The 57,671-nt window shown below is 44.7% G+C and carries 46 protein-coding genes and 5 tRNA genes (1 of these 51 running past the window's edge); 23 read left to right on the forward strand and 28 right to left on the reverse strand.

The genetic code is table 11. The features are described from left to right. Positions 1-630 precede the first annotated feature (630 nt). From AY605_RS03990 to secA, 8 genes are all read right to left on the reverse strand, one after another. A tRNA-Pro gene (locus AY605_RS03990) sits at positions 631-707 on the reverse strand. Positions 708-724: 17 nt separating this feature from the next. Continuing rightward, positions 725-800, reverse strand: a tRNA-His gene (locus AY605_RS03995). 37 nt (positions 801-837) lie between these two features. Beyond that, positions 838-914, reverse strand: a tRNA-Arg gene (locus tag AY605_RS04000). A gap of 34 nt (positions 915-948) precedes the next feature. Continuing rightward, positions 949-1,025, reverse strand: a tRNA-Pro gene (locus AY605_RS04005). A 154-nt stretch (positions 1,026-1,179) separates the two neighbouring features. Continuing rightward, positions 1,180-2,247: a quinolinate synthase NadA gene (gene nadA / locus AY605_RS04010; RefSeq protein ID WP_064095183.1), complete on the reverse strand. Its 1,068-nt coding sequence runs from the start codon at positions 2,245-2,247 to the stop codon at positions 1,180-1,182. Positions 2,248-2,400: 153 nt separating this feature from the next. Next, entirely contained in the window at positions 2,401-3,621 is a 1,221-nt protein-coding gene (gene argJ, locus AY605_RS04015) for a bifunctional glutamate N-acetyltransferase/amino-acid acetyltransferase ArgJ (RefSeq protein WP_064095184.1), read from the reverse strand. A 157-nt stretch (positions 3,622-3,778) separates the two neighbouring features. Then, a complete protein-coding gene (locus AY605_RS04020) occupies positions 3,779-4,132 on the reverse strand; it encodes a hypothetical protein (RefSeq protein ID WP_064095185.1) in 354 nt (117 codons plus the stop codon). 138 nt (positions 4,133-4,270) lie between these two features. Next, complete coding sequence (gene secA / locus AY605_RS04025) at positions 4,271-6,997, reverse strand: preprotein translocase subunit SecA (protein WP_064095186.1); 2,727 nt, start codon at positions 6,995-6,997, stop codon at positions 4,271-4,273. A 331-nt stretch (positions 6,998-7,328) separates the two neighbouring features. Here secA and AY605_RS04030 point away from each other — a divergent pair, with 331 nt between their 5' ends. Together AY605_RS04030 and AY605_RS04035 are read left to right on the forward strand one after the other, a co-directional pair. After that, complete coding sequence (locus tag AY605_RS04030; protein ID WP_064095187.1) at positions 7,329-7,970, forward strand: peroxiredoxin; 642 nt, start codon at positions 7,329-7,331, stop codon at positions 7,968-7,970. A 124-nt stretch (positions 7,971-8,094) separates the two neighbouring features. Then, positions 8,095-8,703 (forward strand): dual specificity protein phosphatase family protein, encoded by a 609-nt coding sequence (locus AY605_RS04035; protein ID WP_064095188.1) that lies wholly within the window; start codon positions 8,095-8,097, stop codon positions 8,701-8,703. Here the strand turns inward: AY605_RS04035 and AY605_RS04040 are convergent. From AY605_RS04040 to trpA, 4 genes are read right to left on the reverse strand one after another with little or no spacing between them, the layout of a single operon-like run. Then, positions 8,700-9,716: an SPOR domain-containing protein gene (locus tag AY605_RS04040; protein ID WP_064095189.1), complete on the reverse strand. Its 1,017-nt coding sequence runs from the start codon at positions 9,714-9,716 to the stop codon at positions 8,700-8,702. The two genes, AY605_RS04035 and AY605_RS04040, sit on opposite strands and share 4 nt — an antisense overlap. Next, complete coding sequence (gene folC, locus AY605_RS04045) at positions 9,713-10,996, reverse strand: bifunctional tetrahydrofolate synthase/dihydrofolate synthase (protein ID WP_064095190.1); 1,284 nt, start codon at positions 10,994-10,996, stop codon at positions 9,713-9,715. The genes AY605_RS04040 and folC overlap by 4 nt, the downstream gene beginning before the upstream one ends. Continuing rightward, the gene (gene accD, locus AY605_RS04050) at positions 10,993-11,889 is read right to left on the reverse strand and encodes an acetyl-CoA carboxylase, carboxyltransferase subunit beta (RefSeq protein ID WP_064095191.1); all 897 of its coding nucleotides are present in this window, start codon (positions 11,887-11,889) and stop codon (positions 10,993-10,995) included. Before accD ends, folC begins: the two co-directional genes overlap by 4 nt. Further along, positions 11,886-12,689 carry a tryptophan synthase subunit alpha gene (trpA, locus tag AY605_RS04055; protein ID WP_064095192.1) on the reverse strand — a complete coding sequence of 268 codons (804 nt, stop codon included), beginning with the start codon at positions 12,687-12,689 and terminating at the stop codon, positions 11,886-11,888. The genes accD and trpA overlap by 4 nt, the downstream gene beginning before the upstream one ends. Before the next feature lie 365 nt (positions 12,690-13,054). Between trpA and AY605_RS04060 the strand changes: the two genes are divergently transcribed. Beyond that, positions 13,055-14,389: a Na+/H+ antiporter NhaC family protein gene (locus AY605_RS04060; protein ID WP_064095193.1), complete on the forward strand. Its 1,335-nt coding sequence runs from the start codon at positions 13,055-13,057 to the stop codon at positions 14,387-14,389. A gap of 49 nt (positions 14,390-14,438) precedes the next feature. On the opposite strand, the gene AY605_RS04065 is transcribed toward AY605_RS04060, so the two are convergent. Continuing rightward, positions 14,439-15,476 carry a helix-turn-helix transcriptional regulator gene (locus AY605_RS04065; protein WP_064095194.1) on the reverse strand — a complete coding sequence of 346 codons (1,038 nt, stop codon included), beginning with the start codon at positions 15,474-15,476 and terminating at the stop codon, positions 14,439-14,441. Positions 15,477-15,618: 142 nt separating this feature from the next. Between AY605_RS04065 and AY605_RS04070 the strand changes: the two genes are divergently transcribed. After that, the gene (locus tag AY605_RS04070; protein WP_064095195.1) at positions 15,619-16,497 is read left to right on the forward strand and encodes a metal-dependent hydrolase; all 879 of its coding nucleotides are present in this window, start codon (positions 15,619-15,621) and stop codon (positions 16,495-16,497) included. 58 nt (positions 16,498-16,555) lie between these two features. On the opposite strand, the gene AY605_RS04075 is transcribed toward AY605_RS04070, so the two are convergent. Both AY605_RS04075 and AY605_RS04080 read right to left on the reverse strand, forming a co-directional pair. Then, complete coding sequence (locus AY605_RS04075) at positions 16,556-17,548, reverse strand: DUF2804 domain-containing protein (protein ID WP_064095196.1); 993 nt, start codon at positions 17,546-17,548, stop codon at positions 16,556-16,558. Positions 17,549-17,684: 136 nt separating this feature from the next. After that, positions 17,685-18,194, reverse strand: coding sequence for a DUF1543 domain-containing protein (locus AY605_RS04080; RefSeq protein ID WP_064095197.1), 510 nt, complete (start codon positions 18,192-18,194; stop codon positions 17,685-17,687). A 483-nt stretch (positions 18,195-18,677) separates the two neighbouring features. On the opposite strand from AY605_RS04080, the gene AY605_RS04085 reads away from it, so the two are divergent. After that, a complete protein-coding gene (locus AY605_RS04085; RefSeq protein ID WP_064095198.1) occupies positions 18,678-20,915 on the forward strand; it encodes an NADP-dependent isocitrate dehydrogenase in 2,238 nt (745 codons plus the stop codon). A gap of 233 nt (positions 20,916-21,148) precedes the next feature. Here AY605_RS04085 and AY605_RS04090 read toward each other — a convergent pair. Continuing rightward, positions 21,149-21,235, reverse strand: a tRNA-Leu gene (locus AY605_RS04090). Positions 21,236-21,402: 167 nt separating this feature from the next. Between AY605_RS04090 and queA the strand changes: the two genes are divergently transcribed. The 7 genes from queA to secF all read left to right on the forward strand — a co-directional run bounded on the left by queA (position 21,403) and on the right by secF (position 28,787). Beyond that, positions 21,403-22,437: a tRNA preQ1(34) S-adenosylmethionine ribosyltransferase-isomerase QueA gene (gene queA, locus AY605_RS04095; protein WP_064095199.1), complete on the forward strand. Its 1,035-nt coding sequence runs from the start codon at positions 21,403-21,405 to the stop codon at positions 22,435-22,437. A gap of 16 nt (positions 22,438-22,453) precedes the next feature. Next, on the forward strand, positions 22,454-23,482 hold the full coding sequence (locus AY605_RS04100; RefSeq protein WP_064095200.1) for a hypothetical protein: 1,029 nt from the start codon (positions 22,454-22,456) through the stop codon (positions 23,480-23,482). A gap of 23 nt (positions 23,483-23,505) precedes the next feature. Further along, entirely contained in the window at positions 23,506-24,075 is a 570-nt protein-coding gene (locus AY605_RS04105) for a LemA family protein (protein ID WP_064095201.1), read from the forward strand. A gap of 217 nt (positions 24,076-24,292) precedes the next feature. Continuing rightward, entirely contained in the window at positions 24,293-25,423 is a 1,131-nt protein-coding gene (tgt, locus tag AY605_RS04110) for a tRNA guanosine(34) transglycosylase Tgt (RefSeq protein WP_064095202.1), read from the forward strand. A gap of 101 nt (positions 25,424-25,524) precedes the next feature. Next, positions 25,525-25,854 carry a preprotein translocase subunit YajC gene (gene yajC / locus AY605_RS04115; RefSeq protein ID WP_064095203.1) on the forward strand — a complete coding sequence of 110 codons (330 nt, stop codon included), beginning with the start codon at positions 25,525-25,527 and terminating at the stop codon, positions 25,852-25,854. A gap of 51 nt (positions 25,855-25,905) precedes the next feature. Then, entirely contained in the window at positions 25,906-27,804 is a 1,899-nt protein-coding gene (gene secD, locus AY605_RS04120) for a protein translocase subunit SecD (RefSeq protein WP_064095204.1), read from the forward strand. Positions 27,805-27,812: 8 nt separating this feature from the next. Further along, positions 27,813-28,787 (forward strand): protein translocase subunit SecF, encoded by a 975-nt coding sequence (secF, locus tag AY605_RS04125; RefSeq protein WP_171254909.1) that lies wholly within the window; start codon positions 27,813-27,815, stop codon positions 28,785-28,787. A gap of 59 nt (positions 28,788-28,846) precedes the next feature. Here the strand turns inward: secF and AY605_RS04130 are convergent, their stop codons facing one another. The 5 genes from AY605_RS04130 to cysM all read right to left on the reverse strand — a co-directional run bounded on the left by AY605_RS04130 (position 28,847) and on the right by cysM (position 35,090). Then, entirely contained in the window at positions 28,847-29,497 is a 651-nt protein-coding gene (locus AY605_RS04130; RefSeq protein WP_064095206.1) for a S24 family peptidase, read from the reverse strand. A 100-nt stretch (positions 29,498-29,597) separates the two neighbouring features. Next, entirely contained in the window at positions 29,598-31,907 is a 2,310-nt protein-coding gene (locus tag AY605_RS04135) for a RelA/SpoT family protein (protein WP_064095207.1), read from the reverse strand. A 32-nt stretch (positions 31,908-31,939) separates the two neighbouring features. Then, positions 31,940-33,328 carry a 23S rRNA (uracil(1939)-C(5))-methyltransferase RlmD gene (rlmD, locus tag AY605_RS04140; protein WP_064095208.1) on the reverse strand — a complete coding sequence of 463 codons (1,389 nt, stop codon included), beginning with the start codon at positions 33,326-33,328 and terminating at the stop codon, positions 31,940-31,942. Positions 33,329-33,334: 6 nt separating this feature from the next. Further along, on the reverse strand, positions 33,335-34,153 hold the full coding sequence (locus AY605_RS04145) for a 3'-5' exonuclease (RefSeq protein ID WP_064095209.1): 819 nt from the start codon (positions 34,151-34,153) through the stop codon (positions 33,335-33,337). Positions 34,154-34,169: 16 nt separating this feature from the next. Then, complete coding sequence (gene cysM, locus AY605_RS04150; RefSeq protein ID WP_064095210.1) at positions 34,170-35,090, reverse strand: cysteine synthase CysM; 921 nt, start codon at positions 35,088-35,090, stop codon at positions 34,170-34,172. Between the two features lie 359 nt (positions 35,091-35,449). Between cysM and AY605_RS04155 the strand changes: the two genes are divergently transcribed. From AY605_RS04155 to rsfS, 5 genes are all read left to right on the forward strand, one after another. Then, positions 35,450-38,257 carry an ATP-binding protein gene (locus AY605_RS04155; RefSeq protein WP_064095211.1) on the forward strand — a complete coding sequence of 936 codons (2,808 nt, stop codon included), beginning with the start codon at positions 35,450-35,452 and terminating at the stop codon, positions 38,255-38,257. A 107-nt stretch (positions 38,258-38,364) separates the two neighbouring features. After that, positions 38,365-39,153, forward strand: coding sequence for a crotonase/enoyl-CoA hydratase family protein (locus AY605_RS04160; RefSeq protein ID WP_064095212.1), 789 nt, complete (start codon positions 38,365-38,367; stop codon positions 39,151-39,153). A 36-nt stretch (positions 39,154-39,189) separates the two neighbouring features. Next, a complete protein-coding gene (locus AY605_RS04165; protein WP_064095213.1) occupies positions 39,190-40,059 on the forward strand; it encodes an NAD(P)-dependent oxidoreductase in 870 nt (289 codons plus the stop codon). A 39-nt stretch (positions 40,060-40,098) separates the two neighbouring features. Further along, positions 40,099-40,887, forward strand: coding sequence for a hydroxypyruvate isomerase family protein (locus AY605_RS04170; protein ID WP_064095214.1), 789 nt, complete (start codon positions 40,099-40,101; stop codon positions 40,885-40,887). A gap of 81 nt (positions 40,888-40,968) precedes the next feature. Then, positions 40,969-41,376: a ribosome silencing factor gene (gene rsfS, locus AY605_RS04175; protein WP_064095215.1), complete on the forward strand. Its 408-nt coding sequence runs from the start codon at positions 40,969-40,971 to the stop codon at positions 41,374-41,376. 260 nt (positions 41,377-41,636) lie between these two features. Here rsfS and AY605_RS04180 read toward each other — a convergent pair whose 3' ends face one another. From AY605_RS04180 to AY605_RS04190, 3 genes are read right to left on the reverse strand one after another with little or no spacing between them, the layout of a single operon-like run. Continuing rightward, positions 41,637-43,082, reverse strand: a complete 1,446-nt coding sequence (locus tag AY605_RS04180; RefSeq protein ID WP_064095216.1) for an NAD(P)(+) transhydrogenase (Re/Si-specific) subunit beta — start codon at positions 43,080-43,082, stop codon at positions 41,637-41,639. A 3-nt stretch (positions 43,083-43,085) separates the two neighbouring features. After that, the gene (locus tag AY605_RS04185; RefSeq protein WP_064095217.1) at positions 43,086-43,409 is read right to left on the reverse strand and encodes a proton-translocating transhydrogenase family protein; all 324 of its coding nucleotides are present in this window, start codon (positions 43,407-43,409) and stop codon (positions 43,086-43,088) included. Between the two features lie 11 nt (positions 43,410-43,420). After that, on the reverse strand, positions 43,421-44,548 hold the full coding sequence (locus tag AY605_RS04190) for a Re/Si-specific NAD(P)(+) transhydrogenase subunit alpha (protein ID WP_064095218.1): 1,128 nt from the start codon (positions 44,546-44,548) through the stop codon (positions 43,421-43,423). 984 nt (positions 44,549-45,532) lie between these two features. Between AY605_RS04190 and AY605_RS04195 the strand changes: the two genes are divergently transcribed. Beyond that, the gene (locus tag AY605_RS04195) at positions 45,533-46,720 is read left to right on the forward strand and encodes an MFS transporter (protein WP_064095219.1); all 1,188 of its coding nucleotides are present in this window, start codon (positions 45,533-45,535) and stop codon (positions 46,718-46,720) included. Between the two features lie 13 nt (positions 46,721-46,733). Here the strand turns inward: AY605_RS04195 and AY605_RS04200 are convergent, their stop codons facing one another. After that, positions 46,734-47,378, reverse strand: a complete 645-nt coding sequence (locus tag AY605_RS04200) for a HEPN domain-containing protein (protein ID WP_064095220.1) — start codon at positions 47,376-47,378, stop codon at positions 46,734-46,736. Between the two features lie 964 nt (positions 47,379-48,342). On the opposite strand from AY605_RS04200, the gene aspT reads away from it, so the two are divergent. The 3 genes from aspT (at position 48,343) to dusA (ending at position 53,176) form a co-directional block, all read left to right on the forward strand. After that, positions 48,343-50,028, forward strand: a complete 1,686-nt coding sequence (gene aspT, locus AY605_RS04205; RefSeq protein WP_064095221.1) for an aspartate-alanine antiporter — start codon at positions 48,343-48,345, stop codon at positions 50,026-50,028. Between the two features lie 54 nt (positions 50,029-50,082). Beyond that, on the forward strand, positions 50,083-51,684 hold the full coding sequence (locus AY605_RS04210; RefSeq protein WP_064095222.1) for a bifunctional aspartate transaminase/aspartate 4-decarboxylase: 1,602 nt from the start codon (positions 50,083-50,085) through the stop codon (positions 51,682-51,684). 466 nt (positions 51,685-52,150) lie between these two features. Continuing rightward, the gene (dusA, locus tag AY605_RS04215) at positions 52,151-53,176 is read left to right on the forward strand and encodes a tRNA dihydrouridine(20/20a) synthase DusA (protein WP_064095223.1); all 1,026 of its coding nucleotides are present in this window, start codon (positions 52,151-52,153) and stop codon (positions 53,174-53,176) included. 50 nt (positions 53,177-53,226) lie between these two features. Here the strand turns inward: dusA and AY605_RS04220 are convergent, their stop codons facing one another. Both AY605_RS04220 and coaBC read right to left on the reverse strand, forming a co-directional pair. Further along, complete coding sequence (locus AY605_RS04220) at positions 53,227-53,739, reverse strand: hypothetical protein (RefSeq protein ID WP_064095224.1); 513 nt, start codon at positions 53,737-53,739, stop codon at positions 53,227-53,229. A 233-nt stretch (positions 53,740-53,972) separates the two neighbouring features. Further along, positions 53,973-55,247, reverse strand: a complete 1,275-nt coding sequence (gene coaBC / locus AY605_RS04225) for a bifunctional phosphopantothenoylcysteine decarboxylase/phosphopantothenate--cysteine ligase CoaBC (protein WP_064095225.1) — start codon at positions 55,245-55,247, stop codon at positions 53,973-53,975. Between the two features lie 113 nt (positions 55,248-55,360). Here coaBC and radC point away from each other — a divergent pair, with 113 nt between their 5' ends. Together radC and AY605_RS04235 are read left to right on the forward strand one after the other, a co-directional pair. Continuing rightward, on the forward strand, positions 55,361-56,062 hold the full coding sequence (gene radC / locus AY605_RS04230; protein ID WP_064095226.1) for a RadC family protein: 702 nt from the start codon (positions 55,361-55,363) through the stop codon (positions 56,060-56,062). Positions 56,063-56,126: 64 nt separating this feature from the next. Continuing rightward, a complete protein-coding gene (locus AY605_RS04235) occupies positions 56,127-57,038 on the forward strand; it encodes a bestrophin family protein (RefSeq protein WP_064095227.1) in 912 nt (303 codons plus the stop codon). A gap of 80 nt (positions 57,039-57,118) precedes the next feature. On the opposite strand, the gene AY605_RS04240 is transcribed toward AY605_RS04235, so the two are convergent. Then, positions 57,119-57,671, reverse strand: the 3' portion of a protein-coding gene (locus AY605_RS04240) for a PHP domain-containing protein (RefSeq protein WP_064095228.1). Its footprint extends 299 nt past the window's final position; 553 of the gene's 852 nt are visible here — the last part of the coding sequence; its start codon lies beyond the right edge, outside the window; the stop codon is at positions 57,119-57,121.

The raw sequence follows: 57,671 nt of genomic DNA on the forward strand, positions 1-57,671 counted from the left end.
TCTTCATCACCGCCGATGGATGTGCATTCTACAGCATTTCAGAGGGGTTGCAACCCCATTTTTTAAATAATTCAATAAAAACCTAACGACTGTTTATTATTTCTGCAAAATATACGTATATGCATACCTTTTAATCTAAAAAATTCCTTTTTTAACACTACAAACTTCTGTTTTCATAATCTCATTATTAAAAATAATCTTTATTTCTTTATTAACTGAAAAAATTACAATTTATGCTTCTTATTTTTTATGCCCTTTAATATCTTTTTAAAACTATTGTTTTGGAATAATTTAAATAAACCTTGTGTCGAAAATAATTCCTGATCCCCAAAAAAGTTCAATAATCAGAAGATTTTTTCTAATCACAGGTCTTGGATATTCAAATGAAGAATGAAGAATGAAGAATGAAGAATGAAGAATGAAGAATGAAGAATGAAGAATGAAGAATGAAGAATGAAGAATGAAGAAATATTATTTTAATAACTTTAATAACCGAATAATTAAGTGTGTTATTGATTAGTTATTTTAACCCCAAATACTTATCCTTACTCACTTTAAGCCAAACATAAATTTCAGGCATAAAAAAACCGCTTAACGCGGTATCTTTTATCTCGACCATCTTGAAGGAGATGGTCGGAGCAGTAGGATTCGAACCTACGACCCCCTGGTCCCAAACCAGGTGCACTACCAGGCTGTGCTATGCTCCGAATTCAACTTTAAAAGTTGGGGTGAATGACGGGATTCGAACCCGCGACAACTGGAATCACAATCCAGGGCTCTACCAACTGAGCTACATCCACCATTATCACATTTGGCTCTCAATATCAAGCGACCAAATGGCGCGCCTGACAGGATTCGAACCTGTGACCATCCGCTTAGAAGGCGGATGCTCTATCCAACTGAGCTACAAGCGCTTTACTGATGCTAACATCATTTGCCTTGAAGAATTGGTCGGAGCAGTAGGATTCGAACCTACGACCCCCTGGTCCCAAACCAGGTGCACTACCAGGCTGTGCTATGCTCCGATTCATCTCAGCTTTTGTATCGAACATCTCGTTCGGTACGGTGTGCATTCTAGGCGTGACGCCCTGAGACGTCAACACCTATATTTAAAAAAAATCGAAAAAACACTTCAAGCGTTTATTTATCAAGCATTTCAGACATTTTTTATACAAATTTCTAGCGTTTTAAGCTAGCACTAAAATCCAACATTCGATCTAGGGGTAATTTGGCTCGCTGAGCTAAAGCTGGGTCCACATGAATCTCCTGATCACGATGCTGCAAAACCTGCAAAATTCCATCAAGTTCGTTCATTGCCATCCAAGGACAATGTGCACAGGAACGACATGTTGCTCCTTCTCCAGCGGTTGGAGCCTCAATCAATATCTTATCCGGGACAGCTTGCTGCATTTTATAGAAGATGCCACGGTCTGTTGCCACAATTAATCGCTTGTGCGGTAAAGTTTGCGCAGCCTTGATCAGTTGCGAAGTACTCCCCACTGCATCTGCCATTTCTACCACGGACATGGGTGATTCCGGATGCACCAAAACTGCCGCATCTGGATATAAAGCTTTCATACTAGCAATGCCGCGTGAGCGGAATTCTTCATGTACGATACAAGCACCGTCCCAAAGCAGCATGTCAGCTCCGGTTTTGTTCTGAATATAACGACCCAAGTGCTGATCTGGTGCCCATATAATTTTTTCACCCAGACTGTCCAGATGCTCAATAATTTCCACTGCACAACTTGAGGTGACCACCCAATCGGCACGTGCTTTCACTGCAGCAGAAGTATTGGCATAGACCACTACAGTATGATCAGGATGAGCATCACAGAACTTGCTAAACTCATCTACCGGACAGCCCAGATCTAGCGAACAGGTGGCTTCCAGAGTAGGCATGAGTACCGTTTTTTCAGGTGAAAGGATTTTTGAAGTTTCACCCATAAATTTCACACCTGCTACCACAAGCGTCGATGCTGGGTGATCGCGACCAAAACGTGCCATTTCCAGTGAATCAGAAACACAACCACCTGTAAGTTCGGCTAGCTCCTGCACTTCAGGATCACAATAATAATGCGCGACTAAAACCGCATCCTGTTTTTCCAGCTCGGTCTGAATCTGGGCAAATTTTTCCTGTTTGGCTTGTGCACTGATCTGATGCTCTCTGGGATCTCGTAAACGATCTAAATGCGCCTGCACAATCGATTTAGCTTCATTCGCTATTAATTTAGTCGCATCATTCATAACAACTCTTACTCTACCCTCATGATTCATTATTCAATGAACCTTTCACCCTACATCCCGGTCATCTCTGGCGATACGCTATTTTTGACCAGTCATTAAAAATCATTAAGTATAAAAAAAGCCCCGCAATGGAGGCTTTCAAAACAATCTGGATTATGAACGATAATCTGCATTGATTTTTACATAATCATAAGATAAGTCACAGGTATAGACCGTATCTTTTGCTTCACCCCGTCCAAGATCAACATGAATCGTCATTTCAGGTTGTGCCATGACACGTGCACCTGCCGCTTCGGTATAATCTGCTGCTGCACCACCATCTTTGCAGATTTGTACATCATCTAACCAAACCTGAATTTTTGCAACGTCTAAATTTACTACACTGGCATAACCAATCGCAGCCAGAATACGCCCCCAGTTTGGATCAGAAGCAAAGATCGCGGTTTTAACCAAGGGTGAATGGGCTATGCTATAGGCTACATCACAGCATTCCTGGGTATTGGCACCCCCCTCGACTGTGACGGTAATAAATTTGGTTGCACCTTCACCATCACGCACGATCAGTTGTGCAAGGCGTTTCATGATGCGCATCAGTACCTCTCGCACCGCTACATAACGCGAATCTTCAATCGAAGTAATTTCGACACCACCCGCCTGACCTGTAGCAATCAAGATACAGGAGTCATTGGTTGAAGTATCGCCGTCAATCGTAATACGGTTAAATGACTGGTTTACTGTCTCAGACAAAAGCTGCTGTACCAGTTCACGGCTGATCGGCGCATCTGTGGCCACATAGCCCAGCATGGTCGCCATATTTGGACGAATCATGCCGGCACCCTTGGAAATACCTGTCATGGTATAAGTAATACCATCCAGTTCGAACTGTTCGGATGCACCTTTCGGTGTGGTATCCGTGGTCATAATTCCTGTCGCTGCATCCATCCAGGCATCATCACGCAATGAATCCAGGGCTGGCTGCAATCCACTGAGCAAACGTTCCATTGGCAACTGCTCGCCAATCACACCTGTTGAAAACGGTAATACTTCTTCAGGTTTTACTCCGGCCAGCTCGGCCAGTTTGGCACAGGTCGCTTCTGCATTTACCATACCTGTCGGGCCAGTACCCGCATTGGCATTACCGGTATTAATGACGAGATACCGTGGATTGCCTATCTTTAAATGTGCTTTTGACACATGCACCGGGGCTGCGCAGAAGGCATTCTGGGTAAATACCCCTGCAACATTGGAGCCGGCAGCCAGTTCAAATATCACCAGGTCACGTCGGTTCTGATAGCGTACATAGGCTTCAGCCGAACCAATTTTAACCCCTTTCACCACATGCATCTGTGGCATAGATACGTCACCAACTGCCATTTTAAAATCCAATCTTGAAGTTTCAGAAAAATACAGCTTAGTTGATCTGCAATAAAAAATCGAGCCAAAGCCAGAGCCCGCCTAAGATTTATTATAGATTTTCACAATAAAAAACCAGTCATCAAGACTGGTTTTCATATTTTTTAATGAGATATTTTTAGTTTTGTGCAATTTGTCCCGCTTGATTCAATAAAGCCTGTTTAGCCTGTTGCTGACTTACGCTTGAAAGGGCGGGATTTGTGGCAACAATCCGGTCTGCATTTGCTGCATTGGCCGCTGCAATTGCAGCAGTCTGCAATACAATCGGACGATTCTGATTGGCAAAGGTATAACTGATCCCCGTACGTGGACTGACTACCGTCACTTGTGTATCCGTGCGTTGCACTTGGGCAGTGGTCGTACCCACCGCTTGCTCAACTTTATCCAGTGTTGTGGTAGATGGAGTCTGTGCAAAACTTAATACAGGCATTGCCAAAGCAGCAATCATGAGCGTTTTTAATACTTTTTTCATTCAGGTTCTTCCACTTTGAGGTGTTGAATCAGCCATTAAATAGCATTTAATTCCTAAGACTGCAAACAGTATTCAATTTCTGAAAAATCTTCATACATAAAAAAATCAGAGCCATGCGGCTCTGATTTCTAATCCAGTTTAGATCTTGCCATGACACTGTTTGTATTTCAGGCCTGAACCACACGGGCAAGGTGCATTACGACTTGCCGGCGCTTCAAAGACTGGCGCTACAGGATTCGCCTGAGCATTCTGTTCGGTATCCATCTCATGTTCACCTGCAAGCAAGCCGTCAAATTCCTGATGAGATAGCTGCAAACGCATTGCCTCAGCCTGTGCCTGTTGCTGTGCTTCCATTTCGGCCAGTTCTTCAGGGGTCGGTACGTGGATACGCGACAGATCTGTCACTACATCGGACTTAATCGTACCGAGCATGTTCACAAACAGGTTATAAGCTTCTTTTTTGTATTCCTGCTCTGGATTCTTCTGTGCATAACCACGTAAATGAATCCCCTGACGCAAGTAGTCCATAGCCGCCAGATGTTCTTTCCAGTGACGGTCCAGAGAATTCAGCATAAAGTGACGTTCAAGCGACGCTGCAGATTCTTCACCCATTTGCTCACGACGTGAACGGTAGCGATTCAGCACTTCATCTGTAATACGCTCGACCAAAGCCTCTTCATCCAGACGACGGTCCTGTTCCAGCCATTGGCCGACAGGAATATCTATTGACAGGTCTTCACGCAATGCCAGTTCCAGACCTTCAATATCCCACTGGTCATGAATCGATTCAGGTGGAATATAATTGGCGATCACACCCTGCATCACTTCACGGATCATTTCTTCAATATAATCCTGCAATGAGCTTTCCGCCAGGATGTCATCACGTTGGCTATAAATAATCTTACGCTGTTCGTTATTGACGTCATCGTATTTCAACAGGTTCTTACGAATGTCAAAGTTACGTGCTTCCACTTTACGCTGGGCATTTTCAATCGACCGAGATACCATCTTGTGCTCAATGGCTTCATCTTCCTGTAAGCCCATGGCACGCATCATACCGACTACGCGATCACCGGCAAAGATACGCATCAGGTCGTCTTCCAGTGACAGGTAGAAGCGCGATACCCCAGGGTCACCCTGACGGCCGGCACGGCCACGCAACTGGTTATCGATACGGCGTGATTCATGACGTTCGGAACCGATAATATGCAAACCGCCCGAATCCAGCACTGCCTGATGATTGACCTCCCATTCTGCTTTCAGACGCGCTTCATCTTCAGGAGTCGGGTTTTCAATTTTCGCCAGTAATGCTTTCCAGTTACCACCGAGCAAAATGTCGGTACCACGACCGGCCATGTTGGTAGCAATGGTTACAGCACGTGGTGCACCCGCCTGGGCAATAATATCGGCTTCACGCTCATGCTGCTTGGCATTTAGCACTTCATGCTCAATGCCAGCTGCTTTTAGCTTGTCTGAAAGGATTTCAGACGCTTCAATAGTGGCTGTACCAATCAGGATCGGTGCGACACCAGCTTCATGCACACGCTGAATTTCTTGAATAATGGCGTTATATTTTCCTTCACGATTTAGATAAATCAAATCGTTCTGGTCATCACGGATCATTGGACGGTGCGTCGGAATCAGCACCACATCCAGACCATAAATTTCTTTCATTTCCGCTGCTTCAGTATCAGCAGTACCGGTCATCCCGGACAGTTTTTTATACAGACGGAAATAGTTCTGGAAGGTTGTGGTTGCCAGCGTCTGGTTTTCCGGCTGGATTTCCAGACCTTCTTTGGCTTCTACAGCTTGATGCAAACCTTCAGACCAACGACGTCCCGGCATGGTACGACCGGTATTTTCATCGACAATAATCACTTCACCATCGTTAATGATGTATTGCACATTGCATTGATAAAGATAATGGGCGCGAATCGCTGCAGTGACATGATGCAACAGGTTCAGGTTCGCCGCTGAATACAGGCTCTCACCTTCAGCCAGCAGGCCCATTTCAATCAGTTCACTTTCAATGGTTTCAAAGCCTACTTCAGTAATTTCAACTGAACGCTGTTTTTCATCAATCCAGAAGTGGCCACCGTCCGGCACTTTTTCTTCTTTCTGTGGTTTTAACTTTGGTGGAATATTATTAATGGCTGCATAAAGCTGCGAAGAGTCTTCACTTTGACCAGAAATAATCAGCGGGGTACGTGCTTCATCAATCAGGATCGAATCGACCTCATCGATAATGGCATAGATCAGACCACGCTGCTTTTTCTCGGCCAGCGAGAAGACCATATTGTCACGCAGGTAGTCAAAACCGAATTCGTTATTGGTACCGTAAGTAATATCAGCACGATAAGCTTCAGCTTTTTCCATCGGATTTTGCATGGAATAAATGATACCGATGCTTAAACCCAAAAATTCAAATAATGGACGGTTTAACTCGGCATCACGCTGTGCCAGATAATCGTTCACGGTAATGACATGCACACCTTGACCACTGATGGCATTCAGATAGCAGGCCAAAGTACCCATCAGGGTTTTACCCTCACCGGTACGCATCTCTGCGATTTTGCCTTCATGCAAGGTAATACCGCCGATCAGCTGCACGTCATAATGACGCATACCCATCACTCGCTTAGCGGCTTCACGACAGACTGCAAATGCTTCAGGAAGTAATTTATCAAGGGTTTCACCCTTATTATATCGTTGTTTGAATTCTTCAGTTTTTGCAGATAAGTCTGCATCGCTCAGGGATGATATCGTCGGCTCGAGCGCATTAATCTTGTCTACGATTTTACGCATGCGTTTGAGTTCGCGCTCATTTTTGGTACCGAAGATTCCTCCGATCAGACTTGCCAACATGAATAGACTCTCTAAATCTTGCTTGTCAAATGAATATGTTCTTAGTCGTTATTATGGTGCTAGAAATTTGAACTACAAGGGTTTTGCTGTAAAACCGCTAAAAAAATCTGATCCTTAGTTCTAGCCCTAAGATCTAAGGCAAAGTAATGTAGCAAATTTTCCCTGTGCAACATAGTCAATTAATTGACTGATTTTTGCACTTCTGGATAGATGGATATCTTGCTTATGCAGTTTATTCATAAAGAAAGCTAAAAACACTATTTTTAATTATATAAATCTTGGTTCATATTAAATCTTATCTCTCCATTAAAAAACCAATTGAGGCAAAAAGATGAGTTTACGTCTAGGCGATACCGCACCGAATTTTGAACAGCAATCCAGTGAAGGCCTGATTAATTTTTATGATTTTCTGGGCGATAGCTGGGGTATTTTATTTTCACACCCTGCCGACTATACACCAGTATGTACCACTGAACTTGGCTATACCGCAAAACTGAAAGACGAGTTCGCAAAACGGGGCGTGAAAGCGATTGCCCTGTCGGTCGATGATGTTGAATCACACCATGGCTGGATTAAAGACATCAATGAAACCCAGAATACCACGGTCAATTTCCCGATTATTGCCGATCAGGATCGTAAAGTCTCCGAGCTGTATGACTTTATCCATCCGAATGCCAGCGAAACTCTAACGGTTCGTTCTTTAGTAGTCATCGACCCCAACAAAAAAGTCCGTTTGATTATTACTTATCCTGCATCGACAGGACGTAATTTCCATGAAATCTTGCGTGTCATAGACTCCCTGCAACTCACTGATAAACATAAAGTAGCCACGCCAGCAAACTGGCAGCAGGGTGAGGATGTCGTGATCGTTCCTTCATTAAAAGATGAGGACGAGATCAAGCAACGCTTCCCTAAAGGTTATACCGCGGTAACGCCTTATTTAAGGCTTACGCCGCAGCCTGAGCAAAATTAAAAGCGCTATCATAAAAAACAAGAGAACTATCACTATAAAGCCTGTCTTCGGATAGGCTTTTTTATATTCAAAATCTCGTATTCACTTTAAACTTTAAGGGACAAAAACAACAATCAGGGTTTGTATGAAAATCTGTATATTTCCAATCATGATGAGTGGCTACCTCCTGACCACAGGTTGTGTGACCACGCCCGCCCTGCCTGCGCATGAACGTCCTCAGCATTGGGGAAAGACAATTCATCAGGAATATAATTTTCATCAAATCAGTAATTTTGTCTATCGTAGTGAACAGCCTTCATCCGAACTTATTTCTTTATTAAAACAGCATCACATCGATGTGGTTATTAATTTACGTTCGCGAGATCAAGACAGCATCATTTTAAGCAATGAAAAATTTCAGCTGCATCATGTACCCATCCATACTTGGGCACTTGATCGGGAAGATTTATTGAAAGTTATGTTACTGATCCAGCAAGCACAACAAAACAACCAAAAAGTTTTACTGCATTGTTATCACGGTTCAGACCGTACCGGTGCCAGTGTCGCCATGTACCGGATTATTTTTGAACATTGGCCGGCTGAGCAGGCGCTACAGGAAATGAAACATGGCGGTTATGGCTTTCATGCCATTTGGCGTAATATCGAAAAGTTATTCACGCCTGAAAATGTAAAATGGATTCGCGAACAGCTCGCAAATCCATCTACAGAAATTTCGACTAGCCAAAATAATTAACGCTTATCTAGTGGCACCCAGTCATTGACCCAAGCTGATTTCATATTCAGGCTGGCATCAGACGTGATTTTCTTGCGGAGTGCGTCTGCAGTATCACGGTCTTTAGAGGGTCCAACCATGATACGTATGCCTTTAGAAGTAGGACTTTTGGTGACCTTGTAACCTTTGGCACGCAGCTTGGCTGCCACCGCATCTGCATTGGCTTCATTCGCAGCCAGTGCCACCTGGACCATCCATTGCTTGTCCTCTTCTCCTTCCAGAAGTTTACGTGCCTGTTCAGCTTCTGCTTTCTTCTTGGCTTCTTCAGCTTTACGCTTTTCGTCGGCTTTACGTTTTTCCTCGGCAGCTTTACGTTCAGCTTCTTTCTTTTCAGTCGCTTTACGCTCTCCCTCGGCTTTACGTTTTGCTTCAGCCGCCTTACGTTCTGCTTCAGCTTTTTGCTGCTGCTCTAATTTGCGTTTTTCTTCTACAGCTTTACTTTCAGCCGCTTTACGCTCTGCTTCTTTCTTGGCTGCATCAGTAGAACTATTGGCTTTTTGTTGGTCCAGCTGCTGCTGGGCTAACTTTTTTTCTTGCAGTGCTTTTTCTTCAGCCAGACGTTTCTGCTTGGCCTGTTCGTCTTCGACCAGTTCTGGCGGAATATTATCGGAACTTTGCTGTCCCATACGGTGTGCATTCAGTGCAGCATATTCTTCTGCAGCTTTACGCGCAGCATCTGCCTCAGCCTGCTGTTGCATCGCTAAAAATTCGGCCGCACGCGCCTCCTGTTCTGCAACTGCTTTTTCGCGATCACGGCGTTGCTGTTCAAGTAAGCGTTTTTCTGTTTCCACATCGACCGTCAAAGAACCGAGTGAATGATTGCCTGATTCTTTATTTTCGACTTCCGCAGCCTGGGCCGGATTTTGCTGACGGTCATGATTGATTTCATCTTGGCCTTTCAGGAGTAATGCTGCCAATAAAACACCACCACCGAGTAAAACAACACCGCCCATCCAGCGCTGTTTGTTATTCATTGACATTCTTCCAAATACTCCCATACCGCTTCTAAGGTATGAAATGATCCACATACCAAAATCAGCTGATTATTATCGGTTTGATCCAGTGCTGATTTAAAAGCTAATTTTACATTGTCAAATTGTTCTATCGCCTCACCGCTTAAAGCATCAGCCAAAACTGTGACCTCTGCCGCACGCGGAACGGATAATGGTGCAATTTTCCACAATTGAACTGTGTCTTTCAATAACTTGGCGACAGAATTTATATCTTTATCTGCCAGCATTGAAAATACGCAAATAACTTCATTATATTTTTGATTATAATTTAAATAACTTCGCAACTGTTTCAGCAGAAATTCGACCCCATGCGGGTTATGTCCGGCATCAAAAATCACGGTTTTATTCTGGATTTGACGGATTTCAAACCGTCCCGGCAATTTTGCCGTTTGAATGCCTTGCGCAATTGCCTGCTGGCTGACATTTAATCCGCTCAGCAGAATGGCGGCCACGGCGGTAGAAATATTATCCAGCGCCAGCGATCCTGTTGGGAATTTTAAGGTTGTACCCGAAGAAGCAAAAGCCCAGCTTTGGCCATCTTCAAACGCTTCATAAAAATAATCCCGGTTGATTGCATACAAGGGCGCATTGCATTCTTGGGATGTATCCAGAATGGCTTGCGGGATCTGTTGCTGTCCACCAAATACCACGGGAATATCCGGGCGGATAATTCCGGCCTTTTCAAAAGCAATTTTCTCGATGGTGTCACCAAGCCAGTCGGTATGATCCAGACCAATATTGGTAATTACCGCAACATCGGGATTGACCACATTGACCACATCCAGACGACCGCCCAGGCCGACTTCCAGTACCCAGACATCACAGCACTGATCTTTAAAAATCACAAAGGCGGCCAGTGTGGTGGCTTCAAAGAAAGACAGGCTCAAACCGCATTCGCGACGAGCCTGATCGACCTGAACAAAAGCATCAATCAGCAACTGATCTTCCACCTCAATGCCGCGTAATTTCACGCGTTCATTAAAGCGATACACATGTGGAGATTGATACAGCCCGACCTTGAAGCCTTGCGCATTCAGAATCGCGGCCAGTGTGGTAGTGGTTGAACCCTTACCATTGGTTCCTGCCACCGTCAGCACTTTGGCCTCTGGAGATGTCACGCCCAGCTTTTCAGCCACCGGAATGACACGTTCCAGACCTAAATCAATACCCGTAACGTGAACATGGCTCCAATAATCGAGCCATGTATTTAAAGAATCTGTTGCTAAGGGTGCTGTGTTCAATGCAAATTCATCAACTTCGTAACGATACGATAAACTGTATCACGTAATGCGTGACGGTGAACAATCTGATCGATTACCCCATGATCAAGCAAGTATTCCGCGCGCTGGAACGGTTCTTCCAGTTTTTCACGTACGGTCTGTTCAATCACACGTTTACCGGCAAAGCCAATCATCGCTTTCGGTTCGGCAAGATGTACATCACCCAGCATTGCCAATGAGGCAGTTACACCACCGTATACCGGATGAGTCAGTACGACCACATAAGGCAGACCCGCTTCTTTTAAACGCTGGATCGCAGCCGAAGTACGCGCCATTTGCATCAGGGACAACATGCCTTCCTGCATACGTGCACCACCAGAAGCAGCAAAACAGATCAGGGGCTGACGGGTTTCAATCGCACGTTCTGCTGCCTGAACAAAGCGGTCACCCACTACTGTACCCATCGAACCACCCATAAAGTCGAATTCAAATGCACAGGCAATCATCGGTACGCCTTTCAGCAAACCTTGAATCACGACCAGCGCTTCAGTTTCACCGGTTTTCTTTTGCGCTTCTGCCATACGGTCTGGATAGGCTTTGCTATCGACAAATTTCAGTGGATCTTTGGCTACAAATTCCTGACCCAATTCTGTTTGCACCTGGTCAAAGAACCAGTTCAGACGTTCACGGGCTTTCATACGCAAATGTTCATCACATTGCGGGCATACATAGGCATTGAATGACATGGCAGTACGGGTCACCAATGCATGACATTCAGGGCACTCAATCGTAGGCTCGGTAAATGTCGCTTTATATGCCGTTTGCTCATCGGGTACCTGAATGCCCGGAACAGTGCGCTCCGTCCATGGGGTCGATGGGCTCAGAATTTTGCCTGATTTCAGTTGTTGACTCATACTAACTCATCGAGCGCTGCTCGAAGCTCCTTGACTTTATTCACCGTCGCAATAACGGCTTGTTCTGGTGCGAGCGTTGCAAACTGCTTTACAAACGCACTACCCACAATAACTGCATCGGCAGCAACACCCATCGCTTTCGCAGATGCAGCATCACTGATACCGAAACCTACGCCTACAGGAACATCAGTCACAGCTTTAATCTTTTGAATGCGTGCAGCAGCTTCAGAAACATCTAAAGTTGCTGCACCAGTCACGCCTTTCAGTGACACATAGTAAATAAAGCCGCTGGCCTGTTTTGCTACATGTTGAATACGTGCATCGGTTGAAGTTGGTGCCAGCAGGAAAATCTGATCCATGTCATATTTTTCCAGTACTTCACCCAGACTTTTTGCTTCTTCTGGCGGTAAGTCCACCAGCAGTACGCCGTCTACTCCACATTCATAGGCATAAGCCACAAACTTTTCATAGCCAATTACTTCAACCGGATTCAGATAACCCATCAGCACCACTGGTGTTTCGCGGTCTTTCAAGCGAAATTCTTTCACCATATGCAGTGCATCCAGTGTATTGGTCCCACCAGCCAGAGCACGTTCAGCAGCTAGCGCAATCACCGGTCCATCTGCCATCGGGTCTGAGAAAGGAAGTCCCAGCTCAATCACGTCGACACCCGCATCCACCATCTCATGCAACAAAGGCACCGTAATTTCTGGATGCGGATCACCAGCCATTACATAAGAAACTAAAGCTTTACGCTGTTGAGATTTAAGTTGTGCAAATCGGGCGGCTAAACGTGACATAGGGTGATATTTTCCTTAACGTGTTTCAAACTTGAGGCATTGACTATGTAGAAATACAAGACATCGCATTGTAACGCTATTTTTTGTCCAATGAACAGTCTGCGATACCGACCTCGAGTACTTCATTTCCTGTGCGAAGATTTCAAAACAATTCGGAAGGGTCTATTTACGATTATTTTGATTTTTTTCACAATGATCAAAGATGCCTAATTTTGCTATTACCTAAAATCTTGAATATTTAGATAAACTTATTTTTATCATATAAAAATTAATAAAAATGCAGATGTTAGCGCATTCATATAAAGTTTTCTGAAATTGCAAAACCTGCTTTATACTAGTCCTATTCTCTTACTTTTTTATCTCCTATGCAGACTGATTCTGAGGCGACAGTGCAGGCACGCGCCATTGCACTGCTGCCGCTTATTGTATTTTTAACCATATTTTTGGGTAGCGGAATCTATCATTCCCTGATCGGAACCGAGTTCGCGTTCTATCAGGTGAAAGCGCCTGTGGCTGCCCTGCCTGCGATTATCTTGGCTGCATTAGTGTATCGCGGTAAACTTAACCAAGGCATTGAGGAATTCATCAGAGGTGCCAGTCATCCGAACTTAATCCTGATGTTTATGGTGTTTATGCTGGCCGGTGCCTTTGCCAGCGTCAGTAGTGCCATTGGCAGTGTGGATGCCACTGTGCAGATGGGCTTGTCGGTGATTCCACCCACATTTATTCTGCCGATGCTGTTTGTGATCTCGGCCTTTATTGCCACGGCTATGGGTACCTCCATGGGCACCATTGCAGCCTGTGCGCCGATCGCTTTTGGATTTGCCGAGGTCACCGAGATCAATGTAGTTTATGCGGTTGGTGCGGTCGTTGGTGGTGCCATGTTCGGTGACAATCTTTCAATGATCTCGGATACCACCATTGCTGCAACGACCAGTCAGGGCGTACAACTGCGTGACAAATTCAGAGTCAATGTCTGGATTGCGGTTCCTGCCTCAATCGTGACTATTTTGATTTACGTGTTGAGTAGCGGTAGTAGCAATGCAGTGGAATACAAGGACTTCAACTGGCTTCTGGTCTTACCTTATATCGCCGTATTTATTTTAGCCTTTAGCCGTTTACACGTTCTGGCTGTGCTGACCATTGGGGTACTACTTTCCGGCTTGTTTGGCCTGTTTGCCACAGCTGAATTTGATCTGCTCAAACTGAATACTTCAATTTATGATGGCTTTGTCGGCATGTTTGAAGTGGCATTATTGTCCATGTTCCTGGGTGGCCTGTCGGCGATCATGCAACGTGAAGGCGGTTTACGCTGGCTGATCGAGCGTATTTATAGCCTGACCCGTCTGTTTAAAGTCGGTCAGCAACGTGCTGGCGAAATCGGGATCAGCTTCTTGGTAGTATTTTCGAATATTTTTGTGGCCAATAATACCGTGGCGATTATTCTGTCTGGAGATATGGCACGTGAAGTTGCCAAAGAATACGGTGTAGATCCCAAGCGTTCTGCGGCACTGATGGATATTTTCTCCTGTGTGGTGCAAGGGTTGATTCCCTATGGCGCACAGTTACTACTGGCCTGTTCTATTGCAAAAATCTCACCGGTTGAACTGATTGGTGGTGTGTACTATTGCTGGATTCTGGCCATTTTTGCGATTGCGGCGATTGCATTTAGATTCCCCAAGATCAAAGCCAGCGCTTAACCTCACCATTTTCTTCAAATAAAAAAGCGACCTGTTTGGGTCGCTTTTTTTAGCTGCGCTGTTGGTGTAACTGCCTTTTGCGCTCTAACAATGTCTGTCCGGTGGCTGCCTTGTAGGCCCGTGCCAATGCCGACTGGTCAGAATAATCCAGCTGCTCAGCGATCTCGCTCAACCCCATTCCCTGTTGCAACAGCAGCTCGCAACGTTTAATCCGCTGCTGTTCCAGCAGTTTTTTAAATGAGGTGCCATGTGTGCTGAATAAGCGTTGCAAACTCCGTGTCGACATCAGCAACTGCCGGGCAAGCTGTTCAACTTTAATGGCCTGATGCCGGGTACGGAGCTGTTCGGCAATCATTTGCTGGGCCTGTTCCAGATGATTCTCAACTAGTGGCTTGGCTGCAATGGCCTGTTCTGCCTGATGCACCAGCAACTGTAACAGCATAGGATCTGCCTGCTCAGACCGATGTGCCAGTCCTTGTAAATCCAGTTCTATGCCGTAGTAGGCTTGGGAAAATTTCACCTCGCTGGCGAAAAACTTTTGATAATGCATTTGTCCCCTATCGGGCGCATGGACAAAGCGTACACAACGGACTAACAGTTGATGATCCTGTAAAATGACACGTCCCAACTGCACCATCGCGGCCATGGTCAGTTCATTTAGCAGATTATATTTTTCGTCCAGATAGGCCCAGTATAATTCAATACTGCATTCATGCTGCTTCAACTGCAAAGGTACAAACTCACCGCCATCAACCACCAGTCGTTGAAAACGCATGATATGGCAAATCATTTCCGCAACGCTGCTGCTCCGCGAAGCCATATAACCGAGCACACCAAAATGTTCTGGGCGAATGACTTGTACAATCTCGAAAATCAGCTGCGGACAGTTTAAATACTGCCGGGTTGTTAAAAGAAGCTGATTCAATAATTCTAGAGGCACTTGTGTGGCAAAAGGCTGATCAATCAGGGGGACAAGCACTTCATGTAGTTCTTGCAGAAAGTCAGCTTCCAAAGGCTCAATTTGCAGACCGCGCAGATAGGTCGCCCAGAGTTGAATATAACCATTGGATATTTTAATTTCTTGCATGCGCACTTCTCGCTGCCTGCTTTAGTCTGAGCAGTTTTATTTTCATTTGGCATAAAATGTATAAAAATTGGCAAGCTATGTCAAAACAATTACAGGATTCCCCGACATACTGTTCGCATCATCATAAAAAAGAACGTACAAGATGAATGCAGTATTAAAATCTTTGATAAAGCCCGTAGTACGGACCCAGCTTGATTTTAAACTGGATGAAATTCCACGCTACTGGTTGGGCGGCGATCCCTTTCTGACCCGCATGTTCGATGCCCTGAGCCTGACCTTTCCTGATGGTGAGCGCTATTTTATTCAGAGTGTACGCCTGTTCCGCGATCAGATCACAGACCCGGAACTGCAGCAGCGTGTTGCAGATTTTATTCGTCAGGAAGCGCAGCATGGCATGACCCATGAAAAAATGAATCAGCTGATGCGCGAGCAAGGCATGCCCGTAGATCAGTTCATTCAGCGCCTGAATTACATGATGAATTACGACTTGAAAAACCGCTCACCTGAATACAATATCGCGGTAACTGCTGCCGCAGAGCATCTGACTGCGCTAATGGCCGAGACTTTTTTTGGACAGAAAGATACGTTAAGAGATGCCCATCCTTTTGTTCGTGCCATGTTTGCATGGCATGCCATTGAAGAAATGGAACATCGTGATGTGGCTTTTGATGTGATGAAAGATGTAGCAAAAACTCCAGAGCTTCTGCGAAAATATAGCTTGGTGATTACTACCCTGCTCATGTTCAGCTTTACCATATACCGCGCCAATATCATGCTTAAACATGATGGATTCACGCCATTACAACGTTTACAAATGAACTTAAAAGGACTGCCCTGGTTTTTTGGCCGTAACGGGAAATTGACCCGTATGGGTACACAATATCGGGACTGGTTTAAAAAAGATTTCCACCCTTCCCAGCATCCGGTAATTGCCCAATATGATGTCTGGGTAAAAACTCTAGCCGAAACCAATGATCCTATTCAGGCCGGTGAAGCCTTCTGGCAGGCTGCCAAAGATTAAGTTCAAATCAAAAAGCCTTCAAAATTGAAGGCTTTTTTTATGTCTTATGCCTGTACATTTACCACTTGGCATAATGCTGTTCAAGCAAGGCATATTCATTTAGTAAAATAATTTCCTGATCATCTTGCTGAATCGTTCCGGAAACCTTGGCTTGCCACTGACTAAACTGGCTCCCGACCAGACGCAGGTTTAGATTTTCATAACGGCGCCAGCCTGTGCTGACCATCAGATTCAATCTTTCATCCAGCGACTGAATCGTCCATTGGTTTTCCGATTCCTGCTGGAACAGCACATCGGCCAGTGGATAAATTTTTCCATTGACCCACAGACAGTTCTCGTTGCCAAAACTTTCATTCACGCCCGAAGCCAGATTAAGCCCAATCCGGTTATGGTTCACATCCCAGAAATTACAGGACAGCCAGAACCAGGCGGTTTCCGGGCGTAAAAAGCCACACGTATCATCTAATGAGGCAAAGCTGCGTTCATTAAACTGGATGGTTTGTCCCTGCTTGTTAATGAAAAAGCCTTCACAGCCCAAAGTGGTCAGTTTCTGGGTATAGGTCCAGCCATTGATGCCAGTCGGACTGCACATACTCAGTGGATCGGTTCCAGCACAGAAAATTCGGGCACTGAGTTTAATTTCACCATATTTGCTGACATTGATATAACGCACGCCGTTGGCATGCTGAATATCGATCTGAAAAGGTGACTTGTGAAAATAACTATGATTAAACAGCGGCTGTTCATCCAGCACAGTGTTACGGGACAGGAAATTAATCGCATTCCATTCCAGCACTTCATTGGTCATATGGTTATAGACATAAACAAAGCCATGCCCTGCCCATGCAATATCGGCGATCGCCAGTCCAATGGTATAATGTTCGTGCTGAATACTACAGAATTTGAATTTCTTATATTTTAAATGCTTACGCCAGCCTGACAGCACATGACCATAAGGATTTTTGTATTGATATGCCTGATAGTCAATACTTTTTGGAAGCTCCTTGAAACGTCCATAACGCGGTTGTCCATTTGCCTGAATTAAATCCATTTAAGACATTCCATCTCAGTCAAAACTGTTTTTTCCTTGACAGTATTATGCCAATTATTAAATTTTGATAAAGTTATTTTTTAAACCGCTTATCGAATCCTTCAGCCGGAAGAAACTTCCTCTTTTATAGACAACTTTAAATGGTGAGATAGGTATTTTCCCAGTGATTGTCACTAAAGCTGCCTTCTACCAGTTGGACATAGCGGCCATAGACCTGATCAATTGCAAGACAGCCATCTACATCCAGTACACGGTCGGTATGCTGTTTTTGCCAGTGCCGGGCGAAGTAGGCTTTACCGCGCTGTTTAGCGACCATGGCATTCTGTGCAACTATCAGCACATAACGATGCAGCTCGCCAAACTCGTGTGGATCATAACCACCCAGATTAATCAGCCAAAGTTTTTCATCGGCCGGATTCGGAGCAGCATCAGTGAATTGCAACGCATAGGATTTACCCTCGAACTCCAGCCCGTTAATTTTTGCCCAAGCATCAATATGCAGACCTTTCTGCTCCGCAAACCAAGCATTTTTCAATTGCGGATAGGTATCTTCCAGACTCTCTCCTACAGCCAGAACCACATCATGAACTTCTGTATTGGCACGGGCATGACGGCCACCAAGCATCACAATAAACAGGCTGGGCATAGTATTTCCTTATTCGCGTCGATCTTTCAAAATGAATGGATGTATGTCGACCAGTATAGCGCAAAGCCATTTTGTAATTATGGCGTCATCTTCCAGAGTTAGATTGACAGGCTGAGGTATGAATTTATGCAAAACAGTTTGCGGAATCGTTATCTATATAAGATCAGTTTTATTGCTTCTCAATTCACTCTCAGGCTAGAAAAGTCTTTTTCAGGGGATACATTTCGCTAGTGGCTCATTTCCAAGCATTTACATCGGGATTTGCAGCCGCAGAAGGATTATTTTTTGTACAAAACACAAACACGGCTAAACTGCACAAATCTGTACGAATTTTCGCCCGAATTTCAATATGAAAGCATATTTCGTTGACTGAAAAGCGCTGAAGGACGATACTCTCAATGTTTTTATTTAAGCAAATCGGTTCAACGAGGCTGAGCCAAAAGTTCGGGCCTCAGAAACTCAATCCAACGCAAGGGGCTATATATGGCTGGTGGAAAGTCACAAATCATTTACACACTGACTGATGAGGCGCCACTACTGGCGACTTACTCACTGCTGCCGATCATTGAGACCTTTACTAAGCCTGCTGGTGTAGAGATTGTTAAAACTGACATCTCTGTAGCTGCACGTGTGCTCGCAGAATTCTCTGACTATCTCAGCGATGAGCAAAAGGTAACTGACAACCTCGCAGAACTAGGTCGTCTTACACAAGATCCAGACACGAACATTATCAAACTCCCGAATATCAGTGCGTCAGTTGCGCAGTTGACTGCTTGTATTAAAGAACTTCAATCGAAAGGCTATGCGATTCCTGACTATCCTGAGAATCCAGCAACTGAAGAAGAACAGGCACTTAAAGTACGTTACAGCAAATGTTTAGGTTCAGCAGTTAACCCTGTTCTACGTGAAGGTAACTCTGACCGTCGTGCACCAGCTGCAGTTAAAAACTACGCGAAAAAACACCCACATTCTATGGGTGAATGGAAGCCTTGGTCACAAACTCACGTTTCTCACATGCAAGAAGGCGACTTCTACCATGGTGAAAAGTCAATGACTTTAGACCGTGCACGCAATGTGAAAATGGAATTGATCACTACCTCTGGTGAAACCATCGTTCTTAAGCCAAAAGTTGCGCTTCTAGACGGCGAAATCATCGACTCAATGTTCATGAGCAAAAAAGCACTTTGCGACTTCTATGAAAAAGAATTAGAAGATTGTAAAGAAGCTGGCATCTTGTTCTCTTTACACGTGAAAGCGACCATGATGAAAGTTTCACACCCGATCGTATTCGGTCACTGTGTGAAGATTTACTACAAAGACGCTTTTGAAAAGCATGCGAAATTATTCGACGAACTCGGCATTAACGTGAACAACGGTATGGCGGGTCTTTACGAAAAAATCGAAACGCTTCCGACTTCTTTACGTGAAGAAATCATCGAAGATTTACATGCGTGTCAAGAACACCGTCCTGCTCTTGCGATGGTTGACTCAGCAAAAGGCATCACCAACTTCCATTCTCCAAACGACGTTATTGTAGATGCATCTATGCCTGCAATGATCCGTACTGGCGGTAAAATGTGGGGTGCCGATGGCAAGCCTTATGACTGTAAAGCGGTAATGCCTGAATCTACATTCGCGCGTATTTACCAGGAAATGATCAACTTCTGTAAGTGGAACGGCAATTTCGACCCACGTACAATGGGTACTGTGCCTAACGTTGGTTTGATGGCTCAAAAAGCTGAAGAATACGGTTCACACGACAAAACTTTCGAAATTCCAGCAGCGGGTGTTGCAAACATCACTGACCTTGAAACTGGCGAAGTGTTGATGTCTCAAAACGTGGAGCAAGGCGACATCTGGCGTATGTGTCAGGTGAAAGACGCACCAATCCGCGACTGGGTAAAACTTGCTGTAACGCGTGCACGTAACTCTGGCATGCCAGCAATCTTCTGGTTAGACCCGTACCGTCCACACGAAAACGAATTGATCAAGAAAGTTCAAACTTACTTGAAAGATCACGATACAGACGGTCTGGACATCCAGATCATGTCTCAAGTACGTGCGATGCGTTATACACTTGAGCGTGTTGCGCGTGGCCTGGATACTATTTCAGTAACTGGTAACATTCTACGTGACTACCTGACTGACTTGTTCCCAATCATGGAACTTGGTACTTCTGCGAAAATGCTTTCTATCGTGCCTTTGATGGCTGGTGGCGGCATGTACGAAACAGGTGCAGGCGGTTCTGCGCCTAAACACGTACAACAGCTTGTAGAAGAAAACCACTTACGCTGGGATTCTTTAGGTGAATTCTTGGCTCTTGCTGTATCTCTTGAAGAGCTTGGCATCAAAGAAGACAACGCACGTGCGAAACTTCTTGCGAAGACACTTGACCAGGCAACAGGTCAACTTCTTGACAACGACAAGTCTCCTTCACGCCGTACTGGTGAACTAGACAACCGTGGCAGCCATTTCTACCTTGCTAAATTCTGGGCTGAAGCACTGGCTGCTCAAGACGAAGATGCTGAACTTAAAGCGAAATTTGCGCCGATTGCTCAAGCACTTGCTGACAACGAAGCGAAGATTATTGCTGAGCTGAACGAAGTTCAAGGTAAATCTGTAGACATCGGTGGTTACTACGCAGTAGATCCAGCGAAAGTGGGTGCAGTAATGCGTCCAAGCGCTACATTAAACTCAATCCTTGAGTCTTTTGCTGCGTAATCGCATGAAAGCTTAAAGATGATTTAAAAAACCGGTCCTTGGGGCCGGTTTTTTTATATCTTGAGTTTTTCACCTAGGGATTTATGCAGGTACTTATTTGCCAAAGTAATCGGATATTCCAAAACACAAACAATTTAAAAGGTACAGTTGAAATGATGCATCATTTTAATTTTTATAAATTTCAGGCAATAAAAAACCCCAAGACTGAATATGCTTGGGGTTTTTTAGAATTTTGGTCCCGAGGGTCGGACTCGAACCGACACGTCATCTCTGACAGCGGATTTTGAGTCCGCCGCGTCTACCAATTTCACCACCTCGGGAGTGGATGAAAGGTATAATACGCGATTTCTCAGCACTGTCAACGCAGAATATTTACATTTGTTTAATTTTAAAACAAATGGCATTTTTTCGTTTTAAAATCGAGCAATTCCCGCCATAAAAAAGAAAAAAGTTTATACTAGCCGCAGTTTTTTTAGCGTAAATCATCATGCAACTTTCTGATTTTAATTTTGATCTCCCCGATGAGCTGATTGCTCGTTATCCACTGGAAACCCGTAGTGCCTCCCGTCTGCTTCACCTCGATGCCCAAGGTCAATATCATGACCATCAGTTTACTGACATTCTCGATTTACTGAATGAAGGCGACTTATTGGTCCTGAACGATACTAAAGTGATGAAAGCCCGCCTCAAAGGTAAACGTGCCTCAGGGGGTGCAGTCGAAGTTCTTGTTGAACGTATGATGGATCAGTTCATTGCACACTGTCATATCAAAGCTAGCAACTCACCTAAAGCAGGTGCAGAACTATTTATCGGACCCGATGCAGTGACAGTAACCGTACAAGGCCGTCATGAAAACCTGTTTATTGTTGAATTTTCTCAACCGATTCTAGATGTGCTGGATCAATACGGCGCCCTGCCTATTCCACCTTACTTTAACCGTGAAGCAGAGGCAATTGATACAGAACGCTATCAAACTGTCTTTAACGACCCGACTAAAATTGCCAGCGTTGCCGCCCCGACCGCATCATTGCACTTTGACGAAGATTTATTGAAAAAGCTGGGAGAAAAAGGCATTCAAAAAACTTTCGTAACCTTGCATGTTGGCGCAGGTACATTTTTACCGGTGCGCACCAGCGATATTGAAAATCACATCATGCACAGCGAATGGTGCCAAGTGTCTGATGCATCTATGGAGCTGATTAAAGCCACCAAAGAACGTGGCAATAAAGTGATTGCTGTAGGTACCACAGCCACACGCGCAACTGAAAGTGCAGCTCAGGCCAATGGCGGTGAACTCAAAGGCTGGACCGGTGATACCCAGATTTTCATCTATCCGGGTTATCAGTTCAAAGTCGTCGATCGTTTGATTACCAACTTCCATCTTCCAGAATCAACCCTGTTAATGCTGGTATCTGCCTTATCTAACCGTGACAATATTCTGGATGCTTACAAGCATGCGGTAGACAGCAAGTATCGCTTCTTCAGTTATGGCGATGCCATGCTGATTGATCAGGTGAAATAACTGAGAGCTATTGCCCATGCCGATCGAGTCTGTACAGCAGTCCATTCATATTCGCCGCAAGAAAAATGCAGTGGTGTTTAAAAATATCGATCGGCTGTGGCACTTATCGAGTGATGCCAAAAGCCATCAGGACATTCTTAATGGCTTGCATCCATGGCAAGGCTCAATTTCTCTAAAATTTGAAAACACCCTACCGTGGTTCTTGGCACTCTTTGGTTTGATGCAAGTATTCAGCCTTATCATTGCACCGCACAATTTCTGGCTGCAATGCAATTTTGCCTTGGGTTTTGGCATGTTGTTTTGGGCCTATCTGATTTATGAGCAAGAGTGCTACATCAATGATGTAATTGATTATTTAGAAGAACGTGTGCTGACACATAAATATCACCTCCACTTTCAACAACAGCCACAACATATTTCAATGCCACTTAATCCTCGGCAATTTATTGGCAATTTAAAACGCCTTTTTCCTGTTTTTGAACGTGGCTCATTACGCAATGACATCTCACGTTATGCCAGTACCACATGGTTAGATGAAAATGAACAAGAACACCAAGTCTTGTTGTTTGAATACCACTATGTAGATGAAATTAAAACCATTGATAAAAATGGCAATACCGTCAAACTCATTGAACAACATAAAAATTTGTGGGGTGCATTTGTCTTTGATGTCTCTGTGCAAGGGCTTGCCATTAGCACATCAAGACGTCCCTTCCCCTCACCTTATCGCCATCCTTGGCATAGCAGTGATATACGCACCAATCAGCGTTTAAAATTTTATGGCACAGATCCCATGCAAATGGCAAAACAGCTTAGTCCAGGTTTTGTGCTCCGATTAAGTCAATTTTTCCAATACCGTGAAGGCGATCTTATTTTTCATCCCCAACAACGTGTGCTGTGCTATTTAGGGCCACATGACATTTTTAATGCGCCTGAACGCAAGCAAAATATCCAAGATATTTCTGCATTGCGTGGACACCTGAGAACGTTTAAATTAGTAGAATTGGAAAAACTACAAACTGACTTGGTTCAGTTTTTAAAATAATTATTTTTCTGGGGACTGCTTTTATGGGATTTATTGTTTTTGTCATTATCCCGATTCTGGTGATTGTTGCCATTATCATGATCCGCAACAGTATTGTCCGTCATCATAACGCCACGATTCGGGCCTGGTCAGATGTTGCCAGTTATGAACGGCAAAAACTGAAAATTCTGGACGGGCTGCAACCACTGGTTGAACAATACTCGAGTTTCGAAAAAGGCACGCTAGAAAAAGTGACCGAGCTGCGTCAAAACATCATGAACCTGAATATCAAGGATGCTGACATTGGACAGTTACAGCGCATTGAAAGCCTGAATAAACAGCTGATGCATAGCCTGAATGTGGTGATTGAAAATTATCCGGAGCTGAAAGCCAATGATATTTATCTGAAAATGATGGCTGAAATTGAAGAACAGAATGAAAATGTCGGTGCTGCGATTACCATTTATAACCGTAATGTCGAGCTGTTTAATAACCAGATCCAGATTTTTCCGCACAACATCATTAACAATATGCTGCTCAGAAAAAAAGTGGTACGCCCTTTCCGCGATCAAAGTGTGACCCAGAATTTTGATTACCGTCCGAACTTTCACTGAATGAGCAGCACCTTGATCCGGGAAGAGATTATTTGCTCTTTATCGCAGCTTTCTGTGAACTTACGCATTTCACCTGATCTTTCATTTATTAATCGATAAATAAAATTACAGAGCGAATGCTCTACAATGCTGGCGTTTAGCATAAGAATCAAGGAAAATAGCGCCCTTTACATTGAACAATCAGCGAACTGTTTTTTCGCCTTGATGTGGAACTCCTATGAAGTTTGAAAAGTTAGCGCAATCCGGTCGTGCCCGTCGTGGTCGTTTGACGCTTGAACATGGTGTGGTAGAAACTCCAATGTTCATGCCTGTCGGTACTTATGGTACGGTCAAAGGCATATTGCCGCGTGATGTCAAAGAGATCAAGTCTCAGGTCATTCTGGGCAACACTTTCCATTTGTATTTACGTCCAGGCCTTGATGTGATTCGTGAACATGGCGGCCTGCATGAATTCATGAAGTGGAACAATCCTATTCTGACCGATTCAGGCGGCTTCCAGGTTTTCAGTCTGGGCGCAATGCGTAAAATCAAAGAAGAAGGCGTAACCTTCCGTTCACCAATCGACGGTTCAAAAGTATTTTTATCTCCTGAAATTTCAATGGATATTCAGCACACGCTGAACTCTGACATTGTGATGATTTTTGATGAATGCACACCCTATCCGGCCACACATGAAGAAGCGCAAAAATCGTTGCAGCTGTCTTTGCGCTGGGCGAAACGCTGTAAAACCCAGCATCATGACGTACTGAAAAACCGGAATGCTTTATTCGGTATTATTCAGGGCGGCATGTATGAAGATTTACGTGATGAATCTTTAAAAGGCCTGCTAGAAATCGACTTTGATGGTTATGCGATTGGCGGTCTGTCCGTGGGCGAGCCAAAAGAGGAAATGATCAAGGTACTGGATTATCTTCCAGAAAAAATGCCGGCAGATAAACCGCGTTATCTAATGGGTGTCGGTAAGCCAGAAGACATTGTGGAAGCGGTGCGTCGCGGTGTCGATATGTTTGACTGCGTGATGCCAACCCGAAATGCACGTAACGGTCACTATTTTGTGACAGACGGCTTGGTGCGGATCCGTAACAGCAAATATCGTCATGACCAGAGTCCACTCGATCCGCATTGCGACTGTTATACCTGCCAGAATTTTACCCGTGCCTATTTATTCCATCTTGAGAAATGTGGGGAAATGCTCGGCTCGATGCTCGGTACGATTCATAATCTGCGCTATTACCTGCGTTTGACTGAAGCCATGCGTGATGCATTAGACAACGGTACATTTGACGAATTTGTCCATGACTTTTATACCCGCCGTGGTCTGGAAGTGCCACCTTGTCCGCAAGATTAATCCATCAGCATTTGCGCTGAGGAAAAAGACAATGTAAATTGCAGGAATATGTCAATTTATTATCCAGTTGATCACCAGTTTTTTTATTTTAGGAAAATGTAATGAGCCTTTTTATTTCGACTGCTCACGCTGCAGGTGAAGCTGCACAACAACCAAGCATGATAGCGAACCTTTTGATGATTGCTGTTTTTATTGCAATCTTCTATTTCTTGATCTGGCGTCCTCAATCTAAACGTGCCAAAGAACACCGTGCTTTGGTTGAAAGTCTGGGCGTTGGCAGTGAAGTAGTATTTGCAGGCGGATTAATGGGCAAGATCACCAAGATTGAAGGTGACTTCGCAGTGGTTGAATTGAGCCGCGGTGTAGAAGTCAAAGTTCAACGTGCAAGTGTAATCTCAGTTCTACCTGAAGGCACTTTAAATAACCTTTAATCAAAAATAGTCGTGCCCTCGCACGACTTTTTCATTTTAAGAAGAAAACGAATGCGTTACCCAGCATGGAAATATGTACTGATCCTGGTTGTTCTGGTGATCAGTACTTTATATGCCCTGCCAAGTTTGTATCCAGATGAACCTGCTGTACAGATTTCGGGTGCCAAAGCCGGTACTCAAATTGATGCAAGCATCGTACAAAAAGCAGAGCAAATTTTAAAAACTGAAAATATTGCCACTCATGACAATAGCTTTAGCAACAATGCGGCCCTATTACGTGTAGATTCAAGTGAAGCGCAACTTAAAGCCAAAGAAGCTTTACGTCGTGGTTTAGGTGATGAGTACGTGGTTGCACTTAACCTCGCCCCAACCACCCCAGAATGGCTGCAAAAAATTGGTGCCAAGCCAATGAAGCTTGGTCTGGATTTACGTGGTGGTGTTCACTTCTTGCTTGAAGTGGATATGGACAAGGCCATTGCCCAGCGTATGGAAACCTCTGCGACGGATCTCCGTCGTCAGTTACGTGATAACAACCTGAAATTTAATAGCCTGACTTTAAGCAACAACACCATTGTGATGCAGTTTGCCAACAATGATGATCGTGCTGCAGTGATGGACTTCTTGCGCCGTAACGGCAATGAGTTTACCCAGCAGGCTGTTGCAACCAGTACCGGTTCGACCTTACGTCTGAACTATACCGATGTGCGTAAGCAAGAAATTGAATCTTATGCAGTCAACCAGAACTTGACCACCTTACGTAACCGTATTAACGAGTTAGGTGTGGCTGAAGCACTGGTTCAAACCCAAGGCAGTAACCGTATTGTGGTTGAGCTTCCGGGTGTGCAGGATACAGCTGAAGCGAAACGTGTCCTTGGCCGTACCGCGAACCTCGAGTTCCGTCTGGTATCTGACCTGAATGATCAATACATCGATCCATATACCGGTCAGGCTACAGGTGCATTACCACCGGGCACAGAAGTCTTTGCCTATGAATCACTGGACAGTGGTCGTCAGCTCCTTCTGAACCGTAACCGTATTTTAACTGGTGAACGTGTTCAAAATGCATCCAGTGGTTTTAGCCAGGACACTGGCGGTGCAGAAGTGAACATTACGCTGGACAGCGCAGGCGGCAAGCTGATGTCGGATGCGACCCGTAATGCGGTTGGTAAACGTATGGCAGTGCTGTTCATCGAAAACAAACAGCGCATTAACTATGTGGAAGACCCGGCAACTGGCACTCAAACTGAAGTCCGTACGCCATATACTGAAGCTGTCGTGATTAATGCTGCGACCATTCAGGCGGTATTAGGCTCTCAGTTCCGTATTACCGGTCTGGACTCGCCACAGGAAGCGGCTGAACTTGCATTAATGCTTCGTGCAGGTGCGTTGGCTGCGCCAATGTACTTTGTTGAAGAACGTGTGATTGGTCCAAGTCTGGGTCAAGAGAATATCGACAAAGGGGTGCTTTCAACTCAGATCGGTTTCCTCTTGGTTGCCATCTGGATGGTGGTGTTCTTCCGCGTATTTGGCCTGATTGCCAACTTTGCCCTGATATTTAACCTGGCAATGATTCTGACAGTCATGTCTTGGATTGGTGCGTCCCTGACCCTGCCGGGTATTGCCGGTATTGTGATTACCATTGGTATGGCGGTCGATGCCAACGTACTGATCTGTGAACGAATACGCGAAGAAATGAAATGGGGAGCTTCGCCAAAACAGGCGATTGTGGCCGGTTATGACCGGGCCTATAACACCATTTTTGACTCGAACTTGACCACCTTCCTGGTAGCATTCATTCTGTTCGCGATTGGTACAGGTCCGATCAAAGGCTTTGCCGTGACCTTAATGATTGGTATTGTCTGCTCGATGTTTACTGCCATTACAGTAACACGTGCAATCGTACAGATCATTTATGGCAAAAAACGTAACTTGAAAAAGTTGAGCATTTAAGGAGATCAATGATGACTGAAAATACTCAACTGGATCAAAAACAGTATGGTCGCCCGGAAGACGAACGCATTATCCCGTTTATGAAGATTGCAATGCCTGCGGCATTGTTTTCAATCCTCTTAACGGTTGCGAGTATCTTCTTTATTGCCACCAAAGGTCTGAACCTCGGTCTGGACTTTACTGGTGGTGTGGCAGCTGAACTGAATTATGCCAATCCGGTCAAACCGGAACAGGTTTCCCAAGCACTCAGCAAAGCCGGTTTTAATGATGCCGTGGTTCAAACCCTCGGTTCAGAACGTGATCTGATGGTGCGTATGCCCGTACAGGACGATATCGAAGCTGAAGACCTGACTCTAGCGGTTACAGCAGCGGCTCAATTGCCAAATAATCCGGCAGAAGTACCAAAGGTCGATGTGGTCGGTGGTCAGGTGGGTAACGAGCTTTATGTTCGTTCTGCTGGTGCTGTAGCACTGGCGCTTCTGCTAATGCTGGTTTATGTCACCATCCGCTTTGAGTTCAAACTGGCCATGGGCGCCGTGTTGTCACTATTCCATGACATTATCGTCACCCTCGGGATTTTTGCGATGATGCAGTGGCCATTTGACCTGACTGTACTTGCAGCACTCCTTGCAATCATCGGTTTCTCGCTCAACGATAATATCGTGGTCTCTGACCGTATCCGTGAGAACTTCCGTAAGATTCGTGGTGCAGAGCCGGTCGAAATTGTCAACATCGCCCTGACTGAAACCTTGCGTCGTACCATTCATACTTCTATGACCTTATTGCTGGTGGTGCTTGCCATGATGCTGATAGGCGGTGATGGTCTGAAATGGTTCTCGATCGCGATGTTTGTCGGTGTCTTTGTCGGGACCTATTCATCCATCTATATCGGTACGGCCTTTGCCTTGTGGCGTGGTCTAAACCGTCAGGACTTTATTGTTCAGGTGAAGCCAGAATTTGAAGACGAGAACCCGATTCCATAATCAGTTCTGTTTGCATGTTCATTGTTCAGCCCGTCTTAAGATGGGCTGAATTATTTCTGCTATTTGAACATACTGGCCGTGGGAATAATCGCAATGACGGGATGAATTTTCTCAATATCAGTCTTTTGGAAAATCACCTGTCGGTGTTCATCCAGACTTTGAAACTCATAATGATCCTGAGTGTCACTGACCAGTTGCAAAATGAGCTGCAGGCCATTAAGCAGATACACACAAAGAATATCCGATCCGGCCACCTCTGCATGTTTGTCACAGATCAGCCACCAGCCCGGTTTTAAGCTGGGGACATAATACGGTCCTGCTACCTGAATCGCGTAATGCTGTGCTTGCAGATAAAAAATATCCTGATTGAATGAGAGCGCTGAATCTATAGGAATAAGTGCGAATGCCTGCTGTTGCACCACCTGCATCTGAAATAGTCCACCTTGCTCTGAAAGTGGAGATAACTCTACTTTGGGTTCAGCTGACTGATCTAGAATGAGCGCATCTAGACCCAGTTGTTGCTCCAACTCTCTTGCTACTTTCTCGCCGATCTGGCGTTTGCTATTCAGTAATTGTGCGATATATGACGCAGACAAGCCGAAATGCTCACAGATCTCTTTGCCAGTTTTAAATTGCTGCGTTTCGATCAACAGATCAATGACCTTGGCCAAGTTATTCCGTCTACGTTCAAATATTTCAGTCACACTCATCTCGGTCTGCTGGTCTATTTTTTATGCATATGATTTAGTTAGATTACAATAAAAAAGCCCGCAAATGAATTGCAGGCTTTTTAAACTTACATAATGGAAATTAAGTACCTTGCACCAGACGACGTGCACTGATAATTCCCGGTTGTTGTTCAAGACGGGCCAAAAGTTTGGAAAGTTGTGCCAGACCTTTGACTTCAATCAACAGCTTCATATTGGCAATACCGTCCGCCTCCGAAATGGTATTCACCTGACGGATGTTGATCTGATCCGAGAAAATGACTTGGGTCAGATCCTTCAGCAAGCCGCGTCGATCATAAGCTTCCACCACAATCTGTACGCTCTGACCACGGGTTGGCTGCATTTCCCAGTCTGCTTCTACCGCACGTTCAGGCTCTTGAGAAATCATACGCACATAGTCCGGACAAGCGACCTTATGGATGCTAACCCCCCGATTCAAAGTGATATAGCCGGCAATCGATTCGCCATGCACGGGTTGGCAACATTGGGCAATATGCAATTCCACGTTATCCAGACCATCAATCAGAATACCGTGCGCTGACAGCGTATGACTGGCACGCGGGTTCAGGGCAGGTTTCAGCACCAGCTCAGGCTCATCCTGATCCAGATGCATGTGACGGTTCACCTGATTAATCAGGGCATGCAGGCTGATATCACCATTGACCAGATTGACCAGAATGTCATCGCCAGTTTTGACATTGAAGTGACTACAATAATCATTCAGATCAATCGATTTCGGGTGAATTGCCAGACGTGATAGTTCCTTGTTCAGTACTTCACGGCCAACTTCCAGATTCTTGCTGCGATCTTGCTGGCGGAACCAGTGGCGCAGCTTGTCCCGCGCACGGGCAGTTTTGATATAACCCAGCGAATTAACCAGCCAGTCTCGGTTCGGTTCCCGGTCTTTTTTGGTCAGAATCTCGACCTGTTCACCAGTTTTCAAAGTATAGGTCAGCGGCACATAGCGCTGATTTACCCGTGCGGCATAGCACTTGTTCCCGACTTCGGTATGCACATGATAAGCAAAGTCCAGCACCGTCGAATCACGCGGCAGCTCTTTGATATCACCATCACGGCTAAACACATAGATCTTTTCAAAACCTTCGAAATCTTGAATATGTTCAAAATTCTCTATTTCATCTTCAGATTCTTTATGTGCACTGCTTTCATTACGTTCTTGATAATGCTCAAGCACCGCACGCAAGGAATGCAGACGATGGTTAAAGGAGCGATCTGTGGTTTTTGCACCTTCTTTATAATTAAAGTGTGAACATACTCCAAGTTCAGCTTCCTCATGCATTGCATGGGTACGAATCTGCACTTCAAGTGACTTGTTCTCGGCAATGACCGCAGTATGCAGGGAGCGATAGCCATTGGCTTTCGGATTGGTAATATAGTCGTCAAACTGATGCGGAATGTGGCGCCAGATCTGATGCACAATACCTAAAGTGTGGTAACACTCCGGCACACTTTTCACCAGTACCCGTAAAGCACGAATATCATAGAGCTGGTCAAAGCTCAGGTTCTTGCTTTTCATTTTCCGATAAATCGAATAAATGTGCTTCACCCGGCCGTTAATTTCGGCTTCAATGCCATGCTCGGACAATTCATTGCGTAATTTTTCAATCACAAACTGAATATACTGTTCACGCTCGAGACGCTTTTCATTCAGTAAGGAAGCAATTTCTTTATAACGTTCCGGCGCAAGATAACGGAAAGCCAGATCTTCCAGCTCCCATTTTAGCTGGGCAATACCTAAACGGTGTGCCAGTGGCGAGTAAATGGTCAGAATTTCTCGGGCAACCCGTTCCTGACGCTCACGCGAGGAATTGGCCAGTTCACGCAACGCATAGGTACGTTCGGCCAGCTTGACCAGAACGACACGCACATCTTCGGTGACAGAGATCAGCATTTTGTAAATGCCAGACAGATGCTCGCGCTGGTTATTGTTAAAATGATCTTCCAGACGCTTATTTTTTTCGATCAGCTCGGACAGCTTACCCATGGCAAGCGTACCTTTGACCAGACTATGCACCTGTTCGCCGAACTTTTCCAGTACTTCACCGAGTGGCATGACGCCTTCACGAACAGCACGATACAGCATGGCTGCGGACAAAGTATCTTCATCTACATGCAGATGAGCTAGAATATCCGCCATCTCAATACCGGTATAAAAGGTATTGGAGCGGTGCTGGACCGTACTTTGCAGCTCTCTTTCTAATGTTAAGTGGGCGACTTCTTCGAGCTGCGTTAAAGGTGCGCCATCTAATATGCCACGAACCCGATCCAACCATTCAGTCAGATCCTGGTGTGCTTGTTCGGCATGTTCTACAGTCGTCTCCTGCGACAACTCATTAAGTCGTCCAGGGAGTTGCTCACGTACTGTGACCATACCCTTCTCCTACTTTTAAAAACATCATTTCTTTAATCGTTTATTTGATTTTCTTTTTCGAACAATGCGATTGATTCCACATGTCCAGTATGTGTAAACATATCCATCACTCCCGCCCGGGTGAGACGATAGCCCTGTTGTGCCAATAGTCCTGCATCTCTGGCGAGTGTCGCAGGATTACATGACACATAAACGATTCTTTTTGCTCCAAACTTAGGAATATAGTGCATTACTTCTTCTGCGCCGGCACGTGGCGGGTCGATTAATAATGCATCAAAACCTTGATTTGCCCAAGCATGGTGCGAGAAATCTTTGGTTAAATCTTGTGAATAGAACGATATTTGTGCAATACCATTGTTTTTGGCATTTTCCGCACCACGTCGAACCATTTCCTCACTTCCCTCTACTGCAATCACTTGACCCGATGCACCAACACAGCGCGCAAGCGGCAACGAAAAGTTTCCTAATCCACAGAACAGATCTAAAACCCGCTCTCCCTGTTGCAGTTGTAGCAAATCACATGCCAATCGCACCATTTGCGGATTGATACTTGAGTTCACCTGAGTAAAGTCCAGTGGATTAAAACCGAATTTTACATCAAAGTCATCAAGACCATAGTGTAAGCGTGCAGCGTCCTCTGGCTGATCTATACGCAACAGCCCATCTTTAGCGGCAGGCTGAACATACAGTTGCCAACCTTTCTGTAACGTAAATTCTCGCAATTGGTTGACATCTTCTGCAGATAATTTTGCAGTTTCGCGCACCAGCAGTGCGATCTCTTGATCTCCCATCGCCAATTCTATATGACCGATGTCCGCCTTACCGTTAAGACCTTGCAGTAATTGTTTAAGACGCGTAACCGAACCAAACTCTCGATCCAGAATCATGCAGCGATCAATTGGGATCAGTTTGTTGGACTGGTTCTCACGAAAGCCCACCACTAGCTGTTTTTTGGAAGGCAGATAACGCACACCGATTCGGGCCTTGCGACGATAATCTTCACGTTGTGAACGTAAGGGTAGCAGCCATTGCTTAGGCTGGATTCCAGCAAAATGCTGTAAATGTGACTTTAAGACATTCTGTTTCAACTCAATCTGGGCATCTGGCGCGATATGCTGCATATTGCAACCGCCACAAGACCCAAAATGCGGGCAGATGGGTTCCACGCGAATTTCAGAAGCATCGCCCAGCAATTCAAGGCTGTCAGCTTCTTCAAGTTTTTTGACTTCACGGGTAATGCGGGCACGCACGGTTTCACCTGGCAAGGCATAGCGTATAAAGACTTTCTTGCCATGTTTTTCCAGCGGATGATCCGGATGCGAACCATAGTGAGCAATGCCACGTCCTTCATGTGAAAGTGCTTCAACCTGAAAAATGTACTCGGGTTGCTGGGTAGGACGTGCTTGTGCTCGATATTTCATGAAAACCTAGGGTGTGGAGATGGGAAAATCAAATTGGGTAAATTCAGTACGTTGTGAAGTTTCACGCCAGACTGATAAAAATTCTGCATGTTGCGGCTGGGTGTGCAAATACTGGATGGTACTTTGGACCAGATGCTGATAATCAGGCAGCAACAGCTGTCCTTTTAGTAACAGCCAGCGAATATAAACCAGCCAGGTATTCAGAACGTCCCCTTCACAATAAGAGGTCAGTTCGGTCCATTGCTGATTGCGGACATATTCGGGTATACGGTAAACGCCGTCACCGCGTTTGCCTGGATAACCCAGCAAATGTGCCACATCATCCAGCTTCTGGAAATGACGGGCATGAAACATGGCCATCACATCCATCAAATCAACATGACGATGATGGTAACGATTCTGGTAGTTATTATAACGCTTTTGCGTATCAATTTCGCCCTGATCGAACAGACTCGGTGCAGAGAGCCCATGATACATGGCACGGTATAAAATTACTGGTAAATCAAACTGTGAGCCATTCCAACTCACTAGGGTCGGATGGCGCTTGTCAAAAATTGACAAGAATTTTTTCAAAATTTCTGCTTCAGAATGCTGTTCCCGGCTAAACGAAAACAGCTTCATGCCCTGCTCGTCGATCCATAATCCGGAAATACAGACAATTTCATGCAGCGGCAAACGCTGAAAATCCGAACCTGAATCCTGACGGCGTAATTTGGTCAGCGCCTGATCCATATCTGCCTCGGGCAAGTCCAGACCAAACAGATGCGCCCCTGATTTGAGATCGGTTTGGGTTTCAATATCGAAAGTTAAAACAGGCAAGCGCATATATAGGTCTCAGAAATTATTCAGTATCTTCTACAGAGAATAACCCTGTAGACAAGTAACGGTCACCGCGGTCACACACAATGCATACAATCACTGCATCCGGGTGTTGTTCAGCAATTCTGAGAGATGCCCATACTGCCCCTCCGGAAGATACGCCTGCACTGATACCTTCCTGACGTGCCAGTTGACGTGCGGTTTTCTCTGCTTCAATCTGCGGAATATCCATGATCTCATCGACACGGCTGGCATCAAAAATCGTAGGCAGATACTCTTTCGGCCAACGGCGGATACCCGGAATATTTGAACCTTCTGAAGGTTGTAAACCGACAATTTGCACATTTGGGTTTTGTTCTTTAAGGTATTTAGAAATACCCATAATGGTACCTGTCGTGCCCATCGAACTCACAAAGTGCGTAATCTTGCCACCGGTTTGCCCCCAAATTTCAGGACCCGTAGTCAAATAGTGTGCTTCCAGATTATCCGGGTTACCAAACTGGTTCAGCACCAGACCGATGCCATCTTTTTCCATTTGCAATGCCAAATCACGGGCATGTTCCATACTTTCAGATTCAATCAGCTCTGCACCATAGGCACGCATGGCATCTTTACGTTCCTGGCTTGAGCTTGCAGGCATAATGAGCTTCATTTTATAGCCACGCATTGCAGCCACCATGGCCAATGCAATCCCTGTATTCCCACTCGTTGCCTCAATCAGGGTATCACCCGGTTTGATCTGACCGCGTTTTTCCGCCTGCATGATCATATTATAGGCCGGGCGGTCTTTCACCGAACCTGCCGGATTATTGCCTTCGAGTTTCGCGAGTACTGTAGCTTGAGTGTGACTTGCCAGACGCTGCAAACGCACCAGTGGCGTTTTGCCTACATAATGGTCCAACAAAAATTCATCTGCTTGAAAATCAGGGGTGGTATTACTCATTATTTGCACCTATATCGAGGTGCGGCTATTGTATGAAAAAATGCTTTTCCCTGCACTCATTTAGCAGGGCTTTTTCAGAAAACTCGCCAAAACTCGTCAAGTATCAAGTCATCCACGACATTTCCCTGTGATCTGCTCAGATGAAGCGGTCAGCTTATATGATAAAAGTACTATTCCGCCCTGCACTATTCACCCTGAAAGTTCCGGGTTCTTGCCCTAGGCCTGCTTGAGCAAAACTGACTCAAATCTTTTATATTTTTAGCCTCTAATCCGAACATTTATAAAAATAGTGCTTAAATTTTAACTGTAGATTTAAAGCATGTTAATATGCCAGGCATAAAGAAAATACTGCTTAAATCATGTCAACTATCAACAAAAAGCTGTTTAAACGCTTACACTTAAATCATGCCTATGGACAGCTGATTGCGCTGATTTTTGTGCCGATTACCATTTTGGCCTGTGTTGGCGCCATGCTGGTGTTGACTGAAACTTCAAATGCTGCACGTGCGCAGCAGAAGCAGATGGCCATCGCGATTCTGACCCGCTTCCAAGGGACTGCAGAATATGCACTGGATATCTTGAATCTGTATCCATGGCAATATGACCAGGCTCACAATGCCATGCAGAACATGCTGAATGAAAAGCATCTGTTACGGGCAGCGGTTCTGGACGAAAATGGCAAAAAACGTTTAGGGATCGGCTTTCAGGAAAAGGCTGCCTGGCCCAATTTTGAGAAAAGCGGCAATTTTGTCGGTCCGATCCTGTATCAGAACAATCATGTCTATGCCCTTAAAATAAATGAAAACACTTTTTCTCCCGGCTGGCTGGCGATTGAACTGGATAATCAGCCTCTGGAAATTGCCCGTTATCGGGTAATGATTGTCTTGATTGCAACCGGATTACTGACCTTATTATTATTGCTTCTCTGCCTGAATTTTTATTCACGGCGCTGGATTGCGCCAATGTATGAAATTCGCATGCAGTTGCAACGCCTGAATGCCGATACCCTCGGCCAGCATATGGTGATTAATAGCACCGGAGAGTTGCGTTTATTGCAACGTGATATTGCCAATGTGGTGAAACGTCTGCATTTTAGCTTTCTGGAATTGCGTGAACATACCGAGCAGACCGAAGATGATTTGCGCCGCACCCTTGATACTTTAGAAGTCCAGAATATTACCTATCGTCAGGCACGTGACCAGGCGATCTCGGCCAACCAGGCCAAGTCTGTGTTTCTGGCCAATATCTCCCATGAACTGCGTACTCCACTGAACAGTATTGATGGTTTTATTCATCTGTTATTACGTCAGGGCAATCTCAGCAACGAGCAAAGCCTGTATTTGCAGACCATCCGTAAATCTTCTGCGCATTTACTGGCACTGATTAATGATGTCCTGGATTTTTCCAAAATTGACGCCGGCAAACTGGAACTGGAAACGGCACCTTTTGACCTGGAAGAAGCGATCTTTGATGTGATGGACATGTTGTCGCCTCTGGCAGCACAAAAACATATTGATATGGCTTTTTATTATGCTGACGGCGTGCCAAAACACATCATTGGTGATGCGCTGCGGTTTAAGCAGATTCTGACCAACCTGATTTCCAATGCGATCAAATTCACCCCGGATGGAGAAATCATTGTCCGGGCTCGCATGGAACATGATGGCAAGGATCAGTGTTTGCTGCATTTCAGTGTGCAGGACAGCGGTATTGGCCTGAGTGGTACAGACCGTAAAAAACTGTTTGAATCCTTCTCTCAGGGCGATACCTCGGTGACCCGCCAGTTTGGCGGTACCGGTCTCGGGCTGGCAATTTCCAAACAGCTGGTGAACCTGATGCATGGCCAGATCGGGTTTGAAGACAATCAGGAACGTGCCCCGACTGAAAAAGGCTCGACGTTCTGGTTTACTGCCCAGTTCCTGGTTGATGAAAATAACATGATTGAGCATCCAAATTTCAGCGAATTGACTGTCATTTCTTATCTTGCACATCCGGCAACTGCGAACGTGCTACGGCAGTATCTCGAGAATTATCAGGTCAAACACATTGAATGCGCATCAATTCTAGATCTGTTCAGCCGTCTGAACCATTTGCAGGATAGCGAAAATACCTGGCTGATTGTTGATCATAGTGGTGACAGTGAAGTTCTGTTACGTGAAATCCGTTCACGTTATCAGGGACATCTGGCGGTATATGGTTATCAGATGCAGCTGGATCCGAGCATGCTTAATGACTATCGTGCCCGTGCCCTGCATCAGCCTCTCAGCCGCAGCGCGCTGATTCAGCTGCTCGGTAATCAGCCGATCTTTAATCAGGAACAGCATGAAGAATTTAATGGCCAAGGTCTGCATATTCTGGCCGTGGATGATCATTTGCCCAACTTGATTGTTCTGGAAGCCTTGCTGGGCGAACTGAATGTCACTACGACCAAAGCCCTCAGCGGACAGGAAGCGATCGATATTATTCAGCGCCGTTATGAGCAGAAACAGCCCGCTTTTGATCTGGTCTTTATGGATATCCAGATGCCGGTGATGTCGGGAATTGATACCACCCGCGCCATTCGCTCGCTGGAATCGACTTTTGAAAATCATAACCGCCTGCCGATTATTGCTTTGACGGCGCATGCGCTTTCTGATGAAAAACATAAACTGCTGCAAAATGGCATGGATGACTATGTTACCAAGCCGATCCAGATCGAGCAGATTATCCAAATTTTGACACACTGGACCACCGAGCATTTTAAACGGATTCCGGTACTGGAACGTGCCAATGTGATTGATGCCCTGGATCCGAATATTCTGGACTGGCAGCAAAGCCTGCAACTGGCAGCCAATAAAGAAGACCTGGCGGTAGACCTGTTACGCATGCTAGTGGACAGCTTTGCGGATGAACTCGCTGAAATGCAGCAACTGATTGAACTGGAAGATTTTCCACAACTTGAACATGTGCTGCATCGCCTTTACGGTGCGACCCGCTATGTCGGAGCACCGACTTTGCAGAAAGTCACGGGTGGCTTTGAGCAGTTCGTTTCGACCCTGCGCAAAGAACGCCGTAAGGCCGATGAAAGTTTTGTGCAAGATGTACTGAAATATTTTGATGAACTCAAAGCCGTGGTTGAACAGGTTGAACAGGCTGCCCAGCAAATTTTGAAGCAACATTTGAATTAAAGATTTGAAGCGGCTCAGCTCATGATTTGAGAAGTGTGACTGGGCTGTCATGCAAGCCCAAAGGCTGCATGCTATGCTCAAGCCAGGAAAAATTACGGAAGAATGCCATGTCACTTGTACGCTTGGAAAAAAATAACGGCATTGCCACGGTTACACTGAATCGTCCAGATAAACGCAATGCCATGAGCTTTGCCCTGCTGCGCGAACTGGTCGCGACTGCACAGAAAATCAAAAAAGATAAAAGCATCCGCTGTGTGATTTTAACCGGTGAAGCCCAGGTCTTTAGTGCCGGCATTGATCTGGCCGATTTAAACAATCCTAAAAATCGTGCTTACGCTGCCTGGGAGCTGATCCGCCCCGGTCAAAGCCTGTTTCAAAAAGCATTTCTGGTCTGGCAGGAATTACCCGTCCCGGTGATCGCTGCGATGGAGGGCTTCTGTTTTGGTGCCGGCATGCAGCTTGCTCTGGCCGCAGACATACGTATTGCTCATCCTGACACCAAAATGTCGATTATGGAAACCCGTTGGGGACTGGTGCCAGACATGGGACTCAGCCGCTCACTGAAAGGCCTGATTGGGATTGATCTGGCCAAAGAGCTCACTTTGACTGCCCGGATTTTTGAGGGCAAATATGCCAAAGAAATCGGTCTGATCACCCATGTCGATGAACACCCCTTGGCGAGAGCACAGGCTTTGGCTGAGGAAATGCTGCAGCGTTCTCCAGATGCGCTGATGGCCTCTAAATTTGTACTGGATGCCATGCAGCATCGTCCGAATAAATCCCTGCGTATGGAAAAAATCTGGCAGTTGAAATTGCTGCTGGGTAAAAACAGTCAATTGGCCCGTAAAAAGGACAAGAACCCAGAGGTTCAATTTGTGCCACGCCAATACAAATAAGTCGAGTCTGAGTCAAAACAAGGAATAAAGGAAAGTATGCAGTTGAATCTTGATACTAAAATTGCCTTCTTAGGGATGGGATTAATGGGCACTCGCATGGCTATGCGTCTGCTTCAGGCAGGTTTTCAGGTGGCGGTCTGGAACCGTACACCTGCGGCCTGTAATCCCTTGCTGGATCAGGGTGCGACTGCGCTGTCTCTAGACCAGATTTCCAATTATCCGGTGATTCTTACCTGCCTGGCAGATGATCAGGCGATGCAATCTGTCTTTGATCAGATCGAACCATATTTGGTCGCTGATCAAGTCATTGTAGATTTCTCCAGCCTTTCTGTACAGCAAACCCAAACACTTGCCGTACAAGTACAGACCAAGAAAGCAATCTGGATTGATTCTCCAGTGTCAGGGGGTACCGCCGGGGCTGAACAAGGCAGTCTGGTAATTTTTGCTGGTGGTGATGCCGCTACAATTAGATCACTTGAGCCGATCTATAAAGCACTTTCCCAGCGTGTCACCCGTATGGGTGATACGGGCACCGGTCAGGCGACCAAAATCTGTAATCAGCTGATTGTCGCAGCAAATAGTACCCTGATTGCAGAAGCCGTAGCCCTGGCTGGCCTTGCTGGGGTAGATACCCGCTTACTGGCGCCAGCGTTGGCAGGTGGTTTTGCCGACTCCAAGCCTTTTCAGATTCTGGCGCCGCGTATGGCCACCCAGACTTTTGTACCAGTGCAATGGAAAGTCCAGACCTTATCCAAGGATCTGAATAATGCCGTGCAACTGGCCCACAGCTTTGACCTGGATGTTCCGGTCGCGACTCAGGCATTATCACAGTTACAGGCCCATCAGGCTCAAGGCTTTGCCGAAGCAGATCTGGCCACTGTAATCCAGCAACTAAAACATTCATAACGCTTGATTTATGCAGCCTCGAATATTAAAGAGAAAGACATGATTAAACTTGCCGTCAACCTGTCGATGATTTTTACTGAAGTGCCACTCATCGAACGCTTCGCGCTGGCTCGTGCGCAGGGTTTTAATCATGTGGAAATCCAGTTTCCTTATGAACTCAGTATTGGCCAGATTCAAAACCAGCTCAGCACCCATCAGCTGAACTTGTGCCTGATTAATGTACCGGCAGGTGATTTAATGCAGGGTGGTCATGGCCTGGCTGGCATTCCGGGAAGGGAAATCGAGTTTCGTCATGCGGTTGAGCAGGCCATCCAGTATGCTACCGCACTGAATGTACCCCGGGTGAACATTCTGGCAGGAAAACAGCCTGTGGATTGTGACCTGTTGCCCTGCCTAAGTACGCTAGCAAGTAATCTGAAAATGGCTTGCTCAATGCTGCTTGACCATCAAATTGAACCGGTCTTTGAAATGATCAATGGCATCGATATGCCACGCTTCTTGATTCAAAATGTTGCTCAGGCCCAGGAAATGCTCGAAGCAGTTCAACATCCGGCCTTAAAAATGCAGTATGACTGCTACCACATGGCGATGATGGGCGAAGATGTATTGGAAACTTTGCAAGAAAATATTGCGTCGATTGGCCATATCCAGTTTGCGGATTGTCCGGGACGACATCAACCCAATACGGCCTCAATTCAATATCATGATATATTTCAGTGGTTAAAACATAACCATTATCAAGGGTACGTGGCTGCCGAGTATAAACCCAGCGGACACTCCTGTGATTCCTTTGCCTGGAAAGACGAATTCTTTGCGGAGCATGACTGAGTAGAATGTGGTCTGATTTGAAATTTTGGACTAAAACCGCTATATTAGATCATGCATAATTGTTAGGAAATTACACCCCCCATGAATTTAGAACCATCGCCCAGCGCTTCTAATTCTCACGATCTTACTATGAATTCAAATTCTCAAGCTGTACAGGATTGTTTAAAAGTCGTACATGCTGCACTTGAAGATGTAAAAGCAAAAGAAATTGTTGAGCTTGATGTTCGCGGTATCAGTAATGTAGCTGATGCTATGGTCATTGCAAGTGGTACATCGACTCGTCATATCAAATCACTGGCCAATAATGTTGCTGAAGAAGCACGTAAAGCTGGCTTTCGCCCTCTAGGTATAGAAGGCGAACGTGATGCTGAATGGATCCTGCTCGACCTCGGTTATGTGGTTGTTCACTGCATGCTTCCAACAGCACGTAAATTCTATGACCTAGAAAGCTTATGGCGCAATCCTACAGATACTGATTCTGTAGCGTAAAAACCGAATATTCAAGAAAGCGACCTGTGTAGGTCGCTTTTTTATTGCCTGTTCATCCAACTTTATAAGCATTAATACAACTCAATCAGCTATTTTTCTTTAATTTTCATCTTGTCCTATGCACCGATTTGATTGGTATTTTAGGATCAATTCATCATAAACATAGAAGTTTGATGACCACAGAATAATGCTTTTTCAAGATATAAAAAAATCCCCCTTTATTAAAGGGGGACTCAGGGGGATTCTAATGATTTAAATGATTAGTGACCGGTACCATTAATCGCTTTGGTCATGTCTTCCACAACTTTCTTGGCATCACCGAAGATCATCATGGTTTTGTCATTATAGAACAAGTCATTGTCCAGACCTGCATAACCGGTTGCCATAGAGCGCTTGATCACCATGATGGTACGCGCCTTATGTGCTTCCAAAATTGGCATGCCATAAATTGGAGAACTTGGATCATCTTTCGCCGCAGGGTTAACCACGTCGTTTGCACCAATGACAAGAACCACATCAGTTGCCGGGAAGTCCGAGTTGATCTCGTCCATTTCCAGGATGTCCTCATAAGGAACATCTGCTTCAGCAAGAAGTACGTTCATATGACCAGGCATACGGCCTGCAACCGGATGAATCGCGAAGCGAACCGTTACGCCCTGCTCTTTCAGCAAGTTTGCCAGTTCTTTTACCGCATTCTGTGCACGACCTTGTGCCATACCATAACCCGGTACAATGACTACGCTGTCCGCATTCGACATCAGGAAGCCCGCATCATCTGCTGAACCTGAACGGTAATTACGCTGCACCTGTTCGCCAGCTGCTGCTGTCGGTGCTGCACTACCACCCATCGCACCCCCAAACAGTACGTTGATGATGGAACGGTTCATTGCTTTACACATGATGTAAGACAGAATTGCACCTGAAGAACCGACCAGTGAACCGGCAACGATCAGCATGTTATTTTCTAAAGTGAAACCAATACCTGCTGCAGCCCAACCTGAGAATGAGTTCAACAGTGAAACCACAACTGGCATATCGCCGCCGCCTACCGGTGCAATCCACACCCAGCCAAATGCCAGTGCAAGACCTGTCATCGCCCAGAAAGAAGTCATGCTACCCGTCAGGAAGAAATGAATCCCAAAGCCCAGCATTGCAACAAAAATCATTGCCTGAACCGGTTTTACCCACGCACCAGAAATAGTTTTTGCCCATTTCTTTGCAGCCAGCTTGCCATAAGCAAAAACTGATGCTGTAAAGGTAATTGCACCCACGAAACAGCCCACAAACAGTTCAAACAAGTGAACCTTGCTCATCGCATGGAATGCAACGCCATTCGCTGCCAACAAGTCTGGACCTAATTCAATCAGCTTGTTGTTATGGATAATCGCCGCTACTGCAATCAGGACTGCAGCCAGACCAACCAGTGAGTGCATAAGTGCCACAGTTTCCGGCATCTGGGTCATTGGAACGGTACGTGCACGTGCAATTCCCACCACCGCACCGGCTGCCATTGCCGCAAGAATCATCCAGACCACTGGATTGTCGGCAACAAAGAATGTGGTCACTACAGCGATCGCCATCGCGATCATACCGTAACGGTTACCTGCAATCGCAGTTTTAGGACCAGACAAACCACGTAGCGTTAAGATAAAAAGAACGGCGCCAATCAGGTAGAACCAATCCGCATAATCTCGAATAAATTCCATGTATTAACCCTCTTTTTTCTTTTGCTTAGGTTTGAACATTTCCAGCATACGTGCAGTTACAGCAAAGCCACCGAAAATATTAATGCTGGCCAGGAATACTGCAATCGCACCCAGTACGCTCACCACGTTAATAGTCTGGAAATCCACGCCACCTTCAACGCCGATTACAGGCAAACCAACAGTCTGGATCATCGCACCGACAATAATGATCGATGACAAGGCATTGGTGACCGCCATCAACGGCGTATGTAGTGCTGGTGTCACTCCCCAAACCACGTAGTAACCCACGAAGATGGCCAGGACGAAAATCGTAATTGTTTCAACCATGAGTCTGCTCCTTAACCACGTTTTAACAGCACTTGGCCGCCGTGAGTGACAAGTAGGGCTTTTTGAATTTCATCTTCCTGATTCAGGACAAAGTTCTTGTCTGCATCAAAAAGTGTTTCAACAAAGTTATAGACGTTACGTGCATAGAGGGCTGATGCCTCAGTCGATACCGTCGATGGAATATTTGGAATACCCAGAATCTTCACACCATTTTCAGTGACAACGGTTTCACCGCATTTCGAACCTTCAACATTGCCACCTGATTCCACCGCCATATCCAGGATCACTGAACCCGGTTTCATCTTGGCTACAGTTTCAGCTCGGATTAAACGCGGTGCATCACGACCTGGTAAAAGTGCGGTGGTAATCACGATGTCGGCATTCGATACCGCTTTATCAACAATTGCAGCCTGATCGCGGATGTATTCTTCACCCGGCATCCAGCCATAACCATTTTTGGCAGCATCTGCAGCTTTCTGCTGCTCTTCAGCAGACATCGGTACGTCTAACCATTTACCGCCTAAAGATTCAACCTGATCCTTTGCAGTTGGACGCAGGTCCGTGGCTTCAACGATGGCACCTAAACGTTTTGCAGTGGCAATCGCTTGCAGACCCGCTACACCGACACCCATGATCACCACACGAGCCGGTTTAACTGTACCCGCAGCCGTCATCAGCATCGGGAACATACGCTGGTATTCAGCAGCAGCCAAAAGCACTGATTTATAACCTGCCAGGTTGGCTTGCGAAGACAATACGTCCATGTTTTGCGCACGTGACAGGGTCCGTGGCAACAACTCAAGAGCAAATGCAGTCACATTCTGCGCCGCGAACTGGTCAAGCTCGGTATTGCGGTATGGGTCAAACATCGCCACCACCGTGGTATTGGCAGACAGCTTCTGAATTTCTTCACCCTTGGGTGCACGAACTTTCAAAACCATCTGGCTACCGGTATAGGCATCATCCGTAATTTTGGCACCAACTTGCTCATAGGCACTGTCGATGTAGGCAGCTTTAACACCGGCACCACGTTCGATCACCACACTATGACCAGCGCTGATCAATTTCTTTACTGTCTCAGGCGTCGCAGCGACGCGATTTTCACCGACGACAGTTTCGGCTGGAATTCCAATCTGCATGAGCGTCCCTCAAGCTAATTTTTCTTAAGTAAACATCGTGATTTACGATGTTTCCCCACAGGATGTGTTTTTGTTGAATTTTTGGATTCTAATCAAACTGTTTGAAATTACTACCCACTATTTATTTAATAAATACCTATATTTTGAACTGATGATTCATAAAAAATTTCGCTGTGATAGCACATTTATTTCATTTGCTGGAGATTCATAGGTGATGAATTTATAAACGATATTCATTCCATTGGATAATCAACCCAGATTTAACTGGATGGTAGACAGACACATTTCTGATTTATTTTGTTACATTGATCATTCTGACAATTATCGTTGCATCTTTTGGTACAAGTACAGATTTTTGATTTATCTGCTGACTACTCATAGCAGGACCTGAGCTGAACCACTTTTTTAGTTTTGACTTTTCTGACAGATTTAATATTTAAGCAGAAACAATAATTTTTTAGATATTCAAAACATATTTTATAAAATGATAGTGTTTGTTGAGAAGATCTTTAGCTGACCAAATTGGGCTATGTTCTGGAAACAGATCTTTAAACACTTATAAGATTCAAGTCTCAAACCGTCAGATAAAGGGTCAAAAAAAACCTTAAGGACCATTTATTATATTAATGTATGGATCTGACTTACTCATTGAAAAATCAGGTTTTGCACCATATTTGCGCAACAAAATAGAGTAAATATTCAACTATTTTCACCCTCATGCCCCTTTTTTACCCTTATCTGCACCGAGGTGCGTCTTAATGAAGCAGCTCTCTTATTAAAAGCTAAAAAACTCCATAACTATTCACTCATATTTTCGAGGTGAGCTTGCTAGCCTTTACTTAATCTGCCTGAACTCTGGCAATTTTTCATAATGACAATATTTCTTTACTTTTAAAGTAATAACTTCTGACCTATAGTGCCTTCAATTTCTACATTATTCTTTTTTCATTTAAATTCTTCCAGCTTAAATACAAGGTTAACCCTATGAACACGCCTCTCGATATCAGTCAAAACAAGCCCTTATTATGGCTGATGGCGATTGCATGCGGTTTATGTGCCGGCGCTAACTATTATTCCCAGCCCCTGATTTCATCGATTCAGCAGTATTATCAGGTACCTGAATCACAAGTGGCACTCACTGTGACCTTTGCTCAAATTTCTTATGCCTTGGGGTTACTGTTTATTGTGCCTTTGGGCGACATGTTAAATAAAACCAAACTGATCCCCTTTCTCATGCTGGGTGCGGCAGCAGGATTATTTATTTGTGCCAGTGCAGTGAATCTGCCAATGCTCTGGATCGGTACCATCATTGCAGGGCTGTTTTCTGTCGCGGCGCAGATTCTAATCCCCTTGGCTACGATGGCGGTCAAACCGGAAAAAACTGGAGAAGTGGTCGGCTTTCTGATGAGTGGCTTGCTGGTAGGCATTCTGCTCTCGACCAGTATTGCCGGGTTACTTTCCGACCTGTTTCACTGGAAAACGATTTATATCCTCAGTGGTATAATTATGCTTGCCTTAAGCTTTTACCTAAAAGGAAAGTTACCGAGCTTGCCACGTCTGAGAATCAGCTATGCCGCAATTTTTAAATCCATGGCAGCATTACTCAAGCAGGAGCCGCGTCTGGTTTTGCGTTCACTTACAGGTGCGTGTGCATTTGCTGCCATGAGCATGTTGTTCTCGACCATCGCCCTGCTATTGACCCAGGAACCTTTTCAGCTTTCTGATGTTATGGTCGGACTGGTCACTCTGGTGGGTGTATTTGGCGCGCTTTCTACGCAGTTTATTGGCAAATGGGCCGATCGTGGCCATATCAAAATACTCAGCTGGACCGGCTGCTTTATCCTGATTGGAAGCTGGCTCTTCCTGTATTTTGGTGCAGTGTCCTTGCTGAGTTATATCTTGGGTTATGGGCTGATAAATCTGGGACTTGCAATTACTCATAGCTGTAACCAGAACGTGATTTTTCGCCTGCGCCCAGATGCCAAATCACGGGTGAACTCACTCTACATGACTTTGTACTTTATTGGGGGAGCTTGTGGTTCGGCCTTAGGCGTATATGCCTGGCATCATGGTGGATGGAGCATGACCTGTATGGCAGGGCTCGGGCTGGCTCTATGTGCTGCCTTATTCACTCTGTTGGATCAATGGCATCATGCACGGAAGTTGGCATGATGCTTAATCCTATTTAGCTGACTTGCGCTGCCGGATAATAGGGCTTATTCAAATCCAGTGTTTTTGCGTTTTCCAATAAAATACAGATAAAAACTGGCAATAATGCTGCCAGAATTCGGCAGCTTTCCTCGAATGACTTATGGTTCAATGAACTTTGGTAAGTCATGCCGCCATGCATGAGCTGATGGTGTAAGGTATATAAACGATGAAATAACAGCTTTAGAACTTCAATTGAATTTTTTTCCTGCAAGGCATTCTGTATTTGTTGCTTCTGATTCTCAAGTATTGCCTGACAGTTTTCCAGACTAATTTTTTGATTGCGATAATCCCAAAAGCTTTGATTTAGATATGAGCTATCTAATAGTGAATGAATCGGCTGGCTATATTTTTCCCAGACAATATGGCCGATTTTCTGTTCTGTATCATTTTGGCAAAGTATTTCTAAAAATTGATATAGCTTGTCTTGTCCCTGAATCAGATCGCCTTCCTCTGCATAAATAGACTGAAAGCTGATCCACAGACTGATAAATTTAAAATCCAGATCTCGATCCAGCTCCAGTGATTTTTTAAACCAGCCCACTCCACGATGAATTCTTAAATTAAAATGTGCCGAATTTTGTGCTTTATAGCTTTTGTAAATTTCCTCCAGTAACAGCATCATTGTTCTCCTTATTTATAGCGTTTTTTTAATTCCTCTCTCACTATAAAAATATACCACTGAGAAATGACTGGGAATTCTATTTTCATTTTTAGCTGACATTGTCAGAGCTCAACAGGAAGCTCGCTCTACTGGGCTTGTTTTTTTAATTTTATTTTTCCTCCCCTCTTTTTTTTAATATCTGCAACTCGGTACGAGTACATCAGCCAGACCTACTAGGTACCAAGGTATTAGTTTTTTCCTTTTTGTCGAAAAAGAGTGAATGGAAAGTGTATTGAAAATGAACAATAAATAAGGCTGTAAACTGATTTATGAGCATGAGATCCCTATAGGCTTATTCAGATAATATTCCCAAGGTTCCTTATCTAAAATAAATAGTTCGGGAATTAATCTAACTCAACCCCTCATTATATTATTTTCGTCGCAATAAAATGAACGCTCATAATATAAAAAAACATATATCAAAATTTAATATAAAAATTAAAATCCAATACAAGAAAATCACCTCACACCAAGAATTAAAATTAATGAATATTTAAGTTAATTTTCATTAAAAATAAATTATTTTTAAATTCTGAATAAATTCAGGATTAAATATATAGTAACAATTACCTTTTAATATGTGAAAACTAACATATTGACCCTAAAACGCCCTCCAAAAAAGATTATTAATTACAATATCTTAAAACAATTAAATAAAACCAAGTTTAAATAAAAAAATATTTTCATTAAATAAAATATAGACTTAAATAAAAATCATATTTTGTTCCAAAATGTAACTAACCCTCAAAAACTTCTTTAAAAAAAATATTATAAACACTAAATATTTGATTAAATTAAGTTCAATATTAAAGAACATGATTTGCATTTTTCTCAATCAAGCATAATATTTTTATAAAGTCACAAAAATATATCAAATCAAAAAAAATAGATCAATTAACACAATTTATAGTGAGTCTATAAAATGATGGAATGGATACAAAATGAATTAAGTCAAAGCCCTTCAATTCTATTGTTTTTATCTTTGGCAATAGGCTTTTGGATTGGTAAATTTCGATTCGGTAAATTCCAGCTTGGCGGCGTTGCTGGCTCATTGCTTGCTGCCGCTGTACTCAGTCTTATTGGTGTAACTGTTGATAATGGCGTCAAAGCCATACTCTTCGCAGTGTTTATTTATGCAGTCGGTTTTGAAAGTGGTCCCCAATTTTTCAAATCGCTGGGACCAAAATCTATGAAAGAAGTTCTGTTAGCGGTATTTTTGGCAGTTTGCGGACTGGCTACCGTGCTCATCATGGCAAAAATCTTCCATCTAGATAAAGGGATGGCAGCAGGTCTGGCATCAGGCGGACTGACCCAGTCGGCAATTATTGGTACAGCAGGCGATGCAATTTCCCGTCTCGACTTGCCTGCTGCCGAGATCCAGAAGCTTCAGTCAAATGTCGCGGTTGGATATGCATTAACCTATATTTTTGGGTCACTCGGTGCCATCATTATCTGCGCAAGCACCGTGCCAAAATTTATGGGCCGTAGTATTCGTGATGATGCGCTCAAGGCTCAAGCTGAACAGCTCAAAGGTGCTTATCAACTGGCGCCTGGGCAGGAACCGGCCATGCCTGAAATTGTTGGGCGTATTTATAGAGTCCAGCAGGCCTCAGGACAAACAATTGCAGAGCTTCAGTCAAAAATCCCCAACATTACCATTGAACGGATTAAACGCGGCACTCAATTTATCGATGCCTCTCTAGAAACCAAGCTCGAGACAGATGATATTATTCTGGTGATTGGTCGTAGAGCCGGTGTTGTTTCAATTGCTCAACATATCGGGACTGAACTGGAATCCTCCGAAGGCATGGAAATAGTCATGTCTACCACAGATATGATTCTCAGAAACTCCAAATACATCAATCGCACCTTAGGAGATGTGAGGGCTAACACCCCAGAGTATCTAAAACATGGTGTTTATGTGATTGGAATTAAAAGAAATAATGAATCAGTACCCATGGATGATAATACTGTTCTTCGTAAAGGAGATGTCATTACTGTCTATGGTACAAAAAATGATCTTGACCGGATGGTCAAAGAGGGTGGTCGTGCTATATCCCAAAGCATAAAAACAGATTGGGTTTTCCATGGCCTAGGTTTGGTTGTTGGTCTGTTAATCGGTTTAATTGTTATCCGTATTAGCAACATGCCGTTAACGCTAGGTGCAGGCGGAGGAGCACTTTTATCCGGTTTATTGTTTGGCTGGCTGCATAGCCGCAATCAGACACGAGGCAATATGCCTCTGGCTGCCTCTCAAATTCTCAAAGATTTAGGTCTGGCCGGTTTCGTGGCGGCCGTAGGTCTGGAATCTGGCTTGCAGGCCTATCATACGATTATGCAAAGTGGCCTATCCCTGTTTATGATTGGAGTCGTGATAACAGTGGTCCCACTCATTCTCTCCATGTTTTTTGCCCGCTATATACTCCGTTATGACAACGTCGCAGTAATGGCCGGAGCATTATCAGGTGCCCGAAGTGCCAACCCTGCTTTTGGTGCGGTTTTGGATAAAGCCGGAAACTCTATTCCAACAGTTCCATTTGCCATTACTTATGCATTAGCCAATGTATTTTTAACCTTGCTTGGTCCACTCATTGTGGCGCTGGCTTAAATACACAAATAAATTTTAATTTGATCCAGCTTACAATAATTTTGGAGATTCCCCATGGGAAACGTTGATTATTCAAAATACTCAAAACTCAGTCCATTTGAACTTAAAGATGAACTAATTGCATTGGCAACCAGCCGAACGGATCGCATGATGCTGAATGCCGGTCGCGGTAATCCAAATTTTCTTGCGACTGTGCCACGGCGTGCCTTTTTTCAACTCGGTTTATTTGCTGCTACTGAATCAGAATTTTCATTTTCATATATGCCTGAAGGCCTAGGTGGATTTCCACGTTCACAAGGATTACAGTCGCGCTTTGAACAATTTATCCTAGCAAATCGCGATAAACCAGGTGTGGTTTTCTTGGGTAAAGCGATTTCGTATGTACGTGACCAACTGGGACTGGATCCGGACGCTTTTTTGCTTGAAATGGTAGAAGGTGTTTTAGGATGTAATTATCCTGTGCCTGACCGGATGCTGAGAATCAGTGAAAAAATCATTAAAGAATATGTACTTCGAGAGATGGGCGTACAAAGTATGCCTAAGGAAGGACTGGACCTGTTTGCAGTGGAAGGTGGTACTGCTGCAATGGCCTACATCTTTAACTCTTTAAAAGAAAATAAAATTATTTCCTATGGTGACCGCATTGCCCTAGGTGCGCCTATTTTCACTCCCTATATCGAAATTCCTAAACTTAACGATTATCAGCTTGAAGAAGTGATGATTCAGGCTGATCCAGCGCTTAACTGGCAGTATCCGGAATCTGAATTGCGTAAATTAGAGGATCCGTCTATTAAGGCATTCTTTCTGGTTAACCCAAGTAACCCTCCTTCCGTGAAAATAAATGATGAAGGACTGGCCATCATCGCAGATATTGTCAAGAAACGTCCTGACCTGATTATTCTGACTGATGACGTGTATGGAACATTTGCCGATAACTTCACATCATTATTTGCACTGTGTCCTGATAACACCATTCTGGTTTATTCCTTCTCGAAATATTTTGGCGCAACAGGCTGGCGTCTTGGTATCATTGCACTCACCAAAAATAATATTCTGGATCAAAAAATTGCAGCACTTTCCAAGAAGGATAAGGAGGAACTTGCAGAACGCTATTCATCCATTACCACGGATCCTGGAAGTATCAAACTTATTGACCGGATGGTAGCAGATAGCCGAAATGTAGCCTTAAATCACACTGCTGGCTTATCGACACCTCAACAGGTACAGATGGTTCTTTTCGCCTTGTTTAATATGATGGATTCACGTCAAAATTATAAAAAAGCGGTTCAATCAGTTGTACGTGAACGGGATGCAGCATTGTATCGCCAATTAGGAGTAGACGTTCCACAAGATCCAAATAGTGTGGATTATTACACCTTGGTAAACCTGGAAAATACTGCACGTACTTTGTATGGTGATGACTTTGCAGACTGGATCATGAAAAACAAAAATCCGACTGAACTGTTGTTCCGGGTCGCAGATGAAACCGGTGTAGTGCTTCTGCCTGGTTCCGGCTTTGGTGTTCAACATCCTTCAGCCCGTGCATCCTTGGCAAACCTGAATGAATATCAATATGCTGCGATAGGCATGTCTTTAAGCAATCTGGCTGCTGAAGCTTATGAGGAATACAAAAAAGAAGGTAAAAAGAAAAAATAATATTCAAATGAAGGAACTGAAGCCATATCTGGGTTTATTCCCCTACCTTGGCAGATTTCTTTTTTAATGAATAGCTGATCATTCTTGTTAAGTACGAACAGTATGAATATAAATTAGCAAAGTCAAGATTTCACCTCTGCCCTAAAAGAGCTCACTGATCTTTTAGGGCTTCATCATGATACTGGCTTTTCCTATTTTTCTATATTTATAGACTGAGCAGGCCAAATCTGTTTACTTTCTTGTTTTTCTCTAAAAAAGACTTCGTTTCCGATTCATTCCAATATTGTCATGGTTTTAAACCCGCACCTTTCAATGCTCTTTTTAGCCGCAACCTTCTTGATCAATTTATAACATGAATTATTTTTTCATTATGGTGTAAAATTTGGCGCTAAATGCAAATTGCGTACTCTGGCTAAATATAGATTTTCGCAGATTGCACCAACATGATTAAAGGCATGATTTTTTAATGACTCTCACCAACCCCATTGAAACTGCTCAATCTCCACGAATCAGTGTTGCACCTATGATGGACTGGACGACCAAGGACTATCGTTTCTTTGCCCGTCTGTTTAACCCGAATATCATTATGTACACTGAAATGGTGACAACGGGTGCCATCATTCATGGTGATGCCAAACGACACCTGGATTTCAATCAGGAAGAACATCCGATCGTTTTACAGCTAGGTGGCTCAAATCCGCAAGACTTGGCAACCTGCAGCAAAATGGCCCAAGATTGGGGTTATAACGAAATTAATTTAAATGTAGGTTGTCCGAGTGACCGGGTGCAGAATAATAAAATTGGTGCCTGTCTAATGGCAGAACCTGATCTAGTGGCAGAATGTATTGATGCCATGCGTCATGCAGTGGATATTCCAGTAACGGTGAAACACCGGATCGGGATTGATGACATGCAATCTTATGAAGAGATGCTACATTTTGTCGATACTGTGGCCAAAACCGGCTGCAACAATTTTATCGTGCATGCACGCATTGCCTTATTAAAAGGTCTGTCGCCCAAAGAAAACCGTGATGTGCCGCCACTGCGCTATGAAGATGTCTACCGTTTAAAACAGGATCGTCCTGATCTGCTTATCGAGATCAACGGCGGAATTAAAACCTATGCCGAGACGCAGGAACACCTCAAACATGTTGATGGCGTGATGATTGGCCGTGAAGCTTATCACAATCCTTATTTGCTGGCAGAACTGGGACAATTGTGGAATCTGGATACACCAGACCGTTTTGACATTATGCAGCAGATGTTGCCTTATATTGCCCAGCGTATGGCAGAAGGTGCACCTTTATCCATTATTACCCGTCATATTTTAGGCCTGTTCCAGAATTTGCCAGGCGCACGCAAATGGCGTCAGGCGTTAAGCGGTGGGAATGCAAAAACCTTGAAAGATGTAGAAACTGCCCTGTTTAATATTCAGGAAGCGATGCAGCGTACTGAAGATTACGTACGTGAACATCAGCAGGTTGAATCTTAAAAACAGAAAGCACCGGTTATCGGTGCTTTTTTATAAAGATGACGCATTGATCAGTGCGTATACGCCGTAATATTACCAACGGGGATCGGCTCCTCATCATAAGAGGCTGCCTGTACCACAGGTTCTATTGCTGGACGTATATTTAAGCTCAGTTCAACTCTTACCGGTTCTTCTACAGATTCCAGATCGTCTAGAGATGCAGACAGTTGCTCCAGTTCACGATCTAACTGCTGGCGATATTTTTCAATTTCGATTTCATCAATGAAGGCAAAAGCATCATCTTCAATGGACCAGCTATAGCCGCCATTAACCTTGATAATTTTGACATTGACGGGATATTCATGCCCCTGATAGTTCAGTTGTGAAACTGCCTCAAACTCATTGCCTTGGCGATGGACAATTTTTACATTCAGCACAGTGAGACGATAATGCTGATAGTCAGGATTAGCATTAAATTCCTGCTGTATCTGTTCCTGAATATTTCTGGCCAGTTCATCAATTGATACAAAGTAACTGCATCCGGCCAAGCAGGCGATCATCCATAACATCATGATTTTTTTCATATCGCCCCCTCCTTGTTGTTTCCCACTACATTCTATCTGTGTCACATTTTTTATCTTTGGTTTATTCTGTGATCTATTTTATACTTTTTCCCATAAAACAATATATAAATCCTTGGTCTATAAAGTCAGCCTATTTTGAAGCCAATTTGATGATATTTAACTAGATAGTGGACATAAACTAAAAAAGCCCTGTTCATCTCAGGGCTTTTTTAATTTTCTCATATTGATTCAGTCTAGAAATCATCTTCTGCCAGGGGATCGTGATGCAGGGCATCATGAATCGCTTCAACCAGCTGCTGGGCAATTTCCTGCTTGGAGGCTTTTTCCAGATCACGTTTTTCCAGCTGGTAATGCTCGGCAAAAAATACCGTCATGGCATTTTCATCTGAAGCAAAACCGATATCAGCACGTGAAACGTCATTGCAGGCAATCATATCCAGCTTTTTAGCCACCAGCTTTCCGGCAGCATATTCTTCAATATTGCGGGTTTCTGCAGCAAAACCGACCATAAACGGACGTTTTTCCTGTTGGGCTATAGTGGCAACAATATCCGGATTTTTGACCAGCGCCACATTCAGCTCATCCCCAGCTTTCTTGATTTTATGTTCGGCAACCTGTGCCACACGATAATCGGCTACCGCAGCGGTGGCAATAAAAATGTCACAACCCTGCTCCAGCATGTGCATGCTTTCATTCAGCATTTGTACGGCAGAAGAGACATTTTTACGTTTTACGCCATTCGGCGTATCCAGACTGACCGGCCCTGCAATCAGGGTCACATTCGCTCCTGCCGCATAACAGGCTGCAGCCAGTGCAAAGCCCATTTTCCCGGTACTGTGATTGGAAATATAACGTACCGGATCAATCGCTTCGCGGGTTGGGCCTGCGGTAATCGTGACTTGTTTACCCGCAAGCAAGCCAAATTTTTCCGCAATCGCACGTTGGGCTTTATGAAAATATTCAGTCACCTGTCCGGCTAAATCTTCCGGTTCAGGCATACGGCCCAAACCTACATCCCCACAGGCCTGTGAACCAGCATTCGGCATGATCACATGCACACCATCTTCGATCAGTGTCGCAAGATTGCGCTGCGTTGCTTTCGCCGCCCACATTTGCTGGTTCATGGCTGGCGCCACCCAGACCGGCGCTTTTGTTGCCAGATATAAAGTACTGAGCAGATCATCTGCCAGACCTGCAGCAAATTTTGCCAGTGTGTCACAACTGGCAGGCGCTACCAGCAACAGGTCAGCCCAACGCGCCAGCTCGATATGCCCCATTCCAGCTTCTGCTTCAGGATCCAGTAATTCGGTATGCACGGGATTGCCCGATAAGGCCTGGAAGGTCAAAGGTGTAATAAAAGCCTGTGCACCATGGGTCATTACCACTCGCACATCAAAGCCGGCATCTTTCAAACGGCGGACCAAAATCGCACTTTTATAGGCGGCAATACCGCCAGTGACGGCCAGAATGATATTTTTATGGGGAATTACACTTAGATCAAAGCTCACAAACAGATTACCTTGCTGTTGCAGTGAGGCTCACAATAGCATTAAATAATCGCATTCCCAAGAGATCGGCTTGCGGGAAAACTGATAATTCATAATAAAAAAGTATAATCATCATGCAATTTTCTATTAAAAACTGGCCGGAGCAAGAGCGGCCGCGGGAACGTTTGATTCAATATGGGGCTGAGAGTCTATCCGATGCCGAGCTACTGGCCATATTTCTACGTTCAGGTTCACAGCAACATTCGGCAGTTGATCTGGCGCGTTTGCTGATTCAGCATTTTGGTCATTTGACTGCTCTACTCGATGCCCCTTTACAGGAAGTCAGTCAGTTTCATGGTATGGGCATCAGCAAATACACGCAGCTGATGGCTGTCAAGGAACTTGGACGACGTTATATTGCCGAACACCTCAAGCAGGATGCACTGGAACTTACCAATTCCAAGCGCTTGAGAGACTATTTACGCTTTGAACTGCTCGGTGAAACACAGGAAGTATTCTCTGTGCTGTGTCTGGATGCCAGTTTAAGAAAAATTGCATTTAAAAAACTGTTTTATGGATCAATCAATGCATGTGATATTTCCATTAATCAGTTATTGCGTTATGCCATTAGCCAGCAGGCGACCTCAATTGTCATTGCGCATAATCATCCGCTGGGCCGGCCCTCTCCGTCCAAGGCTGACCTGGCATTGACCCGTCAGATTCAGCAGGCCTGCCAACTGGTAGATATCCATCTGATTGACCATTGTATTATCGCCTTGGAAGGCAGTTTTTCCTTTGCGGAACAGCAACTCATCAAACCGGAAGTACAGTATTGAATAGCACTTGACAAAGCAGGCACAACTCAACAAGATCATGGAAAAATTGTGATGATTCTAATAAATGATCGTACGTGACCAGCCGAGTGTTTTTAAACTGCTGTTTTCCTGGCGAGGGACGATTTTGCCTAAAGTTTTGCCACCTTTGGGCGTGGTCATGCTGATTTCGGCCATCATCGGTGGCTTGTCACATATTGGCTATTTTCATTTTCCAGAATTACCGCTGGTCGGCTTTACCCTGATTGGGGTAGTACTGTCGATTTTTCTCGGATTTAAAAACTCGGCCTGTTATGACCGCTGGTGGGAAGCGCGTAAACTTTGGGGCATTTTGATTGCTAATTCACGCCACTTTGACCGTGATTGCCGGATGCTGTCTCAAGGTCGTCGGGAACGTGTGATTCAGCATGTGATTGTCTTTGCCAATGTACTCCGTGATCGCCTTCGCCACCAGACAGCCAATCCGACTGAGCTGGTAGAAACCAGTGGCATGAGCCAACAGGCTGTGACCCAACTCTATCAGCAGGCAAATGCAGCGCAATATACTTTAAGTCTGATTCAGTGGGAGTTGATGCAGGCACTTAAAGAAGGTGAAATTTCCGACATCATCTATATGCAGATGAATAATCATGTAGCAGAACTGAGTATTGTCCAAACTGGTTGTGACCGGATTGCGACGACGCCTTTGCCTTTTGCCTATTCAGTCTTGCTCAACCGCACCGTGTATTTTTTCTGTTTTATTTTGCCTTTTAGTCTGGGTTCAACGCTCGGTCTGTTTACGCCTTTTCTGGTCGGCATTTTGGCCTATACCTTTTTAGGATTAGATGCTTTAAGTTCGGAAATTGAAGAGCCCTTTGGTACCCAGAGCAATGACTTGCCACTGGACTCGATGGTACGTACCATTGAAATTGAACTGTTAGGAACTTTGGGCAAACCAACACCTCCACCAATTCAGGCCAAAGATCATAATTTGCTTTAAAAGATTAGCCTCACTCATCCTTTGCTATCAGTGATAGCTAACTCTCCTTACAAATAAAGAAGATCAAAATAAAGAAATCCCTAGGTAAAACTCTCCCAAATCCCGATCTGACCCGGTTTCAGGCTCGGGACATTACCCAGTTTAATCCAGGGCATATGGTCGCCATGAAAATCGCTACCAATCGAAACTTTCAGACCATGTTCTGCAATCATTCGATCTACCATCTGCCGGGTGGAACTTGGCTCAATCGCCGGTGGCAGTTCCACCGCATCTCCACCAAACTTGGCAAAGATCTCGATCAGATAACGGATATTGGTCGCAGATAAATCATATTTGGTCGGATGTGCCAGTACTGCAAAACCGCCACTTGCATGAATCACCTGAATCGTTTCTTCAAGCCCTAGACCATCAAATTTGACATAGGCCTTTTTGCCTTCCTTGATATATTTATCAAAGGCCTGTTGCGGCCGGGTCACAATACCCTTTTCTACCAGTGTTTTAGCAATATGCGTTCGTGTCACCCGATCAGGGATATTCTCCACTTTGGTCAGTACATCAGCATAAATATCCTCCCCAATTAAAGGAAGCAGCAGATCACAGATTTGCTTAGAACGTTCAGCCCGGATTTTCTTT

The sequence above is a fragment of the Acinetobacter sp. SFD genome (genome assembly GCF_001647575.1).
GTDB classification, from domain to species: Bacteria; Pseudomonadota; Gammaproteobacteria; order Pseudomonadales; family Moraxellaceae; genus Acinetobacter; species Acinetobacter pecorum.

Bases quoted from the DNA above. Each gene is read 5' to 3' on its own strand.
- radC (WP_064095226.1), top strand. From the start codon at position 55,361: ATGCAATTTTCTATTAAAAACTGGCCGGAGCAAGAGCGGCCGCGGGAA.
- AY605_RS04235 (WP_064095227.1), top strand. From the start codon at position 56,127: ATGATCGTACGTGACCAGCCGAGTGTTTTTAAACTGCTGTTTTCCTGG.
- accD (WP_064095191.1), bottom strand. From the start codon at position 11,889: ATGAGTCAACAACTGAAATCAGGCAAAATTCTGAGCCCATCGACCCCA.
- AY605_RS04170 (WP_064095214.1), top strand. From the start codon at position 40,099: ATGATTAAACTTGCCGTCAACCTGTCGATGATTTTTACTGAAGTGCCA.
- AY605_RS04165 (WP_064095213.1), top strand. From the start codon at position 39,190: ATGCAGTTGAATCTTGATACTAAAATTGCCTTCTTAGGGATGGGATTA.
- AY605_RS04065 (WP_064095194.1), bottom strand. From the start codon at position 15,476: ATGCAAGAAATTAAAATATCCAATGGTTATATTCAACTCTGGGCGACC.
- AY605_RS04220 (WP_064095224.1), bottom strand. From the start codon at position 53,739: ATGAAAAAAATCATGATGTTATGGATGATCGCCTGCTTGGCCGGATGC.
- AY605_RS04030 (WP_064095187.1), top strand. From the start codon at position 7,329: ATGAGTTTACGTCTAGGCGATACCGCACCGAATTTTGAACAGCAATCC.
- aspT (WP_064095221.1), top strand. From the start codon at position 48,343: ATGATGGAATGGATACAAAATGAATTAAGTCAAAGCCCTTCAATTCTA.
- secD (WP_064095204.1), top strand. From the start codon at position 25,906: ATGCGTTACCCAGCATGGAAATATGTACTGATCCTGGTTGTTCTGGTG.
- AY605_RS04180 (WP_064095216.1), bottom strand. From the start codon at position 43,082: ATGGAATTTATTCGAGATTATGCGGATTGGTTCTACCTGATTGGCGCC.
- AY605_RS04085 (WP_064095198.1), top strand. From the start codon at position 18,678: ATGGCTGGTGGAAAGTCACAAATCATTTACACACTGACTGATGAGGCG.
- AY605_RS04080 (WP_064095197.1), bottom strand. From the start codon at position 18,194: ATGCCCAGCCTGTTTATTGTGATGCTTGGTGGCCGTCATGCCCGTGCC.
- AY605_RS04210 (WP_064095222.1), top strand. From the start codon at position 50,083: ATGGGAAACGTTGATTATTCAAAATACTCAAAACTCAGTCCATTTGAA.
- nadA (WP_064095183.1), bottom strand. From the start codon at position 2,247: ATGAATGATGCGACTAAATTAATAGCGAATGAAGCTAAATCGATTGTG.
- AY605_RS04130 (WP_064095206.1), bottom strand. From the start codon at position 29,497: ATGAGTGTGACTGAAATATTTGAACGTAGACGGAATAACTTGGCCAAG.
- AY605_RS04035 (WP_064095188.1), top strand. From the start codon at position 8,095: ATGAAAATCTGTATATTTCCAATCATGATGAGTGGCTACCTCCTGACC.
- AY605_RS04155 (WP_064095211.1), top strand. From the start codon at position 35,450: ATGTCAACTATCAACAAAAAGCTGTTTAAACGCTTACACTTAAATCAT.
- AY605_RS04195 (WP_064095219.1), top strand. From the start codon at position 45,533: ATGAACACGCCTCTCGATATCAGTCAAAACAAGCCCTTATTATGGCTG.
- yajC (WP_064095203.1), top strand. From the start codon at position 25,525: ATGAGCCTTTTTATTTCGACTGCTCACGCTGCAGGTGAAGCTGCACAA.
- trpA (WP_064095192.1), bottom strand. From the start codon at position 12,689: ATGTCACGTTTAGCCGCCCGATTTGCACAACTTAAATCTCAACAGCGT.
- dusA (WP_064095223.1), top strand. From the start codon at position 52,151: ATGACTCTCACCAACCCCATTGAAACTGCTCAATCTCCACGAATCAGT.
- cysM (WP_064095210.1), bottom strand. From the start codon at position 35,090: ATGAGTAATACCACCCCTGATTTTCAAGCAGATGAATTTTTGTTGGAC.
- AY605_RS04190 (WP_064095218.1), bottom strand. From the start codon at position 44,548: ATGCAGATTGGAATTCCAGCCGAAACTGTCGTCGGTGAAAATCGCGTC.
- AY605_RS04185 (WP_064095217.1), bottom strand. From the start codon at position 43,409: ATGGTTGAAACAATTACGATTTTCGTCCTGGCCATCTTCGTGGGTTAC.
- AY605_RS04105 (WP_064095201.1), top strand. From the start codon at position 23,506: ATGGGATTTATTGTTTTTGTCATTATCCCGATTCTGGTGATTGTTGCC.
- AY605_RS04040 (WP_064095189.1), bottom strand. From the start codon at position 9,716: ATGAATAACAAACAGCGCTGGATGGGCGGTGTTGTTTTACTCGGTGGT.
- AY605_RS04200 (WP_064095220.1), bottom strand. From the start codon at position 47,378: ATGCTGTTACTGGAGGAAATTTACAAAAGCTATAAAGCACAAAATTCG.
- AY605_RS04060 (WP_064095193.1), top strand. From the start codon at position 13,055: ATGCAGACTGATTCTGAGGCGACAGTGCAGGCACGCGCCATTGCACTG.
- secA (WP_064095186.1), bottom strand. From the start codon at position 6,997: ATGTTGGCAAGTCTGATCGGAGGAATCTTCGGTACCAAAAATGAGCGC.
- secF (WP_171254909.1), top strand. From the start codon at position 27,813: ATGATGACTGAAAATACTCAACTGGATCAAAAACAGTATGGTCGCCCG.
- AY605_RS04020 (WP_064095185.1), bottom strand. From the start codon at position 4,132: ATGAAAAAAGTATTAAAAACGCTCATGATTGCTGCTTTGGCAATGCCT.
- queA (WP_064095199.1), top strand. From the start codon at position 21,403: ATGCAACTTTCTGATTTTAATTTTGATCTCCCCGATGAGCTGATTGCT.
- AY605_RS04075 (WP_064095196.1), bottom strand. From the start codon at position 17,548: ATGGATTTAATTCAGGCAAATGGACAACCGCGTTATGGACGTTTCAAG.
- tgt (WP_064095202.1), top strand. From the start codon at position 24,293: ATGAAGTTTGAAAAGTTAGCGCAATCCGGTCGTGCCCGTCGTGGTCGT.
- rlmD (WP_064095208.1), bottom strand. From the start codon at position 33,328: ATGAAATATCGAGCACAAGCACGTCCTACCCAGCAACCCGAGTACATT.
- rsfS (WP_064095215.1), top strand. From the start codon at position 40,969: ATGAATTTAGAACCATCGCCCAGCGCTTCTAATTCTCACGATCTTACT.
- AY605_RS04135 (WP_064095207.1), bottom strand. From the start codon at position 31,907: ATGGTCACAGTACGTGAGCAACTCCCTGGACGACTTAATGAGTTGTCG.
- AY605_RS04100 (WP_064095200.1), top strand. From the start codon at position 22,454: ATGCCGATCGAGTCTGTACAGCAGTCCATTCATATTCGCCGCAAGAAA.
- AY605_RS04070 (WP_064095195.1), top strand. From the start codon at position 15,619: ATGAATGCAGTATTAAAATCTTTGATAAAGCCCGTAGTACGGACCCAG.
- AY605_RS04145 (WP_064095209.1), bottom strand. From the start codon at position 34,153: ATGCGCTTGCCTGTTTTAACTTTCGATATTGAAACCCAAACCGATCTC.
- argJ (WP_064095184.1), bottom strand. From the start codon at position 3,621: ATGGCAGTTGGTGACGTATCTATGCCACAGATGCATGTGGTGAAAGGG.
- AY605_RS04160 (WP_064095212.1), top strand. From the start codon at position 38,365: ATGTCACTTGTACGCTTGGAAAAAAATAACGGCATTGCCACGGTTACA.